The following is a 54,359-nucleotide window of genomic DNA, read 5'->3' as shown; positions in this document are numbered from 1 at the left end:
ATCGAGCAAGACGAGCTTCGACATCGAGGGTTCGACCACGTCCTGGCGGAAACGGTCGACGGCTTTTTGTTCTTCGAGATTGAGCCCCATGCTGGCCAAGTGCGGTCCCCTTTTTCTGGATGGCGCGATTCGCGCCCGTTTGGGGCCAATGTGGGCTTTTGCGGGGCGATGTGAAGGGGAGATGCGAGAGAGTGATTTTTGCGCTTGCGGAGGTGGGCACACGTTGCTAACTGCGCGCTTCCCATTCCGGCGACGCACTTCTCGCACCGCCGGAAACGCCATGTGAGCGGGCGTAGCTCAGGGGTAGAGCACAACCTTGCCAAGGTTGGGGTCGGGCGTTCGAATCGCCTCGCCCGCTCCAGTTTCCTTCCATCGATGAACGACAAACCCGGTCCGCCGGGGGTCTGCGATGCGTGTTGCATCCGCGAAGGCACTCGGTTAGGGGCGGATGATATATTATACCTAACCTGGAGCCTCCGACTTTATGAAATCCCTGACTTCCACCCGCGGCCTGCCGCTCGTCGCCCTGGCTTTCGCGCTTGTGCCCTTCGCCGCGCAGGCACAGACGGCACCGGAGCCGGCGCAGGCGGACGGCGACGCGGACGAAATGGACGATGATTTTCACAACCGCGGCAATTCGCAGGTCGATATCGTCGTCAGCGCGGGACGCAGCATCTCCCAGCTCGACGTTCTGGCGGGCACATCGGTGGTCGAGGGGCTCGAGCTCCAGCGTAATCTCGATGGTCAGGTCGGGGAAATCCTTGAAGAGCTGCCCGGCGTATCGGGCACGGGCTTCGCGCCGGGCGTCTCGCGTCCGATCCTGCGCGGCTTCGGTGGCGAGCGGATTCGCGTGTTGGCCGATGGCGTCGGCTCGATCGACGCGTCGAACACTTCGGACGACCACGCCGTCAGCATCGACCCGCTGACGGTAGAGCGGATCGAGGTTCTGCGCGGTCCCGCCGTCCTCCTTTATGGCAGTCAGGCCATCGGCGGCGCGGTCAACGTGATCGACAAGCGCATCCCGCGCGCGATCCCCGACGAGCCGATCCATGTCGACGCGCTGGGCAGCTTCGACAGTGTGAACGACGAATACCGCGTCGGTGCCTCCATCGATGCACCGCTGGGCGGCGGCTTCGTCTTCCATATCGACGGCAGCTATCTCGACGCGGGCGATCTTTCGATCCCGGGTTACGCCCTGACCGAAGACATGCGCGCCGACGTTCTTGCCGATGCCGAACGCGAAGTGGAAGAGGGCAACCTCGAAGAAGCCGAGGAACTGCGCGAAAAGGCCGGGATCAACGGCACGGTGCCCAACACCTTCGTCGAAACCAAATCCGTCAATAGCGGCCTTTCCTTCATTCGCAACGGCAGCCGTTTCGGCTTCGGCGGCGGCTATTACGAAACGCTTTACGGCGTGCCCGAGAACCCGGCCGGCGGACACCATCACGAAGAAGAAGGTGGTGACGAAGACCATGGCGACGAAGATCACGAACATGGCGAAGAAGGCGTCTCGATCGGCCTGAAGCAGTATCGCGCGGACTATAGCGGCGACATCGAGCTGGGCTCGGGCTTCCTCGGCCGGCTCGTCACGCGCGTGGGTTACTCCGACTACACGCACACCGAATACGAAGGCTCCGAAGTCGGCACCGTGTTCGATGTCGAGGGCCTCGAAGGGCGCGCCGAGATCGTCCAGAACCCGATGGGTGCCTTGCGCGGTTCCTTCGGCGGACAGTTCTATATCCGCGACTTTTCCGCGGTCGGCGAAGAAGCTTTCGTCGCCCCCAACGAAACCGAGCAGTTCGGCGTCTTCACGCTCCAGGAACTGACCTTCGGCAACTTGCAGGTCGAAGGCGCGGCGCGTTTCGAAACCACGCAGACCTCCTCCAATACGCTCGGCGTCGAGCGCAACTTCGACATCCTGTCGGGCGCGCTGGGCCTGTCCTACGATGTCGGCGGCCTGCGTGTGGGCGTGAACGGTTCGCGGGTCGGCCGTGCCCCTGCGGGTGAGGAACTGTTCGCAAACGGCCCGCACGTGGCGACCGGCCAGTACGAGGTCGGCGACGTGGACCTCGACATCGAGCGTGCCTGGGGCCTCGAAGGCTTCGTGCGTGGCAATATCGGCCCGGCCACGGTGAACTTCACCGTCTTCAAGAGCTGGTTCGACGACTACATCTTCCTCAACAACACCGGCAATTTCGTGGACGAGGAAGGCATCGCGGTTGCCGACGATGATGAGGAAGCGATCCCGCTGTTCGCGTATCTCCAGCAGGATGCGTCCTACTTCGGTGCCGAGGCCGAGATCAGCATGCCGCTGGTCGAGGCCGACGCCTTCTCTGTCATCGGCGAGGCGAGTGCCGAGTATGTCGAGGCCGAACTCGACGATGGCTCTCCCGTCCCGCGGATCCCGCCGCTGGGCCTGACCGGTGCGCTCACCGTGCAGACGGGCGCGTTCGACGTGCGCGGCGAGGTCGAGCATTACGGCAAGCAGGACGATGTGCCCGCCTTCGAAAGCGCGACCGACGCGTTCACCTTCGTCAACGCATCGGTCGCGTGGCGTCCGGTGCGCGGCAACAAGAACGTCACCCTGCTGGCGAAGGTCGACAACATCTTCGACCAGGAAGGCCGCCGGGCGAGCAGCTTCACCCGCGATTACGTGCCGCTTCCGGGCCGCAACGTCTCGGTCAGCGCGCGGCTCAGCTTCTAGCACCGCGCGCCGAAGCGTTCATCGCATGAGGAGGGGCGGTCCGTTGCGGGTCGCCCCTTCGCATGTCGGCCGGCGCTATCCTTCGGCGAACGCGCCGCTCTCGGCCCGGCCGGTCTCGCGCCCTTCGGCACGCGCGGCACGCACTTCGGCGCGGCGCGCCCGGTCCCGCTCGCGCCAGACGTCGACCGATCCGCGCGCCTGCCCGTAGGCGAACACCATCAGCAGCCCGCCCGCGATGGCGAGGTTCCTCAGCGCCATCTGCAGTTCGGCCGGCTCGCCCAGCCGGTTGTGGAAGAAGAAAATCGTCGCCAGCGTGAAGCCGCACAGCAGGATGCTGCTGATCCGGGTGAGGAACCCGATCGCGAGGAAGACCCCGAACACCAGTTCGAAAACGCCCACCGGCAGCGCGATATTGGTCGGCAGCGTGGTCGCCTTTTCGATGAACGCCTGGGTCTCCGCGACGTTCATCAGCTTGATGATGCCCGCCATGATGAAGATCAGGGCCAGCAGCATGCGCCCCAGAACCGATGCAAGAAAAGCCATGTCGCTACGTCTCCCCGTGGTGACCACGGCCTAACAACCGCGCGCGTACGGTTCGGCTCCCGCCGATGGCTATACCTCCACCGCAAAGGTCAGCGCGGCATGCTCGCGCAGCCGTTCGACCAGATCTTCGCCGAGGATCGATCCCGGCGTCCCGATCCCGCCCGGCGCATCGCTCTCGAGCAGCGCGATGCCCGTCTCCCCGATCATCCGGCTGGTCGAGCCATAGCCCGGATCGTAGCGGCCCTTGACCGCGTAGCGCAGCGTTTCGCCATTCGCCGTCTCGCCCACGAACAGCACGTCGTAATGGCCGTTCTCGCGCTCTTCGGGCGTGGGGCCTTCGCCCGGCTTGGGCGGCTTGGAGCCGAACGGGTTCTTCATCATCTCGGCGGCTGCATTGGCCGCCGCCTTGCCCGCTTCGCCGGGGCTGGTCAGCACCATCTCGTCGTAGCGGAAATCCTCTCCGTAGGGGTGTCCGCGCAGGAAATTGGTGCGATGCACGTTCTTCGTGTTGATCGGCGCCATCACGAAAGGCGCGGCCCACTTGCCCAGATCGCTCTCGTACTTGGGGATCATGCCACCGGGCTGATCGGGGCCCTCGAAGCCCGGCGTGAGGCCGAAGGGGCTGCGCATGATTTTGATGAGCGACGGATCCTTGGCCATCGCCTTCATCGTTTCGGCAAGGCTGGCGGCGGTGCCGCCGCTGAAGGTGCCCTTCATCGCCCGCACGCGCCCGCGCACCGTCGTGCACGGCGCACCGAAGCGCTCCTTAGCTTCTTTCTGCAGCATCAGTACGCCCAGATCGAAGGGGATCGAATCGAACCCGGAAGAAAAGCTGATCCGCGCGCCGCTGGCTCTGGCGTCCGCGTCGTACTTGTCGATCATCTGCCGCATCCATGCAGGCTCGCCGCACAGATCGGCGTAGTGCGTGCCTGATTTGGCGCATGCGGCGATCAGTGGCTCGCCATAGAGCTGGTACGGCCCGACGGTGGAGATGATCACCTTCGCCTGCTCGCACATCGCATCGAGGCTGGTGGCGTCGGCGGCATCGGCGACGATCGTGGGCGTGCTGTCGGGCGCACCGATTTCTGCCTTCACCTCGGCCAGCTTGTCCGGATTGCGTCCCGCCATCGCCCATGTCGGCGCGTCGGGCCTGTCGCCATATTCGCGCAGGAAATGCTCGGCGACGAGACGCCCGGTATACCCGGTCGCGCCATAGATCACGATGTCGAATTGCTTGGCCATGTTTCTCTATCCTCTCACTTCGTCACCCCTGCGAAGGCAGGGCCCAGTTCCCGTCGTCCGGAGATGGGTTCCCGCATGCGCGGGAATGACGATGTTGTGTTGCCGATATGTGTGCTTTGGAAGGGCTGGCGAGTCAAAACTCCACCGCCCACAATCTGCGGCATGCTGTCTGCTTTCGCCCATCGGCGGGCGGATGAGGGCGACATGCACGGGGTGATCAGGGTGACACGTGTCACCCGAGTGTCACCCTGATAAGTGCTTGGAAAAACAAGGCTGCAAGCGCTCAAGGTGACACATTGCCGTTTCTTGACGAGAAATTTTGCACCTGCGCGCGAAAGCGGATCGATAACCGGCATGGCGTGGGTGAGGAGAGCGGCGGTCATGTCAGGCGCATCATTGCAGGTGCGCCGCGGGTAGGAAAATGGAAGATAGGGAGCGCCGTCGTGTTCGCTTGGGCTTTGTGACGTCCGCTGACGGGGTGCAGCCGATCTAGACGCGATACCCGAGATTGGGGTGGAAAGCGGTCATTCGATTTCTCGGGCGACGAGAGCGCTTTGACGCCAGTGGATGCGCTTTTGCCATTGCTTGGCCATTTTGGTTGAAGGAGCGACACTCAATCGCCTCCGCGACCGTTCAAGCTCTGACTTCAGCTCATCGTTGCTCAGCTTATGCAGTTCGTCATCGCGGTGCGGAACGCCAGATCGCTTGCCCATTGCAGCAACCTGCCTGTCGTATCGAATGTCTGCAATGGGGTCGTTACCTGAAGGGCCGCTCCTGTCCGAAATGCCGCCCAATCGGTCACGCTGCCGCCCCTGCAACCGCGGCAGTGTGACCACCTGCGCCGTCCTTGTAGCTCGTCTCGCACCGACCGTCGCCCGCACGAACACGAACCCTCAGCCTTCGGTACCGTCGTCCCCAAACACCCACTCGTCGAAGATCGCAGCGAGATCGCGGCCGCTCGCGCTTTCCATCGCACGCTGGAAATCCATGCTGGTCACCGTGCTGCCGGCATGCGCGCGGGTATAGGTTCGAACGCCGTTCCAGAATGCCTCGTCGCCGATCTCTTCGCGCAAGGTGGCGAGAAACAGCGCGCCCTTGCTGTACTGTACCGCGCGGCGATAGCCGAGCGAGGGGTAGTCCCCGCTCCAGGTCAGCGGCTTGTCCCAGCCGCGTTCGCGCAATTGCTCGCGCCGGTTGCGGAAGACGTCGAGTTCCTGCTGGTACGCCCCCTCGCCGTAGCGATGCTGTTCCCATGCGGCGACCATGAAGGTCGCAAAACCCTCGTTGAGCCAGAAATCGCGCCAGGTTTGCGTGGTCACGGCGTTGCCCCACCACTGGTGCGCGAGTTCGTGAGCGATGATCCACGCCGATGAAGGATCCTCGCCTTCCCGGTCTAGCTCGCCCTTACCGATCAGCGAGAAGCTCATCGTCTCCTGCGCCTCGCGATCGGGGACGAGTAGCTGTGCGTAGGAGCCGCCGGGCAGGTCGAGCCCGCTGCGCTGCGTGAAGAAGGCAACCATGTCCGGTGTCTGCGCAAAGAGATCGGACAGGTCGGCAGGCTCGCCCGTCGCGTTCAGATAGTGCAGCGTGCCCTGCGGCGTCTCGACCGTTTCCGTCGGGTAATTGCCGGCGGCAAAACCGAACAGGTAGGGCGAGGTCGCGGCAAGGCTTCGGTAGCGGTACAACACGAGATCGCCGGGCAGGTCGTGCGTCGCGTAACGCTCCCCCACGCCGAGCGAATCCGAACCTTCCGGGAGGAACAGGTCAAGTTCCAGTCCGGCCTTGTCGCCCGGCGCGTTCTGCAGGCACACCATCCAGTCGCAGGCGAAATACCCTGTGTGCATCCCTGCCGGGGTGAGGGTGACGCCGCGCTTTGGAAAACCCGAAAACGCAAAAGACAGTTCGACCGTTGCGCCCGCCTGCGTGGCACGCGGGAGCGAGAAGACGATGCCATCCTCATCGGAGGTGACGGCCGCCGGTTCTCCATCGACAAGCGCATCGCTGATGCTCAGCTCGTTGGGCGAAAAGACGAGCGCGCGAAGGTCCGCTCCTGTCGCCTCGATCATGATCGTTTCGCGGCCAGAGATTGCACCGCTTGCCAGATCGGGGCGCAATTGAACGCCATAGCGCTCTACCTGGAAGCCAGCGCCGGGCTGCGCCGCCAGTGGAGCGGCGCTCGCCAGCATTGCCGTGCAGATGGCGAAGCTTGCCAAGAACCGTGTGCGCATCATGGTCGTCCCCCTTGCGATCGGGGCACGCTACGACGGCAGGGGATCGCATCCAGCCACCTGCGGCGATGCGTGGTGGGGAGGCGATGAACGCGCCCTGCGCCCGAACGCCCCCTACAACCGGGGCAGCGTGACCCCGCGCTGGCCCATGTATTTGCCCGCGCGGTCCTTGTAACTGGTTTCGCAACGCTCGTTGCCCTGCAGAAACAGGAACTGGCACGCGCCTTCGTTGGCGTAGATCTTGGCGGGCAGGGGCGTGGTGTTGGAAAATTCCAGCGTCACATGTCCTTCCCAGCCCGGCTCCAGCGGGGTGACGTTCACGATGATCCCGCAGCGCGCATAGGTGCTCTTGCCGAGGCAGATGACCAGCACATCCTCGGGCACGCGGAAATACTCGACCGTGCGGGCGAGCGCGAAGGAGTTGGGCGGGATGATGCACACGTCGGTCTCGCGATCGACAAGGCTGTCCGCATCGAAGCTCTTGGGGTCGACCGTTGCCGAATTGACGTTGGTGAAGATCTTGAACTCGGGCGCGACGCGCGCGTCGTAGCCGTAGGACGACAGGCCGTAGGAAATGCAGCCGTCGCGCCGCTGCGCCTCCTCGAACGGCTCGATCATGCCGTGCTTTTGCGCCTGCTCGCGAATCCACTTGTCGGAAAGAATGGCCATGCGCGAAGGTGTGTGGAACGCGCGGCCCTCGCGCAAGCCTGTTTGCGCGGCTTATCCGCCGGCGGTGCGTGCTAGAGCGGTTTGGCGCCCAGCTTCGGGTTGAGCTTGCCGACGTGGTTCAGCCACGCCTTGGGGCGGCGCAGCATGCTGGAGGGGTAGGTAACCTTCAGCCCCGCGAGCTGCGCCATGCGGCCCACGAAGTGGATGCAGTTGCGCCGGTCGAGGTCGTAGAACTTGCCTGGCGCGTTTTCCCACGCCGAAATCTCGCGCTTGATCCGCGCATATTGCGCGTCGCTGAGCGTGACGGTGAAGTGCCGGTTGGTGGAGCGCACGCTCTTGTCGCTCTCGCTGAGGATCGCGTGTTCGACCGGCCCGTTGAGGATCGCGGTGGTGGTGTGCTTGGCGGTGAAGCCGTAATTCTCGTCCACCTTCGTACCGTCGTCGAGCGTTCCGTCCAGCACCACGAAGGCGTGGGGATAGCGCCCGAACAGGACCGATCCGTCGAACGAATGGAACGACATCCGCACTTCCGCGAAGGCAGCGTGGGACCAGGCGAGCGCGACCAGCGCGAGGAGCAGCTTGAACGACTTGAGCATGCTCGCCTCTTAACAGAGCGATGCGTGAAGCGGAACCGGATGTGCTGCTTCACGCACCATCATGTCACAAGCTCGCCAGCAGGGTGGCGTTGCCGCCGGCTGCGGTCGTGTCCACGGTCACCACGCGTTCGGTCGCGAAGCGCGAAACGTAGTGCGGGCCGCCCGCCTTGGGGCCGGTGCCGGAAAGGCCCTCGCCGCCGAAGGGCTGGCTTTCGACCACCGCGCCGATCTGGTTGCGGTTGACGTAGAAATTGCCGACCTTGATCTTCGATTCGACCAGGCGGCGGGTTTCCTCCACGCGGCTGTGGAGGCCGCAGGTGAGGCCGTATCCGACCGCGTTGATGTCATCGACGACCTTGGCCAGATCCTTGCCCTTGAACTTGGCGACATGCAGCACGGGGCCGAAATTTTCGCGCTGGAGGTGGCCAATACCCTCGATCTCGATGATCGTCGGCAAGACAAAGCTGCCGCGGGCGAAGGCGGGATCGTCGTCCGCGCGCCAGATCGTGCGCCCGATGGTGGCCGAGCGTGCGATGTGTCGTTCCAGCGCGGCCTGTGCGTCATGGTCGATCACGGGGCCGACATCGGTCGCGAAATCGGTCGGGTCGCCGACGGTCAGCGCCTGGAAGGCCCCGCGGATCATCGTCAGCATCTCGTCGTAGACGTCTTCCTGTATGTACAGGACGCGCTGCGCCGAACAGCGCTGGCCCGCGCTCTGGAAGGCACTGGCGATGACATCGCGCGTGACCTGTTCGGGCAGGGCGGTGGAATCGACGATCATCGCGTTCTGGCCGCCGGTTTCGGCGATCAGCGCGGCGATCGGCCCGTCGCGCGCGGCGAGGCCGCGGTTGATCGCCTGCGCGGTCGCCGTACTGCCGGTGAAGGAAACGCCCGCAATGCGCGGATCGGCCGTGATAAGTTGACCGACCTCGCCACCGCCTGGCAGCAGCTGGAAGACTTCCTTGGGAATGCCCGCATTGTGGCACAGCCGCACCGCCAGCGCCGCGATCAGCGGGGTCTGCTCGGCCGGCTTGGCGATCACCGTGTTGCCCGCGGCGAGCGCGGCCGCGGCCGGGCCGGTGAAAATGGCAAGCGGGAAGTTCCATGGGCTGATCGTGACGAACACGCCGCGCCCGGCCAGCTTGAGGTAGTTCTGTTCGCCGGTCGGCCCCGGCAGCGCCGTCGGTTCGGTGAACAGGCGCCGCGCCTCGTTCGCGTAAAAGCGCAGGAAGTCGACCGCCTCGCGGATTTCGAGCACCGCATCGACCAGCGTCTTGCCCGCTTCGAGCTGGCACAGCGACAGAATCTCGTCGGTGTGCTTTTCGAATTCGTCGGCTGCCGCTTCGAGCAGCTGCGCGCGCTTTTCACCGCCCAGTGCATTCCACGCCGGCTGGATTTCCTGCGCGCGGCCGATCGCGTCTTCCACTTCCTCGGCACTCGCGTCGCGCCTTGTGCCGATCCGCATGCCGTGGTCGAACGGCGCGGTGATCGGGGCGATTTCGCCGGGAACCTCGGCCTTGAAGGTTGGCGAGGCTTCCCACTGCCGTTCGCGCATGGCGTGCAGACGCTTCAGCAGCGGTTCGCGCACCAGCGGATCGGCAAGGTCGATGCCTGCGCTGTTGCGGCGGCCCGGGAAGATATCCTTGGGCAGCGGAATCTCGGGATTGCGCTTCGGCTGCAGCGCCGCGAGCTCCGCCACCGGGTCGGCGGCGAGATCTTCGGCCGACTGGCTGGCATCGGCCATGCGGTTGACGAACGAGCTGTTCGCCCCGTTTTCGAGCAGGCGCCGGACGAGATAGGCGAGCAGGTCCTTGTGCCCGCCGACCGGCGCATAGATGCGCACCGGAGTCTTGGCGTTTCCTTCCGCCTTGGCGAGCGCGGCGTAGAGTTCCTCGCCCATGCCGTGCAGGCGCTGGAACTCGAACTCGGTCCCGCTCTTCGCGCGCTGCTTGATCGCGGCGATGGTGTAGGCGTTGTGCGTGGCGAAGGCGCCGTAAATGCGGTTCGGGGCGCCCAGCAGCACGTCCGCGCAGGCCATGAAGGATACGTCGGTGGAGACCTTGCGGGTGAAGACCGGGAAATCGTCGAGCCCGGCGACCTGGGCGACCTTGATCTCGGTATCCCAGTAGGCGCCCTTCACCAGCCGGATCATGAACTTGCGATCATGCTTTTCGGCCAGGTCGACCAGCCAGCGGCACAGCGGCACGGCGCGCTTCTGATAGGCCTGGACGGCCATGCCGAAGCCTTCCCAGCGCGATCCGTCGGGCCGGACGAACAGCGCATCGTCCGCCGCCATTGCCTCCACGATATCGAGTGAGAGCTCGAGCCGGTCGGCTTCTTCCGCGTCGATCGAGAAGTGGATGTTGGCATCGCGGCAGCGGCGCGCGAGGTCGTTGAGGATCGGCAACAGCGCGCTGATCGCGCTGTCGGCATGGAAGATGTCGTACTTGGGATAGAGCGCGGTCAGCTTCACCGAAATGCCGGGGCTGCCCGATATCGTCCCGTCGCCTTCCTTCTGCAGCCGCTCGATCGCCTCGATATAGGCTTTGCGATAGCGTTCGGCATCGGCGAAGGTCATCGCCGCCTCGCCCAGCATGTCGAAGCTGTGGGTCAGGCCCTTTGCGCGTTCGGGCCCGGCGCGCTTCAGCGCCTCGCCGATGTTGCGACCGTATACGAACTGCCCGCCGAGGATGCGCATGGCCTGGAAGGTCGCGGTGCGGATCACCGGTTCGCCCAGGCGGTTCATCGCGCCGCGAAGCGTACGCTCCATCTTCTTGTGCTGGGCTTCGGGCTTTTCGAGCACCTCGCCCGTCAGCATCAGCGAGAAGGTCGCCGCGTTGACGAAGGTGCTTTCGGACTTGTTGAGGTGCTCACGCCAGTCGATCTCGCCGATCTTGTCGCGGATCAGCGCGTCGGCGGTGCGCGAATCGGGCACCCGCAGCAGCGCCTCGGCGAGGCACATCAGCGCGATGCCCTCGTCCGTGTTCAGGCCGTACTGATAGAGGAAAGCGTCGATCCCGCCGACTTCGCGGGAGCGTGCATCGCGTATCAAGTCGACCGCGAAAGCATGGATATGGCCATGATCGCGCGTGAAAGCCTCGGTCTCGTCCAGCCGCCGTGCCACGCACAGTGCTTCCTCCTCGCGAAAGGCGGCACGGATATCTCCCCGGTCGAGCGGCTCGACGCTCGGCATGGGGGTGTGGTCGGCAAGCGGATTCGTGGTTGGCATGTCCATATAACATCGCGAGGTGGACCCGACCGGGGCGCATATCAAGCTTTGTGTAGCGTTTGCATGGTCTTGACGGGGCGCCGGGAAGGGTGGGCCCCGGGCAAGAGGGTCGACGGGAACCGGGCAAGCGGCTAGTTCCCGGCGCAATGTCGGCCGTGTCCCAGCAAACGGCCAAGGGGGTACCGATGACACTCGAGGAGGAACTGCGCGCGTTTCCCATGACCGGGCGCTTTCTTTTCGGACGCCTGCGTCACACGTTGAGCCTGGAAGAGCGCGAGCTGCTCGAAACGCTGCCGACCGAGATTGCCACCTATGAAACCAGCTCCCGCATCGTGGAGGCAGGCTCGGTCTGCGGCCGCTCCACCCTGCTGCTGGAAGGCTTCATCATGCGTGGGCTCGAACGGCTCGACCATAGCGGCGGCAAGCGCTCCGCGCTGAGCGTGCACGTGCCCGGCGATTTCGTGGACCTGCACTGTTTCGCGCTCAAGCGACTGGACCACAATGTCGATACGATCGGCCCGGCCAAGCTCGCCTATGTCCCGCACGAGCGGCTGCGCGAAATCGTGCGCGACGCCCCGCATCTCGCGCGAATCCTGTGGTCGTCGACCCTGCTGGATGCGGCGATGCACCGTCAGTGGATCATGAAGCTGGAACAGCTGACGACCCCGCGCCGCATCGCGCATATCTTTGCCGAGTTGTGGCGCCGGCTGGAATGGGTCGGACTGGCGGGAAAGGGCGGTTTCGAGACCCCGCTGACCCAGGTCGACCTGGCCGACATGAGCGGTTCGACCGCGGTCCACACCAACCGTGCGCTGCGCGAACTGCGCGAGCGCGGGGTCGCCGAATTCTATCGCGGACGCGTCCGGTCGGACGACCGGGAGGCGCTGGAAACCTATGCCGATTTCGCCCCGGATTACCTCTATGGCGAAGGCCAGCTGGCACTCGACCGCAAGGTTTTCGCAAACTGATCGCTTTTCTTGTATGATTCCTGTGCAATACTCGCGAAGCTAACATGCATCAGTAGACGGTTCGCGCGGTGGCTCGCTATCCGCGCGGCACCGATACACGGATGGAAAGACGGGGGGCGATGGAATTTCCGAACACCGGTGATTTTCTCGCTGGTCGACTTCGCGACAAGCTTGCGCAGGACGACCTCGAATTCATTGAAACCCTTGTCAGCGAACGGCGCGAGGCGGAGACCGGCGAAGTCCTGCTCGATCGCGGGGCGGTCGCCGAAACCAGCACGATTCTGATCTCCGGATACATCTTCCGCACGATCGAGAGCGAGAACCGGCGCTTCATCGTGGGCGTGCATGTTCCAGGCGACTTCGTCGATCTGCATGCCTTCGCGCTGAAGCGTCTCGACCACAATGTCGTGGCGGCGGGGCCGATCACCTACGGGGTGGTGCCCCATGCGCGCCTGCGCAAAGCGCTGGAAGAACGCCCCCGGGTTGCGCGGGCGCTGTGGTTCGCGACGCTGCTGGACGCGGCGATCCACCGCAAGTGGATCCAGATGCTCGAACAGCTCGATGCGCCGCGCCGGATTGCGCATATCTATTGCGAACTGCAATGCCGGTTCGAACTGATCGGGCACGCCAACGCCCGATCGCTGCGCACGCCGTTCACCCAGATCGATCTGGCCGACATGTGCGGGGTCAGCGCCATCCACGCGAACCGCGCGGTGGGCAAGCTGCGCGATCTCGATCTCGGCGAGATCCGCCGCGGGGACCTCTATACCTCGGACTGGAATGCATTGCGGCAATACGCGCAGTTCGAAGGCGACTATCTCTACGGGGACGGACTGCTCCGTTTCGATGAAGACTGGCTCTGAGGGGATGCAGCGCATCGCCGCGTGAGCGACGAGGCGCCGTGTTTCGGCGGCGAGCGGTTGCCTGAACCCGATCCATTTGCAACAGGGGGCCCGTGACGGGGTCAGCAATCGTCCTGATTGCCCCGAAAGCGCCGCAGATGCGCAATCGCGTACCGGCATCGCCGGGCATGATCGTGCGGCGCTTTTCTTCCTGACCCGTCCGAGGAGCGCACCTTGGCCGAACCGACCACCGCAGGCGACGACGACAGGATCTCCGAACCTCTGACCGATCTGCCGATCGCGACGGCGCGCAGGGGGTTCTATCAAGGCTACAGCACGCATGTCACGATCCCCGGCAAGGTCGCGATCGCCCTGCTGATCGGCTGGGTCCTGTTCTTCCCGCAGCAGGCATCGAAGACCCTGACGATTGCGAACACCACGATCATCGCGGGCTTTGCGGGCTGGTACGTCTATCTCGTCGCCTTCCTCACGCTGGTCACGCTCGTGCTCGCGATCATCCCGCAGTCGGGCTCGCTAAGGCTCGGCGCGCCGGGCGAGGAGCCCGAGTTCGGCGTGTTTTCTTGGTTCGCCATGCTGTTCGGTGCCGGCATCGGCATCGGACTGCTGACCTATTCGATCGGCGAGCCGATGTCGCACCTCCAGACCAACCCGGATACGATCCGCGGGATCACGAGCCCGGTTTCGCCCGAAAACGTGCGCCCCGCCTACATGTACACCTTCCTGCACTGGGGTTTCGCCGCCTGGTCGACCTACGCGCTGGTCGGCCTGGCGGTCGGCTATGTCGCCTACCGGCGTGGCCTCCCGCTCACCATCCGCAGCGGTCTCGCGCCGCTGTTCGGCACGTTCCTGTCGGGCATTGTGGGCCATATCATCGATATCTTCGCGGTGGTGGCAACCATCCTCGGCGTGGCGGTGACGCTGGGCCTCGGGGTGGAGCAGTTCGTCGCCGGGCTCGACCGGCTGGGCATTGGCAGCTGGCTGATGACGGGCGATGGCACCGCCTCAACCTTTGCCATCGTGGCCGCCGTCGTCGTCCTGGTGGGGGCTTCGACCCTGTCGGCGATGTCGGGCGTGGGCAACGGGATCCGCTGGCTGTCGAACCTCAACATGGGGCTCTCCTTCCTGTTGCTGGCCGTGTTCATGGTGTTCGGCGCGGGGCTTTACGGGCTCGAGCTGCTCGGCATCGGCCTGTTCGACTATGTCCGCACCTTGCCCTCGCTCGCGCTCGCGCTGTTCCGGCCCGACGGGACGGTGATCGGCGACGCGCTGGCGCAGTGGCAGCTCGACTGGACGGTGTTCTACTGGGCCTGGTGGATCGCCTTCGCGCCCTTCACCGGCATGTTCATCGCGCGCGTTTCGCGCGGACGCACGCTGCGCGAATTCGTGCTGGGCGTGGTGCTGGTGCCCTCGCTGATGGGGTTCATCTGGATGACCGTCGTCGGCGGCACCGCGGTGCAGCTGGAACTGAACGGCACCGCCGGGGGCGCGATCCTCGATGCGACCATCTCCGATCAGCTCTTCGCCACCCTCTCCGTGATGCTGACCGGCCCGATGGCGACCCTGATGGCGGGGCTCGTGGTGATCCTGCTGATGACCTATCTCATCACCTCGGCCGATAGTGCGATCCTCATCATCAACACCATCAACGGGGCGGGCGAGGACGACAGCGATCGCCGCCGCCACATCCTGTTCTGGGGCGGGGCGCTGGGGCTGGTCGTGGCGAGCATGCTGATCCTCGGCGGGATCGACGCGCTGCAGACCACGATGATCCTCGGCGCGCTGCCGTTTTCGCTCGTCGTGGTGCTGATGGCGCTCTCGCTGGTCAAGGCGGTGGTGTTCGACATCCGGCGCAAGCGCTACGGCGTGGCGACCCACTCGGAAGAGATCCTCGAAGCGCACGCCGAGGCGACCCGGAACTGACCAGCCCGGTCAGCCGATCATCGCGACTTTCGCGGCTTCTGGCGTCAGCAGGCTCGCGGTCTCCGGATCGTCGAGCGCGCCGCCTTCGACCGCGATCCTGATCGCCTGTGCGCTGTTGAGGACGCCCAGCCGCTTGAGGATCGCCGCGCGATACTTCTCGACCGTGCGCGGGCTGATCTGGAGGTGGTTGGCGATCGCCTTGTTGGTGCCATGGGTGATCAGGCACACCAGCACTTCGCGTTCCCGTGCGGTCAGCCCGGCGAGCAGCGCGCGCGCCTGGGCGAGATGCCGCCTGCGCTCCCGCTGAAGGCGCAGGGCAGGGCCCAGCCGCTCGACCTCCGCCGCGATCGCGGGGAGGGCGAAGGGCCACGCAAAATAGCTCGCCGCGCCCGCCTGCATCGCCGTCACCACCTGTTCGAGCGGGGGCGCGGCGGCGTAGCCGATCACCGGCACCGGGCGCGCCGTATGGCGCGTTTTCTCGCACAGGCCGATCGTCGCGCCGTCCGCATCGTGCACCAGCGCGATTCCCTCGGACCCGCCAAAGGCGAGGAATTCGCTCACGCTTTCGAAGGGTTCGGCATGGGCGTCGCCCTTCAGCACGATCCGGCAGACCTCGGCCCGCCGTTCGAAATCGGCATCGATCACGAAGATCCTGTCCATGCACCACCCCCACACATCCGCCGGTTACCGGAACGGATCAGATCGTGGGAGAGTGCATCTCCCTTCGTTCTGCCCCTGCGTTCAGGCCTCGCATTCTGGCACTCGCCCCGGGCTGCGCGCCCGCTGGTCGAGAACCGGCGTGGCGCGTACTTTCCTGCACAGGGCGGGGTCGTGTCAACACGGCGTGGCCGCGAACAGCCACTGCCGCAGGGGGCGGGTGCCGGCCGGATCGCCGGTCAGGCGGTGCGGGCGGTCTTGAGCGCGTTCATGATCTCGATCACGTCGCCGCGCAGCGTCTCGATATCCCCGGTGCGCGTGGTGGCGGCCGAGCCGAGCAGGAGGTGGCGCGATCCTTCGTAGAAATCGAGCAGGCTGGAGGCGAGTTCGTTCTCCCGGTCGACGCCCATCTCCAGCGCGGTCAGGATCGCGATGCCGCGGGTGATCGCGTCGCTGCGCCCGGCGCGATTGCCGCGCAGGTCCGCCTGCAGCAGCTGGCCCAGCGTCAGCGAAAGCTCGTCGAGGCAGTAGATGACGATGTCCTGCGCGCTTCCACCGCGCACCCGGGCATCGAAATTGCTCTGCTGATAGGCGGTGCGCGGATCGGTCTGGGCGAGCATGATCAGTTCCGCTGCGCGTTCCAGACGTCGATCTGCGACTTGAGGAAGTCGAGCGTCGACTGCGAGCTGCTGACGCGCGCATCGGAGGCGGCGAAGCGGGCGACCATCTGGGCGCGCAGCGCTTCATGCTTCTCGGCCAGCTCGGCAAGATCCTCGGAAATCGTCTCCGACTGCGAGGTATAGCGGGCGACCGACCCGGCCAGCGACCCCGGATCGGTGGACATGGCGTTGTTGCGCGCCATCTTGTCGATCGTTGCGAAGACGCCGTTGATGCCCGGCGTGAACATGGCGGCGACCGCTTCGGGATCGCGGGTCAGCGCCTGTTCGAGCCGCGCGCTGTCGAGGCGGAAGGTGCCGTCGCGCTGGATCGCCACGCCGAGCTCGGCCAGCGTGCGCGGTGCCCCCTCGGGTGCATTGGGCATCAGGACCTTGCTGCCCAGTGCGGAGAATTCGCGGCGGAGCGCGCGCGCGCCGTAATCGCGGGCAAGGTCGCCCGTCAGCGGATCGGTCGCGGCGTTCAGTTCGCCCGCGATCTCGTTCAGCGCAGCCACGATATCGGTCAGCGCGCTGGTCACGGCGGCCTTGGGATTGCCGAAGGCGATCGTGGTCGGTGCCCCGCTATTGGTGCCGGTCAGCTCGAGCGAGAGGCCCGGCGCAGCATTGGCGATCTTGTTGCTGGCGCTCGTCCGGGAGAGCCCGTCGAGCTTGTATTGGGCATCCTGCGACGTCGCGATCAGCCGGCCCGGGTCGTCGCCCGGAGCCCAGGCGAGATTGGCGAGGCCAGGATCGGACGCATCCTCGCTCGCCTCGATAACGAAGCCGTCGTTCAGTCCTTCGGCACCCTTCATCACCAGCTGCGCGCCGGCGGTCGTCTGCGAGACATAGGCGGTGACGCCCGCGTTCTTCGCGTTGATCGCCTTTGCAACGTCGGCCAGCGTGGCGCCCGCGGCGATGTCGATCGTCACCGCGTCTTTCGAGGCATCGGCGGTGAAAGCGCCCGTGGAGGTCGCGCCGAAGCGGATCGTCAGCTGGCCCGAGCCGACCGGGTCGGTCGCGGCCCCATAGGCAGGCCCGGCGAGCGTCTGCGACGCGGCGAGCTGCGACACTTCGAGCGTGTGGGTTCCCTTGCCGGCGGTGCCGATCGGGGCGGAGACTTTGGCAATGCCGGCAGCGGCGATGGCGGGCTGGGCGGAGAGATCGCCGGTGCGCACCCGGTCGCCGAGCGCGCTGGCGAAGGAGGACAGCAGGCTGCGCAGCGCGGAGGCGGTGGAAATCTGGCGCTCCAGCACCTCCGACTTGCTTTCCAGCCGCTGCTGGCGCGGTTCGAACTGGGCACGGGCGAGGTCTTCGGCCAGCGCGACCATGTCGACACCGCTGCCGACGCCGAGCCGGCTCGCGATCGAGGAGGTGGAGGATGTCGTTTCCATCACCTGTCAGAACGGCTGGTTGGCCGAGGAATTAAGAGCGCAAATGCCGGGAATGGCTCCCGGTGGCACCAGAGGTTAGTTCAGCCGGCCGTCGGCATCGAAGCGCAGCGCGACCGGCACCTCGATCGCGGGCAGGGGCGGCAGCTCGCCGCGCTTGAGCGAGAGGACATAGGCCAGCACGGCGGCGATCGCGCCGTACAGATCCTCGCAGATCACCTGCCGTTCGCGGCTGGTGAAATAGACCGAGCGGGCCAGTTGCGGATATTCGAGCGTGGGCAGATCGAACTCGCGCGCCAGCTCCTTCATCGCCAGCGCCTTGTCGCCGCGCCCCTTGGCCAGCACGATCGGGGCGGAGGCTTTCTCGGGATCGTAGGTCAGCGCCACTGCAAAATGCGTCGGATTGGTGATGACGAACTGCGCCTCGCGCATCGCGCCCGCGACCGAGCCTGCGGCAATGTCGCGCTGGCGCTGGCGGCGCGCGGATTTCGCTTCGGGCGAGCCTTCGCTCTCCTTGTTCTCGTCGCGCATTTCCTGGTGGCTCATCTTGAGCTTCTTGTTGCGGCGGACCCACTGGATCGGCAGGTCGACCGCCGCGATCACCACCAGCCCGCCGCACAGCGAGACGAACAGCGAGATGACCGACCACCACGCGGTGGTCAGCTGGCTCGACAGGTTGCCGCGCCCCAGGCCGAGCAGGTTCTCGTAGGAATTGTACCACCACAGCCCCGCAATTGCGCCGAGCAGTGTGATCTTGAGCAGGCCCTTGCCCATCTCGATCAGCCCGTTGGGGCCGAACATGCGCTTGAGGCCCGAGGCCGGATTGATCCGCGTGTGCTTGAATTCGAGGTTCTTCACTACGAACCGGCCGCGCCCGAAGGCGAGCTGGCTGGCGAGCGTGACGAGCAAGACCGGCACCGCCAGCGCGAAGATCGGCGGCAGGCTGGCGGCCAGACCCTGCATCATCAGGTCGCCGGGCTGGAAGTGATCGATCTCGCTGCTGTCGAAGCGGAAGGCTTCGCGCAGCAGGCTGGAGATATCGGCCATCAGCCACGGCCCTCCGAAAGCGAGCCACGCCGCACCGGCGAGCATGACCACCGCGGTGCCGAGATCCTTGGACCGCAGCACGTCGCCCTTGTTGGCGGCATCGCGCAGGCGCTTTTCGGTTGGCGCATAGGTCTTTTCGCCGGCGGTCTCGCTCATGGCGTAACCACGCTTTCTGCCTGCGCCAGCCCCAGTTCGACCAGGTCGGCGAACTGGTCGTAGATCAGCGGCGCGCTGATGATGAGCGCGGCGATCCCCGCCAGCACGCCTGCCGGAAGGCCGAGTGCGAAGAGGTTGAGCGAGGGTGCCGAGCGGCTGAGGATGCCGGTCAGGATCTGCACCAGCAGCAGGATCAGCGTGACCGGCAGGGCAATGCGCAGCGCGGTCTCGAAGGTGGCCGCGCCGAACATCGCGATCGCTTCGAACCGTTCGGGCCCGAGCCAGGTCTGGCCCGGCGGGAAGGCGCGATAGCTCTCGGTCACCAGCGCGATCCAGTGCAGGTGGGCGCCCGTGGCAAGGAAGATCAGCGTCAGAACGATGATGAAATACTGGCCGAAGGCGGTGGTGTTGCCGCCGCCGTTGGGATCGCTCGTCATCGCCATGCTCATCCCCATGCCGCCGCCGATCACTTCGGCGGCGATGGTCGGCGCGGCGAAGGCGAGCTGGAGGACGAATCCCAGCGCAAGGCCGATCACCGCCTCGCCCGCCAGCGCCAGCATCCCGTCCAGCGTCAGCAGGGCGGGGGGCGTGGCGACGTCGGGCAGCCAGATCGAGATGAAGATCGCCATCGCGCCGGTGAAGGACACGCGCACCAGCACGGGCACGTTGGATGTGCCGAAGAAGGGCGCGGCAAGCAGCGCCGCCCCGATGCGCGTCATCAGGAAGACGACCCGCCAGAGCTCATCTTCGAAACCCCCGAGGCCGAAATCGAGCGCGATCATGGGGCGGGCCCGAACCTTTCGCCCTACCGCCCGATCCGGGCGATCTCGACAAAGATGTCCTGCGAGAAGTCCATCACCAGTGCCATCATCGATGCGCCGAACACGACCAGCACGAAGGCGACCGCCGCCAGCTTCGGCACGAAGGTCAGCGTCTGTTCGTTCACCGAGGTCGCCGCCTGGATCAGCCCGATGACAAGCCCCAGGGCAAGTGCGGCCAGCAGGATCGGCGCGGCCACCAGTGCGGTGGTCCACAGCATCCGGTCGGCCATCGAGAGGAGGAGAGACATTTCGTCCATTAATCGGCTCACACGAAGCTTGAGGCGAGGGATCCCATCAGCAGCGACCACCCGTCCACCAGGACGAACAGCAACAGCTTGAAGGGGAGCGAGACGAGCATCGGGCTCATCATCATCATCCCCAGGCTCATGAGGACGGACGATACGACGAGGTCGATGACGAGGAAGGGCAGGAACAGCATGAAGCCGATCTGGAACGCGGTCTTCAGCTCGCTGGTCACGAAGGCAGGCAGCAGGATCGAGAAGGGCACGTCCTGCGGGCTGGCGAATTTGGGTGCATCCGCGATGTCGGCGAACATCTGCAGGTCGTTCTCTCGTGTCTGGCGGATCATGAATTTGTGGAACTCGCCGCCCGCTTGCTCGATCGCGACTTCGGCATTGATGCTGCCGGCGGAATAGGGCTCGATCGCGGCGGTGTTCACGCGGTCCAGCGTGGGCGCCATGATGAACAGCGAGAGGAACAGGCTGATCCCGATCAGCACCTGGTTCGGCGGGCTCTGCTGGAGGCCCAGCGCCTGCCGCAGGATCGCCAGCACCACGATGATGCGGGTGAAGCTGGTCATCATCAGCAGCAGCGCGGGCAGCAGCGTCAGCAGCCCCATCACCAGCAGCAGCTGGAGCGACAGGCTCAGCGGTTCGCCGCCTGCGCCGCCAAGCTCGCCGAACGCACGGTCGAGCGCGCCGGCAGCCGCGCTGTCGGTCGGGATCGCGGTGGCGGCGTGGGCGATGGCGGTATTGGCGAGCGCGCCGAGCACGGCGGCCCGCTTCGCAATGCGCGCGATCATGCGGCGAGTTCCGCGTTCTCGCCCTCGGCAGCGGCGGGCCGGGCGCGCGCAGGTGCCTCGGCCAGGCGGGTGAGCCCGCCCTTGGACGTCGAGACGAGGATTTCCTTGCCGTGGAATTCGATCACCGCGAGGCGCAGCGTGGGCGTGAGCATGGTCGTCTCGACGATGCGCACCGCCTTCTCGCCGCCGCCCGTTGGCCCGCCCAGCTGGCCCTGCATCCGCTTGGCCAGTTTCAGGCTGCCCCAGATCATCAGGCCGATCAGCGGCAGCAGGACCAGCAGCTTGAGGATGTAGACGAACATTACAGCTGTTCCACGGTCGGCGGCGGCGCGCGCCGCTCTTCGACCTGCGGCTGCCCGGCGGCGGGCTGGTGCATCGCCTGCGTTCCTGCCGGGTAACTGGCCGGAGCGCTCATCAGTTCGAGGATGCGGATCGCGAAGCGGTTGCCCTGCGTCACCACCTCGCCGCGCGCGATCAGGCGGCCGTTGACCATGATGTCCAGCGGCTCGTCGGTCAGCCGTTCGAGCTCGACGACGCTGTTCTCGCCCAGCGCGAGGATTTCGCGCAGGGGCAGGTTCTTGCGGCCGAGTTCTACCGTCAGGCGAACGTCGATTTCCTGGATAAGGCCGTAGCCATCGAATGGCATGGTCATGACTTAGCTGTCCCTCGCGAGTGCGGTGTGATGGATTTCGAGTGCGACACAATCGTCGACCACGCCCACGGTGCCGTGGGCGATAATCGTGTCGCCGATGGAAAGCGGAATGGCGCGGTGGATGGCCACCGGCAGCATCGCGCCGACCTGCAGCCCCGCGATGCGATGCAGCGGGATCGCCATGTCGACGAGCGTCGCGGTGGCGCGCAGTTCGACCAGCGAGACGGCGGATGTATCGAGCCCGGCTTCGGCGATGGTGCGGCGTTCGGGCTGGCCGACCGGGCTTTCGCTGGCGAACTGGAGGAAGGTGGCCTCGCAGGTCGCGATCCGGATCGTCAGTTCGGGCAGGTCCGGGCGATGGACCGCGATCGTGGCGAGCAGAACGGGCGCACTGGCGGTCCCGGGCACGATCTCGCCCAGGTCGCTGCCGCGTCCGGCGGCGGCGAGATCGCCCCGGCCGCTCGCGTCGATGCACGCGCCGAGCAGTTCGGCCTCGATCTCGCGCGCGAAGCGATCGGCGGAGGCGGGCAGGGCTTGCGCCTCCCCCGGGGCGTCACCGTCGCCGCCCAGCAGGCGGTCGAATTCCCCGATCAGGCTGCCGACCGAGGCGCTGGCGAGCACGCCGAGCCCTTTGCCGCCAAGGGCGAAGCGCGCGTGGTGCATCCGCTTGCCCAGGGCCTCTGCCAGCGTATCGGCGGGCACCTGGCTTGTCTCGACCAGAACGGTTTCGATCTTGTGCGTGTCGAACAGCTTCGCGAAGCGCGGCTGGAGAGCACGTGCGAGCCGGGTGCCGAAACGCGCGAAATCGCCCGCGATATCGGCCGTCTCCGACCGGTTCGCCAGCAGCTCGGCGCAATGCTGCGCGGTTCGGCGTTCGCCACTGTCAGGCCGGCTTTCGCTCATTGGACGATGAGCGAGCGGAAATAGACGTTGTCGACCCCGCCGAAGCCCTCGTGCGCGACGAGTTCCTCGTTGATCGCCGAGGTGAGCCGCTGCTGCAGCTTCTCCTTGCCCTGCGGGCTGGAAATCTCGTCCACGCCGGTCGATCCCAGTTCGGTCAGGATGCGCGATCGGATCGCGAGCTCGTGATCGTGGAGCCACATCAGCACGCGCCCGTCCTTATGGGTCGAGGCGGCCAGGCTGACCTGGACGAGGTTGGCACCCCCGGCGAGGTTGGAGGTGAACTCCTCCTGGAATTCGTAATAGGCGGTGCGGTACTTGCTGCCGCCCGATCCGTGGACGACCTTGCCGCCCTCGTCCTTATCGCTCTTGACGGCGTAGGGGTCTTTGGCCCCCTTCAGGACGTATTGCGGGCCGGTGTCTTCTTTCTTCTCATGCGCGGTGCCGATCATGCCCGTCGCGAAGGCGGCATAGGTGCCCCCGCCACCTGCGCCGACCAGCGCGAGGCCGATCAGCAGAAGCTTCACGAAACCGCCCTTCTTCTTGGGCGCCTCGGCGGTCTTTTCGGCGTCTTTGCTCATGGTTAATCCCGTCTATGTCGCGATGGTTAATCAGGCGTAAATTGCGCCGTCGGATTTCGGGCCGGAGGGCGTTGCACCCGCTGAGCCGCCACCGGGCTGCTGGCGGCCTTCGCGTCCGGGTTCGCGCCGATCCGACCGGCCATCGCCCGCTTCGGCGGACTGGCGCGCCGTGCCCTCGCCGCCCTGTGCCGATGCGCCGGGGGAGCCCTGCTGGCCTGCCTGCGGGTGCGACTGGCCCGGGGCCTGCGCCTCGCTGCCGCGCAGCTGCGGGCGGTCGGCGGCGATCGCGGCGGCGAGCGAGCGCTGCGTATCGCTGTCCTGCGCGGCGACCTCGACGTCGAGCGTGCGGCCCGTGGTCTCGAAGGTCAGCGAGAGATTGCCGAGTTCCTTGTGGGCGAGGGCGATGGTCGCGCTGGCACTGCCCGCGCTGTCGCGGGCGGCGGCGATCCGGTCGACCAGCGCGGCCAGCTCGGGGAAATGCGGCTGGGGGCCGGCGGCCGACCCGCTGCCGAGCGGGGCTGCGCCCGGCAGGGCGGCCCCCGGCAGCCCCGCCAGCGCGCCTGCGCCGGTCGGCGTGGCGGTGAGGGTGGATGCTGCCTGCATGCTCTGTCCGGCCTCGCTCGCAGCCGCCGGGCGCTCTGCTGCGCGCACCTGCAGCGCGATGCCCTTGTGGCCCGCTTCCTCGCCTTGCCGCGAAGGTTCTGCCGGGGCCGAGGCGGCGTTTCCTTGCGCGGAGGCACGCGCGGCGAGCCGGGCATCGGGCTCGGCCCGGCGACCGGTGTTGGCCCCGCTGGCATCCTGCCCTGTGCTCGCCGCAGCGCCGTCGCCCCCGCCGCTGGCCGCTACGCCGGGCGCGGAGCCGATCGCGGGGGCGAGCGAAACGGTGCGCGCGCCCGGTGCCTGGCCGCCGGAGCTCTCGACCCCACCGGCAACGCTGCCGACGCCTGCGGTGACACCTGCCGGAGCGAGGATCTGCTGCGCAAGGACAGGCGCGACAATGGCTTGCGCCGTCTCCGCCGTACCCTCCGCCGCGTCGGCTTCGCTTTCCATCACGGGAAGTTCTTCGGGCTTGGCGTCTTTCGCGCCCGCGCGCGAATTTTCCATCACCGGATCGGGATCGGGCAGCGGGGTCTCGGGTGCGGCAAGTCCGGGCCGAAGGGGCGGCAAGGTCTTGCCGTTTGCCGCTTCGGGATCGGTCACGGTCACGCTTCCGGGGGCAGGCTCGCACGGGTTGGCGGCCTTGCCCTCGCCATCCGCGCCGCCTTCCATCACCGGCATGCTCGCCTCGCCCAGCGCGTCCGCAAAACCTTGCGGCACGGTGCGTCCGGCTTCGAGTGGGGGGACCCCGTCGATCGGGATACCGCCCGCGTCCCTGGGGCTGCGCGTCTGGAGGATGTTGAGAGAAAGCGCTGTCATGCAAGGCCCCATCGGTTGTTCGAAGGCAGGCCATTCAAGATGCGTGCCAACCGATGCGGATGCGCCGCCGAAACCTCAGCGGGCGGCCAGTTTCTCGCGCAGGGTGGCGGCGGCTTCGCGGTAGTCTTCCTCCGCGCGCCGACGCCGCCGTTCGGTCTGGGCGAGGGCCGCCATCGATGCATCGGATTGCGCCCGTGCGTCCTGCGCGTGGCGTTCCGCGGTGTGGCTCAGCTCGCGCAGCTGGCTGCTCATCGCGCCGCTGCGGCGCAGCGCCTGCGCGTCGGTTGCGCCGGTGTTCGAGGCATAGTGCGCGGCGAGGGCGCGGGTCTTGGCCGAGACCGCGTCGAGCCGCGCGCGGTGCGCCTGCGCTTCGGCCGCGGCGAGCGCGGACTGGCGCTGTTCCACAGTGCGGACACGCTCGATCAGGCGGGTCCGTCGCAACCGGCGCTGCTCAGGCGTCATCGGCGAAAAGTTCCTCCAGCGCCCCGGCCGCCTCGAACAGCGAGACGCGCTCGTGCAGGTCCTGGCCGAGGAAGGCGGACATTGCTTCGTGCATCGCGATCGCGCGGTCCAGCGCGGCGTCCTGCCCGGGGCGGTAGGCGCCCATCAGCACCAGGTCGCGGTTCTCTTCGTAGGTTGCGTTCAGGGCGCGGAACTTCCGCGCCGCCAGGATATGCGCAGGGTGCACGATGTCGTTCATCACCCGGCTGAGCGATGCGCCCACGTCGACCGCCGGATAGCGGCCCCGCTGGGCTATGTCGCGCGAGAGCACGATATGCCCGTCGAGGATCGAGCGTGCGGTGTCGACCACCGGATCGTTTTGGTCGTCGCCATCGGCGAGCACGGTGTAGATGCCGGTGATCGCGCCGCCGCTCTGCGCGGAATTGCCCGCCCGTTCGATCAGCTTGGTTATGGTAGAGAGGGCCGAGGGCGGGTAGCCGCGGGCCGCGCCCGGCTCGCCCAGCAGCATGCCGATCTCGCGCGCGGCGTGCGCGACGCGGGTGAGGCTGTCGAGGATCAGGAGCACGTTCTTGCCCTGCGCGCGCAGTTCCTCGGCAATCGAGGTCGCCAGCATCGCGCCGCGCAGGCGCAGGTTGGCGGCATGATCGGCGGGCACCGCGACGATCGCGGTGCGCTCGCCCGCCGGGCCGCTCATGTGGCGGGCGACGAAATCCGAGACTTCGCGCGCGCGTTCGCCGATCAGGCCGACGACGATCGCATCCGCCTGCGCTCCGCCGACGATCATGTCCATCAACACCGATTTGCCGACCCCCGATCCGGCCATGATGCCCACGCGCTGGCCGATGCCGATCGTGGTCAGCGCGTTGAGCGAGCGGATGCCGGTGTCGAAGGGATGCGATACGCTGGCGCGGTCGAGCGCGCCGGTCCGCCAGCCGCCTGCCGGCCACTCGCGCGTCGCGTGCACAGGGCCGCCGCCGTCGATCGGCTGGCCGGAGGCATCGACCGCGCGGCCGAGATATTCCTTGCCCACGGTCAGCATGCCGGGCTTGCCCTCGGGCCGGACCATCGCGCCGGGGCGCAGCAGCACGGTGTCGCCGAGCATCATCATGATCGTGTGGCCGTTGCGAAAGCCGATCGCTTCGGCGAGGTGCTGTTGCCCGCCGCCATGGCTGATCGTGCAGACCGTGCCGATCGGCACGCCGAGCCCGCTGACCTCGATCAGCCCGCCATCGCAGGCGACCACGCGGCCGAAGCGCCGCGGCGCGAGATCGATCGATCCGCCGGAAAAATCCCCGAGGGTCTCGTCGATCAGGTTCAGCATGCGGAGAGGGCCTCGGCGATCGCCTGGCGCCACTGGCCGGGGCCGTCCTCCACCCCGCCATCGTCGGTATCGATCCGCAGCTCCCCGCGCTCGATGCCCGGGTCGGGCACGAGGGTGAGCGACTCGTCGACCAGTGGCATGACGAGCGCATGATCGCTCGGGTGAAGGCGGATGATCCGCTCGTCTGTCTTGCGCTGGAGCAGCGCGGCGGCCGCCTCGACCCGGCGGGCGAGCCCGTCGGTATCGAGCGCCAGCGGCAATATGGCATCCTCGCACAGCGCGATCACGGTTTCGCGCAGGCGTTCGCGCAGGGCCCGTGCGCTGTCTTCGTCGAAGCGCGCGAAGGCGAGCGTGATGGCCGCGCGGGCGGCATCTTCCTCCGCGCGCTGCGCCGCGATTTCGGCCATCGCGGCGGCGCGGCCTTCCTCGCGGCCGCGGGCCAGCGCCTCGGCCACCGGATCGGACGGGTCGGCCGGAGCGGCCCCGGCCTGTTCGGTCGGGACGGGGGCGGCATGAAATGCGGCATGGGGCGTGAAGCCGCGCCGCGCGCGCATCTCGCTGACCGGCAGCCTATACGTAGTCATCGTCTGCATCGCCCATGACGAGGTCTCCATCGGCGATCAGTCGCTTGGCGACCGCGATCACTTCGCGCTGGGCGGCTTCGACTTCGGCCCGCTTGATCCTGCCCATCGTGTCGATCTCGTCGCGCAGGCCGTCGGCCGCACGGGTCGACATCGCGCCGTAGAAGATCTCGCGATCCTCCTCGCCCAGGCCGCGCAGCGAATTGATCAGCGTCTCGCTTTCGACATCGCGCAACAAGACGCCGATCTGCTTGGTATCGAGCGTGAAGAGATGTTCGAACTTGAACATCTCGAATTCCAGCTGCTGGTGCAGCTGTTTGTCGATCTTGCCGATCTGCGGCATGACGTCCTTCTCGACGCTGCGGTGCGCGCGATTGATGATCTGCGCCGCTTCCTTGACCCCGCCCATCGTCAGCGGGACCGAGCCGTGGCGTTTCTCGATCATGCCCTCGATCGTATCTTCGAGGATCGCGATCGCCTGGCGCGAAACGGGGCCCAGCCGCGCCACCCGGTGCAGCACCGGCGTATGCAGCTCGCGCGGCAGCGCGGCCAGCGTGGCGGCGGCGGTATCGGTATCGAGCTGCAGCAACAGCACCGCAATCGCCTGCGGATGCTCTTCGGCGAGCATTTCGGCGATCACTTCGGGGTCGAGCCAGCGCAGCACCGCCAGCGTGGGCGACAGCTCGGCCTTCTGCTCGGGCGCGACCTGGCGGATCAGGCTGTCCGCCTTCATGTCGCCGACCGCACTGGTGAGCATGCGCTTGACGCTGTCGACCCGGCCGTAGGCGGAGATCGCCCCGCTATCGATCGAGCGCGAGAAGCCCGAGATCGCTTCGGAGATCGACTTCGGCTCGATCTCGCCCAGCGTGCACATACGCGCGGCCAGCTGGCGCAGTTCGTCGGGGTCGAGCTGGGAGAGGATGCCGGTCGCATCCTCCTCGCTCATCAGCATGATCATGATCGCGGCGCGGTCGATCCCGGCCACGGGCTCGCTGGCGGCATCGCTCATCGTGCGGTCCCTTCGGCCACCGGCGCCGGGGCCGGCGCGGGCTCTGCCAGCATCCGGCGCAGCGCCATCACGGCATCGGCGGGCTGTTCACGCGCGATCCGCTGTGCGAGCTCGATCTGCGCGTCGAGGTCTTCGCGGTCGTACTGGCCATTCGGCGGGAGGATCTGCGGCGCGCCGTCGGCGGCCTGCGCGTCGCCGTCGTCCTCTGCCGCCCTGCCGGTCTTGTTGCGCACCATCTTGAGCGCGGGGCGGACCGCCAGCAGCAGCACCAGCAGCACCGCAAGCAGCGCGACGCCGTTGCGCACGACCATCGCGAACCAGGCCGTCTCGTAGAATGGCGGCTTGTCCACGACCGCTTCGGTGAAGGGGCGGGTGACCACGGTGACGATATCGCCGCGCTCCTCGCGCGCGCCGACGGCCGCGGCGACCAGATCCTCGATCTTCTTGACGTCTGCGGCGCTCGCATTGGCGAGCGCGTTCTGGTCGATCGCCACCGCGACCGAGACATGCTTGAGTGCGCCCGGCGTGAGGTTGGAGACCGAGACTTCGCGGCCCAGTTCGTAGGTCCGCGAGGCGGAGCTGTCGCCCATCGCCTGCGCGCCCTGCGCGGGCGGCGTATCCTGCGGCGCACGGTCGGCGAGCTGCGGGTCGGCGGGCGGCATGTTGGTGGTCGCGCCGGGGATGCCCCCGGCAGGGGCCTGCGCACTCTGCGACTGCTGCGTCGTCTCGCGGCGGACCGCGCCGTCCTTGTCGTAGCTTTCGCGCGCCGAGGTGACCTCGTTCATGTCCAGCTCCACCTGGACTTGGCTGGAGAATGCGTCGGCCCCGATCATCGGGGAGAGCAGCTGATCGACCTGCGCGGTCAGCTTGGCCTCCATCTGGGTCTGCAGATCGAGCCGTTCGCTGTTCGCGCCGTGGCTCTTGTCCGTCAGCAGCGTGCCATGCTGGTCGACCACCCGGACCGCATCGACCGACAGTCCCGGAACCGAACCTGCGACGAGGTTGACGATCGCGGCGACCTGGCTGTCCGCCAGCTGGCGGCCGCGCGCCATGCGCACCATGATCGAGGCGGACGGCGCCACATCCTCGCGCACGAAGACCGATCGTTCGGCCTTGGCGATGTGCACGCGCACGCTCTCGACGCCGTCGATTTCCTGGATCGTCAGCATCAGTTCGCGTTCCTGCGCCGCGCGTAGCCGGTCGCCCTCGAGCGTCCGGCTGGCCCCCAGCGGCAGGTTCTCGATCATGTCGGAACCGGTCTCGGGCGCGGCGACCGCGCCATCGGAGGCGACCAGCATGCGCGCGCGGTAGAGATCGTTCTCGCTCACCGTCAGCGCGCCGGTGTTGTTGTTGATCCGGTAGCCGATGCCCGCCTGGTCGAGGCTGGCGACCACCGAGGCGCGGCTCGCATCGTCGAGCGAGGAATAGAGCACGCGCTGCGGCCCGGGGGCGAGGCTTGCCCACACCAGCGCGGCAATCCCCAGGCCCGCCATGCCGACGAACCAGGGGAGCACCTTTCTGACCAGCGGCTGTCCGGCAAAGGCACGGGCGCGTTCGCCCATGGTGCCGGTGCCCGAGGTAAGCGGTTCGAGGATCGAGCCTCGCGATGGAGGCGGCGTGCCTTGCGGCGCGTTGGCAGGGACCAGACCGGCCATCTATCAGACCCCCATCCGCATGATTTCCTGGTACGCGCTCAGCAGCTTGTTGCGCACCTGCAGGGTGGCCTCGAAGGCGACACCCGCTTCCTGCCGGGCGAGCATGACCTTGGCGATATCGGTGACCTCGCCCCGCTCGTAGGCCTCGGTAATCTCGCCCGAACGCTGCTGGGCGGCGTTGACCCCGTCCAGCGCGCCCCGCAGCGACTCGGCGAAGCCGGCGGTTTCCTGGGCGGGCCCGGTTTGCGTCGGGGCGGCCGTCTTGTCCTGATGCAGCTCCTGCAGCACCTGCGATCGGTCGATGATCTGCTGGCGCAGGGCCATGACCTGGTTGATCGTGCCGCCCGCACCGGCTCCGGAGACCGGGTTCATCGTGCACCGCCCACGGCGATGCCGGCTTCGCGGAAGGAGGCGAGGCGATAGCGCAGCGTTCGCTCGCTTATGCCGAGCTGCCTGGCGGCTTCGGCGCGGCGGCCGTTGCATGCGTCGAGCGTTTCCATGATCGCGGTCGCTTCGGATTCACGCACGATCTTGGCGAGCCTGCGGGCGCCGCTGGGCTTGACCTCGTACACGCCCTGGCGGACCGGCGGTTCGCTCGGCGTGGCAGGCTGTTCGCGCGCCGAGACCGAGCGGACGGGCGTGTCGAACACGATGTGTTCGGTTTCGATGGTGTCCGTCCCCTGCGACAGCAGCAGCGCGCGGCGGATGACGTTTTCCAGCTCGCGGACATTGCCCGGCCACTTGTGCGTGCGCAGCGCGGCCAGCGCGGAGTCCGACAGCCACGGGATCTGCCGGCCCCGCGTGTGGTGACGCAGGATCATCGCGAAGGCGAGCGGGGCGATATCGCCCGTCCGCTCGGCCAGCGGGTTCAGCGTCATGGGAAACACGTTGAGACGGTAGAACAGGTCTTCGCGGAAGCGCCCGGCCGCGACCTCTGCCGGCAGGTTGCGGTTGGCGCAGGCGATCACCCGCACGTCGACCCTGATCGGGCTGGTCGCGCCGATCGGGACGACTTCGCCTTCCTGCAGCGCGCGTAGCAGCTTGGACTGCAGGGCCAGCGGCATTTCCGCGATCTCGTCCAGCAGCAGCGTACCGCCGTCGGCGGCGCGGAAGAAGCCTTCGCCATTGGCATTCGCGCCGGTGAAGGCGCCTTTCTCGTGCCCGAAGAGCAGCGCTTCCAGCATCGTTTCGGGGATCGCGGCGCAGTTGACCGCGATGAATGGCTTGTCCGAGCGCGTGCTGCGTTCGTGGATGAACTTCGACAGCACTTCCTTGCCGGTGCCGGTCGGCCCGTGGATCAGCACCGGAATGTCGGTCTGCGCCAGCCGGTCGGCGAGCGAGATCACCGCCAGCGATACCGGGTCTGCCGCCACCGGGCCGTTGCCTGCGCACAGCAGCGCGACGAGCGCGGCGATCGTCGTTTCGCTGGACGGATCGCAATAGCGGATCGTGCCGCCCCTGCCGGAGACCTCGATCTGGTTGGCCCCGGCGCGTTCCAGCACGATGGTGCGGCCTTCGTGGCTGCTCTTCGGATCGCTGCCATCGACCAGCTGGACCGGTCGATCGAAGAACAGCGACGTCGCGATCCCGGTAAGTCTCGATGCGACGGCACCATGTTGCCGCGCAAAGCGCGCGCTTTCGTTAACCCCTAGCATGACGGCCCCCGTTCCACCCTGTTACGTCATTCGTTGAGGCAGCTTTTTGCCGGGGGACGGACAAAACTGGGTTAACTTTAGAGAGAGGGGAAATACCACGGGTAAAAATACGCATAAGGTAAATCTTTCTGCGCCGGACCCTTAATTCCCGCCGATCCCTGCCGGTCTGTGTCCCAGCTGCTGCGAACCGATCCACCCCACGGCAGTGATTTTTTTTGTCAGGGAGACTTTGGAAATGAGCGTTATCAACACGAACATCAGCGCAATGAAGGCTGCGAATGCCTCGTCGTCGGCCAACAAGGCACTCGGCGTCGCGATGGAGCGTCTGTCCACCGGCAAGCGCATCAACTCCGCGAAAGACGATGCCGCCGGCCTCGCCATCGCGACCAGCATGACCTCGCAGGTCCGCGGCATGAGCCAGGGTATTCGCAACGCGAACGACGGTATCTCGATGGCGCAGACCGCCGAAGGTGCGCTGAACGAAGTGACCAACATGCTGCAGCGTCAGCGCGAACTGACCGTCCAGGCGTCGAACGGAACCTATTCGGGCACGGATCTCAACAACCTCAAGGCGGAGTTCACGGCTCTCACCACCCAGATTACGAGCATCGTGAGCAACACCGAATTCAACGGCCAGACGCTGTTCACCGGCGATGCCGGTAACGCAGGTGCCGTTCGCATCCAGGCCGGCGCGAACGCCGCCGACGATGTGACAATCGACCTGTCTGCCGATCTCGCTTCCGATGTCGCCGACGACACGTCGGCTCTCGGTGCGGCGGTCGCGGTGGACTTGGGCACCCTGACTGGTGACGGCTCGGAGCTTGCTCTGTTCGATACTGCAATCACGGCGGTCTCGACCGTGCGCGCCGGCCTCGGTGCTTCGCAGAACCAGCTCGAATCGGCGGTTACGAACCTCAACAACAACATCACCAACCTCTCCGATGCGCGTTCGCGGATCGAAGATACCGACTATTCGGCGGAAACGACTGCGCTGGCGAAGGCGCAGATCCTCAGTCAGGCTTCGGGCGCGATGCTTGCCCAGGCCAACCAGAGCCAGCAGAACGTCCTTTCGCTGCTGCGCTAAGTCCGCGAAAATTCCACTACCAACAGGCGGATGGCCCGTCGCTTTCGAGCGGCGGGCCATTTGCATTTGGGCAGCTGGCGGCGGGTGCAGGGGCACGGCCTTGCCGACCGACCGCTTCCGATCCCGCTTCGCAGCGATCCTGTGGCACAGGGGCGCGAGAGCGGCCGCGCAGGTTTGCGGTGACCGATCGTGCATGATTGGCTGTCGGCGTTCGAGGGCATCGCACCGGCGGCCCGCCTCAGCGGGCCCCTCGCGCCAGAGCCCCGCATGATACCGAGAAACCTGCAGGGGAAAGCACGCTGTTTGCGTCGGCCAGCCCATGCCGTCGCGCGCTCCTGGGCGGATCATGCGTGGCGGATCGGGTGGTAGGGCCGGGAGACTGGCGACCGGCGCCAGCGCTCTTTCCAGCGTCCTTCTTTCCCGCCGCGTGCCTTCTGTATCGACGGCGCTGCCAGACCTGGCGAAGACGCAGGACATCGCTCGGCGGGCAAGGCGATTGCGCTCTGTCGCACGCCTCATCCCGCGGGCAGGCACCCGTTCTTCCCGGTGCTCTGACAGAAGGCGAAATATATCACTTTGTTAACTATAGATTCGCTGCCCGGAATGGTCGGGAGCGGTTCGATGTTAACCAATGCTCAGCTTTTGTGCGGGTGCGAACATGCCCGGTCGGCGCCCCTGCCACGATTCGCTCGCGGCTGACGGGGCGGGCGGCCCGGAGTCAGCGGGCGAGGACGATCGAGATGCGGCGGTTGCGCGGGTCTGCAGGATCGTCCTTCACCAGCAGTTCGGTATCGGCGACGCCTTCGATCCGGCGGAAGCTCGCATCGGGAATGCCTTCGTTCATCAGCGCCTGCCGGGTGGCCTCGGCCCGTCCGGCGGACAGCGACCAGTTGTTGACCCGCCCCGGATGCTTCCACCGCAGGCTGTCGGTATGGCCGCGTACGATGATCTTGCGATCCTCCGGCTCGATCGCCAGCGCGATCGCATGCAGCAGCGCGGATGCTTCGCGCGTCAGCACGGTGGTGCTGAGGTTGAACATCGAGAAATCGGCATCGTCGACCAGGTCGATCCGCACGCCCTCGGTCGTGTCGACCATCTTCACCTGGCTCATCAGCTTGGCGAGCTTGGGGTCGCTTTCGAGCTTTTGCCGCGTGCGTGCGGTGATCCGCTCGATCATCCGGGTGGCTTCCCTGGGCCCGCCGGTCGCATCGCGGGGAATGGTGAGGTCCTTGCTGCCCGTCTGCCCCAGGCGGTTCGGATACGGGTCGACATCGGTCAGCGATTCGCCGGAAAGCAGACCACTCGCCCCAGCGCCGCTATCCTTGATCTTGACCAGCGTGGGCGCGAAATAGTCGGCCAGGCCCCGGCGCTGGTCGTCGGTCGTCGCGCCGAGCAGCCATAGCAGCAAGAAGAAGGCCATCATCGCGGTCACGAAGTCCGCATAGGCGACCTTCCATGCCCCGCCGTGATGGCCGCCCTCGACTACCGTCACCTTCTTGACGATGATCGGCGCCAGATTGTCGCCCCGGCCCGCCGACATGTCAGCGGCCCCGCAGCGCGTCGAGCAGCTCGGTCAGGCCCGGGCGGACCGAGTGGCCGAGGCCGGAGCGCGCGCTTTCCACCACCAGCGGCTGCGGGTGGCCGTAGAGCGATGCGATGATGACCTGCTTGACCGCGTGGAAGATCTGCTCGTCCTGCTCCAGCACCTGCTTGAGGCGGCTGGAGAGCGGGCCGACGATGCCGTAGGCCAGCAGCACACCCAGAAAGGTGCCGACCAGCGCCGCGCCGATCATCTTGCCAAGGATTTCCGGCGGCTTGTCGATCGAGCCCATCGTCTTCACCACGCCTAGCACGGCGGCGACGATGCCCAGCGCGGGCAGCGCGTCGGCCAGCGATTGCAGCGCGTGCTGGGGTTCGTGCAGCTCGTGGAAATGGGTCTTCATCGCATTGTCCATCACCTCTTCCACCGCATGGGTGTCGAGCGTGCCGGACGAAACGACCAGCAGGGTCAGCGTGTCGCTGACGAGCGCGATCAGCGGCTTGTTCTTCATGAGGTTGGGATAGGCGCCGAAGATCTCCGAGCTTTCCGGCTCGTTGACGTGGCTTTCCAGCGCCACGGGACCATCGGTCTTGAGCACCTTCATCAGCTGGGTGGTCAGTGCGATGGCATCGATATGGTCCTGCTTGGTGTGCTGCGGGCCCTTGAAGATCTTGCCGAACGCGCCGCCGATCGCCTTGAGGTGGTCGAGCGAATTGCCCGCCACCAGCGCGCCGACCGCGGCCCCGCCGATGATCATCATCTCGTAGGGCAGGGCATGCAGCACCGGGCCCATCGCGCCGCCGCTCAGCACGAATCCGCCGAAGACCATCACCAACAGAACAACAATGCCGATAATCGCGTACATAAGTCAGAAAGTCCCCAGAAGGTCGCGCGATCAGCGCAGCATGGAAAACAGGTTGAGGCTGGCGAGCTTCACGAAGCTGGCCTGGCTCGCCTCGAGCACGGTCAGCATTTCGTTGAGGCGGGTCATGGTGACCGCAGGGTCAGCGCCGCCGACCGAGCCGCGTTCTTCGGTAATCCGCTCGACATTATCGACCCGCCGCTCGTCCATGATCTCGACCCAGGCGAGACGCGAGCCGAGCACGGTCTGCGCGGTCGTCACCTTTTCGAACCCGGTGTCGAGCATCGACATTCCGTCGCGCGCCGCCTCCGCTGCGGCCTGGCCGCCGCCGCGGATCGCGGTGGAGAGCGCGGCCAGTTCGGCAAACAGGTCGGAAGGGGCACCGCTGGAGTTTTCGAATGCAAACACCTGCGGACCGGTGTTTCCGGGGACGATCGACTGCCCATCGCCGATCTCGACCGGGTCGAGCGTGGCGGTGCCGACATAGGTCGCCGCGCCGGTGCCCGCGTCGATCGCGTAGGCATTGCCGGCGGCCTGCCCGCCGAACAGCGCATGGCCGGAGGCATTGCGGCCATTGGCGATGCCCAGCAGACTGGCGCGCAGGCCGTCGAGTTCGGTGGCGATCGATCGGCGCTGCTCGTCGCTGGTAGTATCATTGGCCGCCAGCAGCGCCAGTTCGCGCGCCCGGCTGATCATCGTGGTGATCTGGCTGAACGCCTGTTCGGCGAACTTGAGGTTGTTCTCCGCAGTTTCCGAATTGCGCAGGTCGACCTCGCTCATGCGCTCCTCGCGGTCGAGCATGCGCAGGCGCGAAGCGGCCACGGGATCGTCCGAGGATCGCTCGATCCGCTCGCCCGTGCCGAGCTGCTGCTGCAGGCTTTCGGCCTTCGCACGCAGCGCCCCGATCTGGGTGGCCGAGCGTTCGTAGAAGGCTCCGGTACTCAGGCTGATCATCGGCCGACTCCAAGCAGGGTATCGAAGATGTCGCTCGCCACCTGCATCGCCCGGCCCGATGCCTGGAATGCCTGCTGGAAGCGGATGAGGTTCGCCGCCTCGTTGTCGAGATCGACGCCCGACTGTTCTTCCAGCGCGATCCGGGCGGAGGAGGCGATGGTCTCCAGCGCGCCCTGCGTCACCGCCCGTCCGGCGACCTTGCTAGAGACGTCGAACAGGATCGAGTTCACGTTGTCGGCGGGCTTGGCGGCGTTCAGCGCCTGCCGCATGTCGACGAGATTCTGCTGGTCGCGCTCGTTCGCGGGCGATCCCGCCGGCGCGGTCGCAAGGCCCGCCCCGCTGGTGAGCGTCACGCGCAGCGTGGCGGCGGTGGTGCCCGCGAACATCGACTGCCCGGCACTTCCGTCGAGCGCGACGCCACTGGCCTGCGCGGCGTTGATCGTCGTGGCGAGCGAGTTTGCCGCCGCGTCGAGGCGCGTGCGGACCGCCGCCAGATCGCTCAGTGCGAGCGAGGCGCCCGTCAGACTGCCCGAACCCGGTGCGATCGCCTGCCCGTCGACGGCAAAGGACAAGGTGCCATCCGCCGCGGCCGCCGAGGTCAGCGTGCTCGCGCTGCCGCCGTTGACGAAGGGGGTGGCAGGCGATCCTATTCCCACCGCGACCGTGCCATCGGACCCGAAATTCGTGGTGATGCTGGCAATCGCGCTCATCCGTTCCAGCAGGTTGTCGCGCTGATCGAGCAAAGCTGCCTGGTCGTTGCTGCCGCTTCCGGCGCGCGCCAGCCTCAGGTTCAGTCGCGCCAGCTCGTCGCCGAAGGTGTTCATATCGGCGACGTCGGCAGCGGCGTCGAAGCGCAGCCCATCGCCGACCGATTCGAGGCTGCTGGCGGTGATGTTGAACTTGTTCGCCATCGTATCCGCCGCGCCCAGCACGGCGGCGCGGCGGGCGCTGTCGGTCGGGTCTCCGGCGAGCTGCTGCAGGCTGGCCTCGAATTCGACGATCGAGCTGAAGATGTCGGATTTCTCGACCGCAGCCTCGATGTTTTGCAGGCCCGCCAGCTCGACATTGGCACGCTGCAGATCGGCCTGCGTGCGGCGCAATTCGGCCTGGCGGAAGGCATCGGCGTTGCGCCGGACGCCAGCGACGCGCGACCCAGAGACGGAGATATCGCCGCCGCGCCCCGCGATGCTGCCGCCCGAGACCTCTTCGATCCGGACGCTGCGGCGCACGTAACCATCGCTCGACGCATTGGCGATGTTGTTCGCCGTGATTTCGAGCGCGCCGCGGGCGGCCCGGGCGCCGCTAGCGCCGATGGAGAGCAGATCGGATGCCATTTATCCCTCGCTTGTGCCTGTCGGCCCTGCGGGCAGGAACCGGGCGAGCTGGCGCTCGATCGAATCCGCGAAGCCCAGCTGGCCCGATTGGGCTGCAATGTCGGCGAAGCGTTCGTCGCGCATTTGCGTGAAGGTGTCGTCGCTGCCTTCGAACAGGTCGTCGCCGCCGAAATCGGTCGCGCGGGAAGAGGCCAGCATCTGCCGCAGGAGGATCGCTTCGAAAGCCTGCGCCGCCTCGCGCAGTTCGGCGCGCTGATCGGTCGCGGCGGTGCCCGGACCGCCATCTGGACCGAGCACGGGGCCGCCCACGGGGGCCGGCTGGCGGACGAGCGAGAAGTCGGGTGCGCCCAGCGGGGTCATATCACCACCACCTCGGCGGTCAGCGAACCCGCCTGCTTGAGCGCTTCGAGGATCGCGACCAGGTCCGCCGGGCTCGCGCCGAGCATGTTGAGCGCGTCGACCACATCGGCCAGGTTCGCCCCGGCGGGCAGCGGCGTGACGTAGCCGCCGCTCTGGCGAGCCTCGATAGTGCTGTCGGGCTCCACCGCGGTGCGTCCGCGAGAGAAGGGTGCGGGCTGCACGATCGTCGGGTTCTCGTCGATCCGGACGACCAGGCTGCCATGGCTCACCGCGGCAGGCGCGAGGCGCACCGCGCTGGAGATGACGATCGTGCCGGTACGGCTGTTGACGATCACCTTGGCGGCCCGTTCGGCGGGCGTGATGCCCAGCATCTCGATCTCGGCCATGATCGTCGCACGGGTGTCGGCCCCCGGCGGCAGGGCGAGGGCGAGCGTGACCGCATCCTCGATCCGGGCCATGCCGGGGAAGCGTTCGTTGATCGCGTCGCGCACGCGGCTGATGGTGAGGAAATCGGCGTGGTACATGTTCCAGCGCAGCACTTCGGTGAAATCGAAATTGGTGCTCACCGCGCGTTCGACGCTGGCACCGTCCGAAATGCGGCCCACGGTCGGCACGTTGACGGTCAGCTTGGACCCGTCATTGGCCGAGATGCCGAGCCCGCCGACGGTCAGGTTGCCCTGCGCCATCGCGTAGATCTCTCCATCCGCACCGTAGAGCGGCGTCAGGATCAGCGCGCCGCCGCGCAAGCTCTTGGCCTTGCCGATGGTCGATACGGTGATGTCGATCCGCTGGCCGGGCTTAGCGAAGGCGGGCAGTTCGGCGGTGATCAGCACCGCCGCCGCGTTCTTCAGCGCCGGATTGACGCCCGGAGGCAGTTGCAGCCCGAGGCGGCCCGAAACGCCGCGCATCGCCTGCGTCGCATAGGCGAAATTGTCGTCGCCCGTCCCGTCGAGGCCGACGACGATGCCGTAGCCGGTCAGCTGGTTGGAACGGACCGACTGGAACTGGCCGATGTCGCGCACACGCTCCGCCGACGCAGCCGAGGGCAGGGCCATCGCGATGCAGGCGGCGAGCAGGGTGAGGATGCGGATCATGGTCTTTCGCTCCCGATCAGAACGGCGAAACGGCGTTGAAGAAGCGCGAGAGCCAGCCGGGTTTGCTCGACTGCTGGACGGCGCCCTTGCCGCTGTAGGAGATGCGCGCGTCGGCGACGCGGATCGAGGAAATGCGATTGTCGTAATCAATGTCGGAGAGGCGGATGATGCCGGAGACCTGGACCCATTCCTCGCCCTGGCTGAACTGCATCACCTTCTCGCCCCGGACGAGGGCGGTGCCGTTCGGGCGGACTTCGGCGATGGTCACGGTCAGGTCGCCGCGCAGGGTCGAGGTCTGGGCGGCGGTGCCCGACCCGTTGAAATCTGCGCTGGCCGAGGCGGTCAGGTCGGCATCGTCGATCGGGATGAAGGCGGGCAGGTCGACGCTGGCGCCCCCGTCGCGGCTGGTCTTGCCGCTGGTCGCCTTGCTGGTGCTGGTGCGTTCGATCAGGACGATGGTGACAAGGTCGCCGACCCGCGATGCGCGGTTGCCGTTGTATAGCGGAGCGTACCCTTGCGAGGCCTGGTAGATCGCGCCGTCGGTCGCCGGCGGCGGTGCATAGGCCTCGGCCGGAACCGGAGGCAGTGCCGCTGCAAACCCGACGGGACGCGTTGCCCCGCCGCACGCCGACAGCGCGAGCGTAACGGGCAGCATGACGGGCAGGGCGATAAGGATGCGGGTGTTCATGAAGATCGGCCTCGCGCGGTCTGATTAGAGGGTCTGGTTCGCGTTGCGCAGCATCTCGTCGACGGCGGAGACCATCTTGGAGCTGATCTCGTAGGCGCGCTGCGCCTCGATCATCGCGACCAGTTCCTCCACGATATTAACGTTCGATCCCTCCAGCATGCCCTGCCGGACCTGCCCGCGACCGCCTTCGCCCGCGACGCCCAGTTCGGCGGCACCGCTGGCGGCAGTTTCGGCGAGGAAGTTGTCGCCGATGGCTTGCAGGCCCGCCGGGTTGGTGAAGCGGGCGATCTGGATCTGGCCCAGCTCGGTCGGCTCGCTCTCCCCGCCCACGGTTGCGGTGACGGTGCCGTCGGGGGCGATCGCGATGGCAGTCGCGCCTTCGGGCACGGTGATTTCGGGCTGCACGGCAAAGCCCTGCTGGGTGACCAGCTGGCCTTCGGCGGAACGGGTGAAGTTGCCCGCCCGGGTGTAGCCCGTGCGGCCGCCGGGAAGCGCGATCTGGAAATAGCCGTCGCCGTCCAGCGCGAGGTCGAGCGCATTGCCCGTGTTGTCGAGCGTGCCCTGCGTCATGATCTGGCTGGTCGACTGGATCGACACGCCGGTGCCCAGGTTCAGCCCGGTGGCGTAGGCGGTCTCGCCCGAAGAGCGCTGCCCGGCGACGCGCGCGTCCTGATAGGCAAGCGTCGCGAAGTTGGCGCGGTCGCGCTTGAACCCGGTGGTGCCGACGTTCGCCAGATTGTTGGCGATCACCCGCATGCGGGCGTCCTGCGCTTCGAGCCCGGTGCGGGCGACCTGGAGGGCGGATGTGGGCATTGCTAAAAGTCCTTGGTTTAGGTGAGACGCATCAGCTGCGCGCCGCTCTCGTCGAGCTGGCGGGCGGTCGACACCATCTTGGAGCGCATCGCGTAGAGGCGCTGTTCTTCGATCATCGCGACCAGCACTTCGGTCGGCTTGACGTTGGACTGCTCCAGCGCGCCGGTCTGCACACGGGCCTCGGCATCGGTCGGCAGGATGCCGCCGCCCTCGACCCGGAACAGGCCGTCGAGACCCTTGGCGATGGGCGAGCCTTCCCAGCTCGCCAGCTTGATCCGGCCGACCTCGGCGGGCGGCTGGTCGGGTGCTTCGGGATCGGTCCGGGTGACCGTGCCGTCTTCCGAAATGGAGATTCGGCCACCCGGTGGGACCGTGATCGGTCCCGTGTCCCCCAACACCGGGTGGCCTTCTCCTGTCACCAGCAGCCCCGTGGCCGACAGCGACAAATCTCCGCGACGGGTATAGGCTTCCGTCCCGTCGTCCGCCTGCACCGCCATCAGCGACTCGGTCGCCATGGCAAGGTCGAGATCGCGGCCCGTCTCGATAATTTCTCCGCCCGTCATATCCGCGCCTGTGACGCGTGCGGTCTGCATCGCACGTGCCTCGTTCGGGAGGCCTTCGATGGTCATCGCGCGCTGCTCGATCAGCTCGGCCCGGAAGCCCAGCGTGTTCGTGTTCGCCATGTTGCTGGCGATCGCGCGCTGCCGATCCATCGAGGCCTGCATCCCCGAAAGCGCGGTATAGATGAGGCGGTCCATCTCGCTCAGCTCCGCAGGTTGATGACGGTCTGCGAGAGCTGGGTCGCGGTATCGATCGCCTTGGCGTTGGCCTGGAAGTTGCGCTGCGCGGTGATCAGGCCGACGAGTTCTTCGGCAATGTCGACATTCGAACGCTCGAGCGCGCCCGAGCGCAGCGGGCCGAACTGGCCTGCGCCCGGTTCGCCATAGGTCGCCGCGCCCGACAGGCCGCTGCTTTCCCAGTTGGACGAACCGACCGGCTTGAGGCCGCCGGGCGAGATGAAGGAGGCGAGTGCGACCTTGCCCACCGGCTCGATCGAGCCATCGGCGTAGGATACGTTGACGGTGCCGTCCTTGCCCACGGTGATCCCGGCATATTTGGCCCCGGCCGCATTGGCCGGCGGAACGGTGGCGTCGCCCAGCGTGTTGGAGGCGACCGTGCCGTCCGGATTGGTCGGGAAAACCTGCAGGCGGTTGCCGTCGTTATCGGTGATGTTGCCCGATCCGTCGATCATGAACGATCCGGCACGGGTGTAGAGCGTGCCGCCGGTCTCGCCGCGCATGGTGAAGAAGCCGTCGCCGGTGATCGCCATGTCGAGCGCGGAGCCGGTCTGTTCGATCGGGCCGAGGGAGAAATTCTGCGTGATCGCCTCGACCGAGGCACCGATGCCTTGAATCGTGCGCGGGTTGGACGTGGACGATCCGGCGACGATTTCGGCGAATTCGGTGCGCGCGCGCTTGAACCCGTAGGTTTCCGAGTTGGCGATGTTATGCGCGATGGTGCCGAGTGAAGACTGCGCGTTCTTCATCCCGTTGAGCGAGGTGTAAAAGGACATTGGTGCGGCTCCTTGTGCTTATGCGTCGTTGGCGGCGGAGCTGTCGCCCGCAGCCTGGGCGGCGATGAGGGCGTCGAGCTTGTCGACGATCTTGCTCAGCGTCTCGTTGGTCTCGGTGGTGCCGGCGAGCGAGGAGAACTGCGCCATCTGCGCCAGCATCTCCTTGTTATCGACCGGCTCGAACGGATCCTGTTGCTGGACCTGGACGGTCAGCAGCCGGAGGAAGTCGGCCTGGCCCAGCTGGTCCATGGTCCGGCCGCGCACCGCTTCCTGGCTGGCGGCCGAGGCCGTGGCCGAAGCCGCACCGCCATAGGGGTTCACACTGCTCATCATTTCATCCTCATGGTTTCGAGCATCAGCTGCTTGGCGGTGGACATCGCCTCGATCATGTTGCTGTACTGGCGCGAGGCTTCGAGCATCTCGATCATCTCGGCATTCTCATCGACCGGCGATTCCCAGACATCGCCGTTCTCGTCGGCCAGCGGATGGCTCGGATCGTGGCGGCGTACGGGGGCGACATCGGCGCGCACGACGCTCTCGACGCGAACCGAACTGAGGCCGCTCTGCTTGTCGAGTTCTTCGGCGAAGACGGTGCGCATTGGGCGGAAAGCGTCGGCCTCGCTGCCTGCGACGCTGCCCGCATTGGCGAGGTTGGACGCGGCGGTGTTCATGCGGACCATCTGCGCGGACATCGCGCGATGGCCCATCTGGAACATCGTCATCGGGCCGCTGGCGTTTCCGGGCATCGTCATTCCCCCCTGATCGCGCGGGTGAGCGTTTCGACCCGGCCGCGCAGGAAGCCCAGCGTGGCGGTGTAGGCGACCGCATTTTCGGCGAAGGCGGCCTGCTCGGTCGCCATCTCCACGGTGTTGCCGTCGAGGCTGGCCATGGTCGGAATGCGATAGACGGTCGCCCGCGATGCCGCCGTCTCGGTCTCGCTGCCCCCGAGGCGCGCGGCGAGCGCGGCACCGAAATCGATGTCGCGCGCCTTGTAGCCGGGGGTCCCCGCATTCGCGATGTTGGAGCCGAGCACGCCCATGCGCTGCGCACGCACTTCCAGTGCCGCTCCATGAATGCCGAAAAGGCCTTCGCTCATTGCTTCGTCTCCGCCTGGGTTGGTGGACGTGTCGTGTTCGCCGGTATCTAAGCAAGGGGCGTGCCAGTTGCCGTGAAAGGCGCAGAAACGCTGCCGTTGGTGCCGTGCGCGGCAAGCGCTTGCCGGTCGGCGGCAAAAATCGGGCGGCGGCGCTGAAAAACCGCCGATCGCGGTCGTCCTATGGGGCGTGGACAAGATCGCGACCTTGATGGAGCATTGGCTGGACCCGGCCGCTCTCGCCATCGTGCTGGGCGGCACCGTGCTCGCCACGCTGCTGCGCTGCGGCCCGGCGGAAGTTGCGCTGGCCCTGCGCAAGGTTGGCGGCCTCGTGCGGCCGGCATTCGATCCGGCGCGCGCGAAGGCGGACCTTTCGCAGCAGATCCGCAATATCGGCAGGGACGGCCTGCTGGGCGCGGAGCTCGTGACGATCGACGACACCGAGTTCGACGGTCTTGCCGGAGCGCTGATCGCGCGGCGATCGCTCGACGGCCTTCATGCCGAGCACGAGGCTCACGCACGCGCCCGGGCCGAGGCGGCGGAGACGGCGACGCGGGTGCTCGGCGATGCGGCGGAACTTGCCCCGGTGCTGGGGCTGGCCGGCACGCTGGTCGCGCTGGGGACCATGCCTGCCGACGCGAACGATACAGGGATGACCGGCGCGATCGCGATGGCGGTCGTCACCACGCTCTATGGCATTGCAGCCGCGAACTTCCTGTTCGGCCCGCTGGCTGCGGCTATCGCCCGGCGCGCCGCGGGAGAGGAGCGTGCGCGGCAGGAGCTGCTCGACTGGCTGGAGAATGCGGTCGCGCGCAATGTCGCCCCCGCGCCGCGCCGCCCCCGGGTGGTGGCAGAAAACCCGCTTGCTCCGGAAGGCCTGCGGAAGGCCTCGTGAGCATTCGCGGGCTCAATGGCTGGCAGACGACGCTCGCCGATCTGGCGCTGATCCTGTTCGTGGTCGTCGCAGCCGCGCATCGCGAGGATCGCGGGGAGGCCGTGCCGCAAGATGCGACCGCCGATGCGGCCCCCACGGCGCTGGGCCAGCCGATGGGCGTGTTCCGCCCGGGTGGGGACGCCGATCTGGCGGGCTGGCTGGCGACGCAGGATCTCGACCGGGGTGAAATCGCGACCGTGATCGTCCGGTACCGGCCGGGGCGTGCGGCCGACGCGGTGCGCGAGGCGACCCGGCTGATCGCACAGATCGAGGATACGGGTCAGGAGGCGCGCCTGATGGTCGAGCCGGCCGCGGTGCCGGAGACGCTGGTCGTGATCGCACATGATCGCCCGATTCCAGGTGGCACGGAAATTGCACAATAGCGGCTATTGAAAAGACGGGCGCAATGCCTGTCCATGCCACGCAATTTTCCGGAGCATCTGCGATCATGCTGAAATTTTCCGCACTCCTCGCACTCGGGCTCGGCGCCCTTGCGGCCCCTGCGAACGCCAATGCCGGTGCGCCGATGGACCCGGCCGAGATCGACCGGGCGGTGATGCAGTTCACCGGCGCGCCGATCGGCCACCCGGGCGGCGCGCGCCTGCCGGTCGACCGGCGCATGCGCCTGAACCCGTGCGGCGTGCCGCTGCAGCTCGAATGGTATGGCAAGCACCGCGACAGCGTGCAGGTGCTGTGCCCCGATGCCGGCTGGCGCATCTATGTCGCTGTGGCGCAGGCCCCGCAGCCCGCGGAGCAGGCCGAACCGGGGACGGGCGAGATCGTCGTCAGCCGGGGTGAGACCGTGTCGATCATCGTCGCGGGTGGCGGGTTCTCGCTCTCGCGGCAGGCGGTTGCCCTCGAAGAGGGGGCGATCGGATCGTGGATCAAGGTCCGCCCGACGCAGGACAGGAAGGCCGACCCGGTCAGCGCACAGGTCGTGCGCCCTGGCCAGGTCGCCGTCAGCCTGCGCTAGATTGCGCTCCCGGCAAAAAATGTTGCCGGGACCTTAAAGTCGGGTGAAGCCCGCCGTTATAAGTCGCGTGATGGCCGTTCGCCCGTGGACGGATAGACAAGTGGAGCACACGCAATGCGAGATTTCGGATTGCCGGAAATCGGAGGGACGAGGGCGCTGCGCCAGGGCGTTGCCCCGGTAGAGCGTGTCTCCGCAGTCCGCCGGCCCGCCGACGAGGCGGTTGCCGCAGACGCGATGAGCGCGATCAGCAAGCCGGACGCGGGTGACGATGCTCCGGTAGATGCCGATCGCGTGGCCGCCATCCGCTCTGCGATCGAGGCTGGCACCTATCGGCTCGCCCCGGACGAAATAGCCGAGGGCATTATCGGCTGCGGTCTGTTCAAGTCCTCAGGCGAATAGGGGCGGCAAGGATATGAACACGCGCACCGCCTTGCGGCAAATGCTTGCCCTGCTCGAAGGCGAACGGCAGGCCCTTGCCGCCCTCGACATCGAACGCATCACCACATGTTCGAACGGCAAGATGGAGCTGTGCGACCAGCTGGAAAGGGTGCGCCCGGAAGAGCTCGACGAGGAATGCCTCGGCCTGCTCGACGCGGTGCGCCGCCTGAACACGATCAACCGCCGTCTGCGCAACCTGATCGCCAGCAATGTGCAGTCGCGGCTCGATTCGATGGCCGGTGCGGCGGGCACCTATAATCGATCCGGCCCGGCATCGGTGGCGCACACGTTCTGAACGCCGTTCCGGCAAAATTCATATTCTGGCACGCTTATTGCTTTTGATCCCGGGATAGCAATTCCCCGGGAGGTCGAGTGCCCACCGCCAGTCCAGTACCAGCCGCGTCGCCTGCGCCTGTACCCGTCACGAGGGAGGACGTGCGCGCGTCCATCGCGCGTGCCTCGCAGAGCACGGGGGTCGACTTCGACTACCTGCTGGCCCAGGCGAAGCTCGAATCCGGGCTCGATCCCGATGCCAAGGCGCGCACCTCCAGCGCCACCGGCCTCTACCAGTTCATCGATTCCACGTGGCTGCGCACGATCGACCGCCACGGCTCCAAATACGGCTATAGCTGGGCGAGCGAGCAGATCGCACCCGGCGGCAGCGTCGCCCATCGCGGCACGCGCGACCAGCTCCTCTCGCTGCGCTACGATGCCGATGCTTCCGCGCTGATGGCGGCCGAGCTCGCGCGCGACAATTCCGACGGTCTGCGCGGCTTCCTCGACCGCGATCCCGAACCGGCGGAACTCTACCTCGCGCATTTTCTGGGCCTGGGCGGCGCGCAGAAATTTCTCGGGGCCTACCGGACCGATGCCGGCCAGTCCGCCGCCGCACTGATGCCCAAGGCGGCCAGCGCCAACCGGCCGATCTTCTACGATAACGGCCGGGCGCGCTCGGTCGCCGAGGTGATGAGCCTGATGCAGACCAAGGTCGCCAATGCGATGGAGCAGGGCGGGGCGATGCCGTTCGCCCCCGGAGGCCCGGTCGTGATGGGGGCAGGCGCCGGGGGGCTCGGCGCGGAATTCGCGCAGGCCCGCTACGCCAGCACCGCGATGATGCCGGGCCGCACCACGCGCGCCGCTTCGGCAGGCGGACCCGCCACCCCGCAAACGCGGCCTTCGATGGCGGAGACGCTGCGCGCCACCTTCGCCGGGGCGGACGGGACCGATGTCGGTAGCCGTGCCCGCGCGCGGATCGATGCCGCCTATGGCAAATTCGAGGCGTTCGGCCTGTGAAGCTGCCCGCCTTCGTCTCGCCCGCGCTCGCGCTGCCCACCGGGATCCTCGCGATCATCGTCCTGATGGTCCTGCCGATCCCGGCGCTGATGCTCGACCTGTTCTTCGTGCTCAATATCGCGCTGTCGGTCTCGATCCTGATGGCCGCGATGAATGCGCAGAAACCGCTCGACTTCTCGTCCTTCCCCTCGGTCCTGCTGTTCGCCACGCTGATGCGCCTTGCATTGAACGTCGCCTCGACCCGCATCGTGCTCCTCAACGGGCACGAGGGCGGCGATGCGGCGGGGAAGGTGATCGAGGCGTTCGGCGCCTTCCTGATCGGCGGCAATTTCGCGGTCGGCCTGATCGTGTTCATCATCCTGACGATCATCAACATGGTCGTCGTGACCAAGGGCGCGGGCCGCGTGTCCGAAGTGACCGCGCGCTTCACGCTGGATGCATTGCCCGGCAAGCAGATGGCGATCGACGCCGATCTTGCCGCCGGGCTGCTGACCGCGGACGAGGCCAAGGCCCGCCGCCGCGAGATCGCGACCGAGGCCGATTTCTACGGGTCGATGGATGGTGCCAGCAAGTTCGTGAAGGGCGATGCGATCGCCGCGCTGCTGATCCTGATCGTCAACGTGCTCGCCGGGCTGGTGCTCGGCATGGCGAGCCACGGCCTTTCGGCAGGCGAAGCGGGCGCGATGTACGTCACGCTGGCGGTGGGCGATGCGCTGGTCGCCTCGATCCCGGCGCTGCTTCTGTCGATCGCCGCTGCCGTGATCGTCACCCGCGTCTCCGACACGCGCGACCTGACCGGCCAGATCGGCGGGCAGCTGGCGGATTCCAAGATCTGGCTGCCGGTCGGCTGTATCCTCGGCGCGATCGGCTGCATTCCGGCAATGCCGCAGATGATATTCCTGCCGCTGGCTGCGGGCGCCCTGCTGCTGTGGCGCGCGCTGCGCAAACGCGAGCTGGCGGCCGCGGTCTTCGTGCCCGAGCCGGAGGAAAAGCCCGATCCCTCGCGCATCACGATCGGGGAAGTGTCCGACCAGACGCTGGTGACGATCCAGCTCGGCTACGGGCTCGTCCAGCTGGCCGACGACAGGAACGGCGCGCCGCTGGTCGCCCGCCTGACCGGCCTGCGCAAGCAGATGTGCCAGTCCTTCGGCTTCGTGATCCCGCAGTTCCGCATTGCCGACAGCTTCGACATCGCGCCCGACGAATACCGCATCATGCTCGGCGGGGCGCCGGTCGGGTCGGGCACGCTGCGCAGCGGGCGGCTGCTCGCGATCGACACCGGCGAGGTGCTCGACGGGCAGGTGCTGCGGGGCGAGCCGACCAAGGACCCCAGCTTCGGGTGCGATGCCAAGTGGATCGACGCGGGTTCGCGCGATCTCGCGGTGGCCGAAGGCTATCTGGTGGTCGATCCCGAAAGCGTCATCGCGACGCAGGTCCACCAGCTGCTGGCGGGCCGCGCGGCGGAGCTGCTGGGGCCGGACCAGGTGCGCGAACTGCTCGACCTGCTGCGCGAACGCCATGCCCAGCTCATCGAGACGATCACGCCGCAGCCGCTCTCGCTCGCCGCGATCACCGCCGTGCTCAAGGCCCTGCTGGCCGATGGCATCTCGCTGACCCACTCGGTGCGCGTCTTCTCCAGCCTGTCGCAGGCGGCGCAGCGCACGGGCGACCCGGCACAGATCGTCGAGCTGATGCGGGCCGACCTCGGCACGATGCTGGTCGGCACCATCTGCGGCCCGAACGAACGGCTGCCCGTCGTCACGCTGGCCGCCCAACTCGAAGAGATGGTCGTGGGCGGAATGCAGGATCCGACCACGGGCGAGATCGTGATCGAGCCCGATCTGGCGCGCTCCATCGGGGAACGCATCTCGGCCCTGCTGCGCGAGCGGCCGCCGGGCGCGATCACGCCCGCGCTGGTCGTCCAGCCGCGTGCCCGCCGCGCTCTGGCGGGCCTGCTGAAGCTGCGCGCGCCCGGCATGCTCGTCCTGTCGATCAACGAACTGCCTGCGGCCCAGCCGATCGAGGTGGTCGCGGTGATCGGTGACGAGGCCGAACAGCAGGCAGAGCGGCACCAGCCGCAGCTTCCGCCGCCCGAACACCCGTCGCAGTTGCAACCCGCCGAGGCGCTTGCCGCATGAAGCACGACCAGACCCTTTTCGCCGCCCGCCGGGCCTATGGCTCCACCATTCAGGACAAGGTGACCCAGTTCCTGCCGCTCGTGCGCAAGCTCGCGTGGTATTATCAGGGGCATGGCAGCACCACGGTCGATATCGACGACCTGATGCAGGCGGGGATGATGGCCCTGACCGAAGCGGCCCAGCGGCACGACCGGCCGAGCGACGATGGCTTTGCCGCCTACGCCAAGATGCGCGTGCGCGGCGCGATGGTCGATCTGCTGCGCGGCCAGTCGCACCGCCCCCGCAGCGCGGCCGGCTGGACGCGCAAGCGCGACGTGGCGGAGCAGGCCCTGCGAACCGAGCTGGGCCGCGCGCCCAGTGCCGCCGAAATGGCGCGGGCGATGGAAATGCCGCTCGACCGGTACGAGGCGATGCGCTTCGCGGCCTCGACCAGTGCGACCTCGATCGAGGAATGCTATTCGGACAGCGACGGCGCCTTCGGCGACCACCGACCCGATCCCGAGCAGACCCTGCTGGCGAGCGAGGATACCTCGGTGCTGAGCGGTGCCATCGCTGCCTTGCCGGAACGGCTGCAACTGGTCCTGAAACTCTATTTCGTCGAGGAACTGAACCTCAACGAAATCGCGGCGGTCCTCGGCGTCAGCGTGCCGCGCGTGCACCAGCTCAAGGCCGATGCGCTCAAGAAGGCGCGGGTCGCGATGGTGGGGCAGACGGCCTAGCGGGCGGGCCGGGGCACGGCGAAGGTTGCACTGCAACATGCCCTGCCTCTATGGCATGGGGCATGGCATCAGCCGCATCAGGTTCAGGCGACCTCGCACCCCCGCCACCCTTGGGTGAAATCGCGCGGCTTGCGCTGTTTCTCGACTTCGACGGAACGCTGGTCGATCTCGCGGCCACGCCCGACGGCATCGACGTGCCCGATCATCTGGCCGCCGCGCTCGAACGCAAGGCCGCCCAACTGGACGGGCGGCTGGCGGTCGTGACCGGCCGCTTCATCGACGATATTCGCGGGCACCTGCCCGAATGCTCCGTGGTGATGAGCGGATCGCACGGGGCCGAGGTCACGAGCCCCGACGGTTCCCCGGTTGCCGAGCGCGAAGTGCCCCGTGTCTCCGACGATGTTATCGCCGAGACGCGCAACTTCGCGGGCAGCGTGCCCGGTCTCGTGGTCGAGAAAAAGGCGCTCGGCGTCGGCATGCACTACCGCGAATGTCCGGACCGCGCGGATGATATCCTCTCCTTCGCGCGCGACCTGGCGGCGCGGCACGGGCTGCATCTGCGCGAGGGCAAGATGCTTGCCGAGCTGACCACGACCGATGCCAACAAGGGCGACGGCGTGCGCCATATCATGCGCAACGCGCCTTTCGCGGGCGCGACGCCCGTGTTCGTCGGCGACGACCTGACCGACGAGGACGGTTTCGCCGCAGTGGAAGATCTCGGCGGCTTCGGCGTGCTCGTGGGGGAGATGCGGGAAACAAAAGCCCGCTATCGCTTGTTCGATGTCGAAGCGGTTCATCAATGGCTGGAGTTGGAATGACGCAAACCCCCCGTAGCTCTCTCGAACTCTGGCCGGTTGGCAATTGTCAGGTCACCGGCCTGATCGACGAAGCGGGCGGTCTCGTCTGGGGGTGCGTGCCCCGTGTCGATGGCGATCCGGTGTTCTGTTCGCTGATGAACGGCGACAACCAGGACACGGGCGTGTGGCGGATCGAGCTGGAGGATTTCGCCTTCGCCACGCAGGAATATCTGCGCAACACGCCGATCCTGAAGACCCGGCTGGAAGCGAAGGACGGCAGTGCGGTCGAGATCATCGACTTCGCGCCGCGCTTCCGCAGCTCGGGCCGGATGTATCGCCCGGTCGCGTTCGTGCGGATCGTACGCCCGGTCGCGGGCACGCCGCGGATCACGGTCAATTGCACGCCGATGAAGAACTATGGCGAGGCGCCGGCCGCGACCACCAACGGAACCAACCACATCCGCTATCTCGTCGGCCAGCAGGCGCTGCGCCTGACGACCGATGCGGCGGTCGGCTATGTCCAGGAGAAGCGCACCTTCCGGGTCGAGAGCGACCTGCACTTCTTCCTCGGCCCGGACGAGCCGTTCGGCGGCAATGTCGGCCACGAGCTGGAGACGATGCTCGAGCTGACCGACCATTACTGGCGGCACTGGGTGCGTGGGCTTGCGACGCCGATGGAATGGCAGGACGCGGTAATCCGAGCGGCGATCACGCTGAAGATCTGCCAGCACGAGGAAACCGGCGCGATCGTGGCAGCGCTGACGACCTCGATACCCGAAGCGCCCGGGAGCGAGCGCAACTGGGACTATCGCTACTGCTGGATCCGCGATGCCTATTACACCGTCCAGGCGCTGAACCGGCTGGGCGCGCTCGACGTGCTGGAAAAGTATCTCTCCTACCTGCGCAATATCGTCGACAACGCGAAGGGCGGGGCGGTGCAACCGCTCTATTCGGTGATGGGCGAGCCCGAACTGACCGAGAGTTTTGCCGAAAACCTCGCTGGCTATCGCGGCATGGGCCCGGTGCGAAAGGGCAATGCGGCCTTCAGCCAGGTCCAGCACGACGCCTATGGCCAGATCGTGCTGCCCACCGTGCAGGCCTTCTTCGACCAGCGGCTGTACCGCATCGCCGGGGAAGACGATTTCGACAGCCTAGAGAAGGTCGGCGAGATGGCGTGGAAGATGCACGACCAGCCCGATGCAGGCCTGTGGGAGTTCCGCACCCGGCAGGAGGTCCACACCTATTCGGTCCTCATGAGCTGGGCGGCGTGCGGCCGCATCGCCACCGTCGCGGAGCGGCTGGGCAAGATGGACAAGTTCGCCTTCTGGCGGGACCGGGCGGCGATCATCCGCGCCCGGATCGAGGACGAGGCTTGGCACGAAGAAGGCCAGCACTATGCCTCCGCGCTCGGCGGCAGCAACCTCGACGCGAGCCTTCTCCAGATGATCGATCTGGGTTTCCTCAAGCCCGAGGACGAGCGTTTCCAGAAGACCTTCGCCGCGATCGAGAAAGGTCTGCGGCGCGGCGAACACATGCTGCGCTACGATGCCGAGGACGATTTCGGCCTGCCCGAGACCGCGTTCAACATCTGCACCTTCTGGCTGATGGAAGCGCTGCACCTCGCCGGGCGCGAACAGGAGGCGCGCAACCTGTTCGAGACCATGCTGTCGCACCGTACGAGGTCGGGCCTGCTGTCCGAAGACCTCGATTTTAACAATGGCGAACTCTGGGGCAATTTCCCCCAGACGTACTCTTTGGTGGGTATCATCAACTGCGCCACGCTGCTGTCCCAACCCTGGAGTGTCATCCGATGAGCCGACTGATCGTCGTATCGAACCGCGTTTCCGTGCCCAAGGCCCGCGGGGCCGCCGGATCTCAGGGCGGTCTGGCGGTGGCGCTCGGCTCTGCGCTCAAGGAACGGCGCGGAATCTGGTTCGGCTGGTCGGGCAAGGAAACCGACACCTTCACCGGCGACCTCAACATGCAGAAGAACGATGGCGTCACCACCGCCACGATCGATCTGGAATCGCAGGACGTCGACGAATATTACAACGGCTACGCCAACCGCACGCTGTGGCCGCTGTTCCACTACCGCGTGGACCTGGCCGAATACGAAAGCGGCTTCGGCAAGGGCTACGAGCGGGTCAACCAGCGCTTTGCCGACAGCCTCGGCCCGCTGATCGATCCCGAAGACATGGTCTGGGTGCACGACTATCACCTGATGCCGCTCGGCAGCCGGCTGCGCGAACGCGGCAACAAGAACCGGATCGGCTTCTTCCTCCACATCCCGTGGCCGCCGCGCAATCTGCTGGTCGCGCTGCCGTTCCACGAACGGCTGGTGCTGACCATGCTCGACTACGACCTGATCGGTTTCCAGGACGAGGAATCGGTCGACAGCTTCCTCGGCTATTGCCGCAAGGAACTGCAGGCCGACGTCTCCGACGATGGCACCGTCACCTACGACGGACGCTCGGTGAAGGTCGCCGCCTTTCCCATCGGGCTCGACTACGACGAATTCCTCGAAGGGGGGCAGACCGGCGCCGCGCGGCAGGCGGAGCAGCGCATGCGCTCCAGCTCGCGGCACCGCAAGGTCATCATCGGGGTCGACCGGCTCGACTATTCGAAGGGCCTGCCCGAACGCTTCGATGCGCTGGGCCGCTTCTTCGACACCTATCCCGACCGGGTGAAAGAGACGCTCTACGTCCAGATCGCGCCGCCTTCGCGGCAGGACGTCGCGACCTACCAGCGCATCCGCAACACGCTCGAACAGAAGGCGGGCCAGATCAATGGAGAGCGTTCGGAGGTCGACATGGTGCCTATCCGCTACGTCAACCGCGGCTATTCCCGGCAGGAGCTGTTCGGTATCTACCGCTCGGCCCATGTCGGGCTGGTCACGCCGCTGCGCGACGGAATGAACCTGGTGGCGAAGGAATATGTCGCCGCGCAGGACCCCGAAGACCCCGGCGTGCTCGTCCTTTCGCGCTTTGCGGGCGCGGCCGAGCAGCTGACCGATGCGGTGCTGATCAATCCCTACAGCATGGAAGAAACCAGCGAGGCGATTCGCGAGGCGATCGACATGCCGCTGGACGAGCGCAAGGCGCGGTGGGAAAAGCTGAACGAGGTGATCAGGACCGCCAATGTCGAACAGTGGCGCGCCGATTTCGTCGAAGCGTTGAGCGCCTGACGCCCTAGCGGGCTGCAAGCTCGCGCGTGCCGTCGCCCGCCAGCCGCACCAGCACCCAGATGATCAGCGGAACGAACACGAAGCTGAGCACGACCTTGGCGATCGCCTGCCCGATCAGCAGCGGCACGATGTCGAACTGGCCGTAGAAGGCGACGGTGATGAAGATCAGCGTGTCGACCGCCTGGCTGATCGCCGAGGCGAAGCCGCCGCGCAGCATCATCCAGAAGCCCCCGCCATTTCCGCGCCCTTCCGTGTTCTGGCCGCGGAGCCGTTCGAACAGCCACACGTTGAGGAACAGCGACACGCCATAGGCGATCGGCCCGGCGATCATGATCCGCCCGGTCTGGCTCAGCACGGTTTCGAACGCAGCGAGGTTTTCGACCGGCATCTGCGGGCTGGGCGGCAGGGCCAGCACGACCTGAATCAGCAGGATCGACAGGCCGAGCGGCGCGAAGCCCCACAGGACCAGCCGGTTGGCGATGGCGCTGCCGTAAACCTGCGCGATGGCGCTGGAGATCGCGACCAGCATCAGGAAGGCGAAGATGCCCGATTCGACCGCAAGGGTCGTGAAACCGAGCGGGAGGGCGATCTGCTTGAAGCCGAGCACGCCTGCCAGCACCGTCATGCCGCCATAGAGCAGAGCGAAGACGAACAGCGGGCGGGGAAGTGCGGGCGGAGGGGCCGTACGGGTCTGATCCATCGCCAAGGGCTTATGATCGCTTGGCGAAAAAGGGAAGATGCCGGGAACCGATTTGCCCGACTGCGAATTGACTACCCTTCGCGAAAAGGCGAAGGGGCGATCTCCTCCCGCAGACGACCCGAAAGCCATCTATGCCGCCAGTGCTTGCCAGCCTGCTTGGGATCGTCGCGATCCTTGCCTTCGCCTTTCTGCTATCCAATGCCAAGCGGCATATCCGCCTGCGGGTCGTCGCATCGGCTTTCGCGTTGCAGGCGCTACTGGCCTTCCTCATTCTGCGTACCTCGGGCGGGCGGCTGGTCATCCGCGAGATGAGCAACGGCGTTGCCGCGTTGCTCTCTTACGCGGATGCCGGCACCGCCTTCCTGTTCGGGGCGGACAATCCGCTGGAAAACACTTTCGCGCTGGGCGCGCTGCCGGTGATCGTGTTCTTCGCCGCGCTCGTCTCGATCCTCTACCATCTCGGCATCATGCAGCTGGTCGTACGCTGGCTGGGCGGGGCGATCGGCTTCCTCACCGGCATCAGCAAGGTCGAATCACTGGGGGCGGCTGCCAACATCTTTGTCGGCCAGTCGGAAAGCCCGCTGGTCGTGCGGCCCTATCTCGCCGCGCTCGCGCCCAGCCGCCTGTTCACGCTGATGACCGTCGGCATGGCGGGCGTCGCGGGGACGATCCTCGCGGCCTACGCGGGCCTTCTGGGCAACGAGTACCTGCCCTTCCTGCTCGCCGCGGCCTTCATGTCCGCGCCCGGCGGCATCCTGATGGCGAAGATCATCATGCCCGACGTGGGGGCGGCCGCGCCCCCGGCGGCGGGGGTGCTGGCCCTGCCG

General features: G+C 66.9%; 59 protein-coding genes and 1 tRNA gene (1 of these 60 running past the window's edge). 18 read left to right on the top strand and 42 right to left on the bottom strand.

The genetic code is table 11. The features are described from left to right. A protein-coding gene (locus ACYQ0L_RS05990) for a tetratricopeptide repeat protein (RefSeq protein ID WP_459788994.1) crosses the window boundary here: on the bottom strand, nucleotides 1-90 show its 5' portion. It extends 840 nt beyond the left edge of the window; 90 of the gene's 930 nt are visible here — the first part of the coding sequence; its start codon is at nucleotides 88-90; the stop codon falls past the left edge of the window. Nucleotides 91-286: 196 nt separating this feature from the next. Here ACYQ0L_RS05990 and ACYQ0L_RS05985 point away from each other — a divergent pair. Both ACYQ0L_RS05985 and ACYQ0L_RS05980 read left to right on the top strand, forming a co-directional pair. Continuing rightward, nucleotides 287-361 (top strand) — tRNA-Gly (locus ACYQ0L_RS05985). Between the two features lie 123 nt (nucleotides 362-484). Further along, complete coding sequence (locus ACYQ0L_RS05980) at nucleotides 485-2,704, top strand: TonB-dependent receptor (RefSeq protein ID WP_459788120.1); 2,220 nt, start codon at nucleotides 485-487, stop codon at nucleotides 2,702-2,704. A gap of 75 nt (nucleotides 2,705-2,779) precedes the next feature. On the opposite strand, the gene ACYQ0L_RS05975 is transcribed toward ACYQ0L_RS05980, so the two are convergent. From ACYQ0L_RS05975 to putA, 8 genes are all read right to left on the bottom strand, one after another. Next, nucleotides 2,780-3,247 (bottom strand): DoxX family protein, encoded by a 468-nt coding sequence (locus ACYQ0L_RS05975; protein ID WP_459788119.1) that lies wholly within the window; start codon nucleotides 3,245-3,247, stop codon nucleotides 2,780-2,782. Between the two features lie 69 nt (nucleotides 3,248-3,316). Continuing rightward, nucleotides 3,317-4,489, bottom strand: a complete 1,173-nt coding sequence (locus ACYQ0L_RS05970; protein WP_459788118.1) for a saccharopine dehydrogenase family protein — start codon at nucleotides 4,487-4,489, stop codon at nucleotides 3,317-3,319. A gap of 14 nt (nucleotides 4,490-4,503) precedes the next feature. Beyond that, nucleotides 4,504-4,872, bottom strand: a complete 369-nt coding sequence (locus ACYQ0L_RS05965) for a hypothetical protein (protein ID WP_459788117.1) — start codon at nucleotides 4,870-4,872, stop codon at nucleotides 4,504-4,506. Between the two features lie 141 nt (nucleotides 4,873-5,013). Beyond that, nucleotides 5,014-5,325 (bottom strand): hypothetical protein, encoded by a 312-nt coding sequence (locus tag ACYQ0L_RS05960; protein WP_459788116.1) that lies wholly within the window; start codon nucleotides 5,323-5,325, stop codon nucleotides 5,014-5,016. Between the two features lie 57 nt (nucleotides 5,326-5,382). Continuing rightward, nucleotides 5,383-6,720, bottom strand: a complete 1,338-nt coding sequence (locus tag ACYQ0L_RS05955; RefSeq protein ID WP_459788115.1) for a M1 family aminopeptidase — start codon at nucleotides 6,718-6,720, stop codon at nucleotides 5,383-5,385. Between the two features lie 111 nt (nucleotides 6,721-6,831). Continuing rightward, entirely contained in the window at nucleotides 6,832-7,386 is a 555-nt protein-coding gene (gene dcd, locus ACYQ0L_RS05950) for a dCTP deaminase (RefSeq protein WP_459788114.1), read from the bottom strand. A gap of 71 nt (nucleotides 7,387-7,457) precedes the next feature. Continuing rightward, complete coding sequence (locus ACYQ0L_RS05945; RefSeq protein ID WP_459788112.1) at nucleotides 7,458-7,982, bottom strand: hypothetical protein; 525 nt, start codon at nucleotides 7,980-7,982, stop codon at nucleotides 7,458-7,460. A gap of 64 nt (nucleotides 7,983-8,046) precedes the next feature. Further along, a complete protein-coding gene (gene putA, locus ACYQ0L_RS05940) occupies nucleotides 8,047-11,217 on the bottom strand; it encodes a bifunctional proline dehydrogenase/L-glutamate gamma-semialdehyde dehydrogenase PutA (protein WP_459788111.1) in 3,171 nt (1,056 codons plus the stop codon). A gap of 179 nt (nucleotides 11,218-11,396) precedes the next feature. On the opposite strand from putA, the gene ACYQ0L_RS05935 reads away from it, so the two are divergent. The 3 genes from ACYQ0L_RS05935 (at nucleotide 11,397) to ACYQ0L_RS05925 (ending at nucleotide 14,962) form a co-directional block, all read left to right on the top strand. Next, entirely contained in the window at nucleotides 11,397-12,179 is a 783-nt protein-coding gene (locus ACYQ0L_RS05935; RefSeq protein ID WP_459788109.1) for a Crp/Fnr family transcriptional regulator, read from the top strand. 119 nt (nucleotides 12,180-12,298) lie between these two features. Then, complete coding sequence (locus ACYQ0L_RS05930) at nucleotides 12,299-13,042, top strand: Crp/Fnr family transcriptional regulator (RefSeq protein ID WP_459788108.1); 744 nt, start codon at nucleotides 12,299-12,301, stop codon at nucleotides 13,040-13,042. Between the two features lie 213 nt (nucleotides 13,043-13,255). Then, the gene (locus ACYQ0L_RS05925; RefSeq protein WP_459788107.1) at nucleotides 13,256-14,962 is read left to right on the top strand and encodes a BCCT family transporter; all 1,707 of its coding nucleotides are present in this window, start codon (nucleotides 13,256-13,258) and stop codon (nucleotides 14,960-14,962) included. Nucleotides 14,963-14,971: 9 nt separating this feature from the next. On the opposite strand, the gene ACYQ0L_RS05920 is transcribed toward ACYQ0L_RS05925, so the two are convergent. The 19 genes from ACYQ0L_RS05920 to ACYQ0L_RS05830 all read right to left on the bottom strand — a co-directional run bounded on the left by ACYQ0L_RS05920 (nucleotide 14,972) and on the right by ACYQ0L_RS05830 (nucleotide 30,961). Then, a complete protein-coding gene (locus ACYQ0L_RS05920; protein ID WP_459788106.1) occupies nucleotides 14,972-15,622 on the bottom strand; it encodes a response regulator transcription factor in 651 nt (216 codons plus the stop codon). Nucleotides 15,623-15,858: 236 nt separating this feature from the next. Then, nucleotides 15,859-16,239, bottom strand: a complete 381-nt coding sequence (locus ACYQ0L_RS05915) for a flagellar protein FliS (protein WP_459788105.1) — start codon at nucleotides 16,237-16,239, stop codon at nucleotides 15,859-15,861. Between the two features lie 2 nt (nucleotides 16,240-16,241). Next, nucleotides 16,242-17,666, bottom strand: coding sequence for a flagellar filament capping protein FliD (gene fliD / locus ACYQ0L_RS05910; RefSeq protein WP_459788104.1), 1,425 nt, complete (start codon nucleotides 17,664-17,666; stop codon nucleotides 16,242-16,244). Nucleotides 17,667-17,741: 75 nt separating this feature from the next. Next, nucleotides 17,742-18,866 carry an EscU/YscU/HrcU family type III secretion system export apparatus switch protein gene (locus ACYQ0L_RS05905; protein ID WP_459788103.1) on the bottom strand — a complete coding sequence of 375 codons (1,125 nt, stop codon included), beginning with the start codon at nucleotides 18,864-18,866 and terminating at the stop codon, nucleotides 17,742-17,744. Next, nucleotides 18,863-19,648, bottom strand: a complete 786-nt coding sequence (fliR, locus tag ACYQ0L_RS05900; RefSeq protein ID WP_459788102.1) for a flagellar biosynthetic protein FliR — start codon at nucleotides 19,646-19,648, stop codon at nucleotides 18,863-18,865. The genes ACYQ0L_RS05905 and fliR overlap by 4 nt, the downstream gene beginning before the upstream one ends. A 23-nt stretch (nucleotides 19,649-19,671) precedes the next feature. Continuing rightward, entirely contained in the window at nucleotides 19,672-19,944 is a 273-nt protein-coding gene (locus ACYQ0L_RS05895) for a flagellar biosynthetic protein FliQ (protein ID WP_459788101.1), read from the bottom strand. 8 nt (nucleotides 19,945-19,952) lie between these two features. Continuing rightward, on the bottom strand, nucleotides 19,953-20,729 hold the full coding sequence (gene fliP / locus ACYQ0L_RS05890; protein WP_459788100.1) for a flagellar type III secretion system pore protein FliP: 777 nt from the start codon (nucleotides 20,727-20,729) through the stop codon (nucleotides 19,953-19,955). Continuing rightward, nucleotides 20,726-21,031: a flagellar biosynthetic protein FliO gene (locus tag ACYQ0L_RS05885; RefSeq protein ID WP_459788099.1), complete on the bottom strand. Its 306-nt coding sequence runs from the start codon at nucleotides 21,029-21,031 to the stop codon at nucleotides 20,726-20,728. The genes fliP and ACYQ0L_RS05885 overlap by 4 nt, the downstream gene beginning before the upstream one ends. Further along, nucleotides 21,031-21,381 carry a flagellar motor switch protein FliN gene (gene fliN, locus ACYQ0L_RS05880; RefSeq protein WP_459788097.1) on the bottom strand — a complete coding sequence of 117 codons (351 nt, stop codon included), beginning with the start codon at nucleotides 21,379-21,381 and terminating at the stop codon, nucleotides 21,031-21,033. Before fliN ends, ACYQ0L_RS05885 begins: the two co-directional genes overlap by 1 nt. 3 nt (nucleotides 21,382-21,384) lie before the next feature. Continuing rightward, nucleotides 21,385-22,284 (bottom strand): FliM/FliN family flagellar motor switch protein, encoded by a 900-nt coding sequence (locus ACYQ0L_RS05875; RefSeq protein WP_459788096.1) that lies wholly within the window; start codon nucleotides 22,282-22,284, stop codon nucleotides 21,385-21,387. Then, nucleotides 22,281-22,862 (bottom strand): flagellar basal body-associated FliL family protein, encoded by a 582-nt coding sequence (locus tag ACYQ0L_RS05870; RefSeq protein WP_459788094.1) that lies wholly within the window; start codon nucleotides 22,860-22,862, stop codon nucleotides 22,281-22,283. Before ACYQ0L_RS05870 ends, ACYQ0L_RS05875 begins: the two co-directional genes overlap by 4 nt. A 30-nt stretch (nucleotides 22,863-22,892) precedes the next feature. Then, complete coding sequence (locus ACYQ0L_RS05865) at nucleotides 22,893-24,278, bottom strand: hypothetical protein (RefSeq protein WP_459788093.1); 1,386 nt, start codon at nucleotides 24,276-24,278, stop codon at nucleotides 22,893-22,895. Between the two features lie 75 nt (nucleotides 24,279-24,353). Further along, the gene (locus ACYQ0L_RS05860) at nucleotides 24,354-24,740 is read right to left on the bottom strand and encodes a hypothetical protein (RefSeq protein ID WP_459788092.1); all 387 of its coding nucleotides are present in this window, start codon (nucleotides 24,738-24,740) and stop codon (nucleotides 24,354-24,356) included. After that, nucleotides 24,730-26,061 carry a FliI/YscN family ATPase gene (locus ACYQ0L_RS05855; RefSeq protein WP_459788091.1) on the bottom strand — a complete coding sequence of 444 codons (1,332 nt, stop codon included), beginning with the start codon at nucleotides 26,059-26,061 and terminating at the stop codon, nucleotides 24,730-24,732. The genes ACYQ0L_RS05860 and ACYQ0L_RS05855 overlap by 11 nt, the downstream gene beginning before the upstream one ends. Next, nucleotides 26,055-26,645: a FliH/SctL family protein gene (locus tag ACYQ0L_RS05850; protein ID WP_459788090.1), complete on the bottom strand. Its 591-nt coding sequence runs from the start codon at nucleotides 26,643-26,645 to the stop codon at nucleotides 26,055-26,057. The genes ACYQ0L_RS05855 and ACYQ0L_RS05850 overlap by 7 nt, the downstream gene beginning before the upstream one ends. Continuing rightward, the gene (locus ACYQ0L_RS05845) at nucleotides 26,632-27,651 is read right to left on the bottom strand and encodes a flagellar motor switch protein FliG (RefSeq protein WP_459788089.1); all 1,020 of its coding nucleotides are present in this window, start codon (nucleotides 27,649-27,651) and stop codon (nucleotides 26,632-26,634) included. The genes ACYQ0L_RS05850 and ACYQ0L_RS05845 overlap by 14 nt, the downstream gene beginning before the upstream one ends. Next, a complete protein-coding gene (fliF, locus tag ACYQ0L_RS05840) occupies nucleotides 27,648-29,306 on the bottom strand; it encodes a flagellar basal-body MS-ring/collar protein FliF (RefSeq protein ID WP_459788088.1) in 1,659 nt (552 codons plus the stop codon). Before fliF ends, ACYQ0L_RS05845 begins: the two co-directional genes overlap by 4 nt. Nucleotides 29,307-29,309: 3 nt before the next feature. Further along, the gene (gene fliE, locus ACYQ0L_RS05835; RefSeq protein ID WP_459788086.1) at nucleotides 29,310-29,678 is read right to left on the bottom strand and encodes a flagellar hook-basal body complex protein FliE; all 369 of its coding nucleotides are present in this window, start codon (nucleotides 29,676-29,678) and stop codon (nucleotides 29,310-29,312) included. Continuing rightward, the gene (locus tag ACYQ0L_RS05830) at nucleotides 29,675-30,961 is read right to left on the bottom strand and encodes a sigma-54 interaction domain-containing protein (protein ID WP_459788085.1); all 1,287 of its coding nucleotides are present in this window, start codon (nucleotides 30,959-30,961) and stop codon (nucleotides 29,675-29,677) included. The genes fliE and ACYQ0L_RS05830 overlap by 4 nt, the downstream gene beginning before the upstream one ends. A gap of 235 nt (nucleotides 30,962-31,196) precedes the next feature. Here ACYQ0L_RS05830 and ACYQ0L_RS05825 point away from each other — a divergent pair, with 235 nt between their 5' ends. Then, a complete protein-coding gene (locus tag ACYQ0L_RS05825) occupies nucleotides 31,197-32,045 on the top strand; it encodes a flagellin N-terminal helical domain-containing protein (protein WP_459788084.1) in 849 nt (282 codons plus the stop codon). A gap of 718 nt (nucleotides 32,046-32,763) precedes the next feature. Here the strand turns inward: ACYQ0L_RS05825 and ACYQ0L_RS05820 are convergent. Genes ACYQ0L_RS05820 through flgB form a run of 13 tightly spaced genes read right to left on the bottom strand, consistent with a single transcriptional unit; the run spans nucleotide 32,764 to nucleotide 42,359 of the window. Beyond that, nucleotides 32,764-33,585, bottom strand: coding sequence for a flagellar motor protein MotB (locus ACYQ0L_RS05820; protein WP_459788083.1), 822 nt, complete (start codon nucleotides 33,583-33,585; stop codon nucleotides 32,764-32,766). 1 nt (nucleotide 33,586) lies between these two features. Next, nucleotides 33,587-34,450 carry a flagellar motor stator protein MotA gene (motA, locus tag ACYQ0L_RS05815; protein ID WP_459788082.1) on the bottom strand — a complete coding sequence of 288 codons (864 nt, stop codon included), beginning with the start codon at nucleotides 34,448-34,450 and terminating at the stop codon, nucleotides 33,587-33,589. Nucleotides 34,451-34,480: 30 nt separating this feature from the next. Next, the gene (gene flgL / locus ACYQ0L_RS05810; protein WP_459788081.1) at nucleotides 34,481-35,401 is read right to left on the bottom strand and encodes a flagellar hook-associated protein FlgL; all 921 of its coding nucleotides are present in this window, start codon (nucleotides 35,399-35,401) and stop codon (nucleotides 34,481-34,483) included. Next, the gene (gene flgK / locus ACYQ0L_RS05805; protein WP_459788080.1) at nucleotides 35,398-36,735 is read right to left on the bottom strand and encodes a flagellar hook-associated protein FlgK; all 1,338 of its coding nucleotides are present in this window, start codon (nucleotides 36,733-36,735) and stop codon (nucleotides 35,398-35,400) included. The genes flgL and flgK overlap by 4 nt, the downstream gene beginning before the upstream one ends. After that, entirely contained in the window at nucleotides 36,736-37,095 is a 360-nt protein-coding gene (locus ACYQ0L_RS05800) for a rod-binding protein (RefSeq protein WP_459788079.1), read from the bottom strand. After that, nucleotides 37,092-38,189, bottom strand: coding sequence for a flagellar basal body P-ring protein FlgI (locus tag ACYQ0L_RS05795; RefSeq protein WP_459788077.1), 1,098 nt, complete (start codon nucleotides 38,187-38,189; stop codon nucleotides 37,092-37,094). Before ACYQ0L_RS05795 ends, ACYQ0L_RS05800 begins: the two co-directional genes overlap by 4 nt. A gap of 16 nt (nucleotides 38,190-38,205) precedes the next feature. After that, on the bottom strand, nucleotides 38,206-38,877 hold the full coding sequence (locus ACYQ0L_RS05790) for a flagellar basal body L-ring protein FlgH (RefSeq protein ID WP_459788076.1): 672 nt from the start codon (nucleotides 38,875-38,877) through the stop codon (nucleotides 38,206-38,208). Between the two features lie 24 nt (nucleotides 38,878-38,901). Next, a complete protein-coding gene (gene flgG / locus ACYQ0L_RS05785; RefSeq protein ID WP_459788075.1) occupies nucleotides 38,902-39,690 on the bottom strand; it encodes a flagellar basal-body rod protein FlgG in 789 nt (262 codons plus the stop codon). Nucleotides 39,691-39,707: 17 nt separating this feature from the next. After that, complete coding sequence (locus ACYQ0L_RS05780) at nucleotides 39,708-40,448, bottom strand: flagellar basal body rod protein FlgF (protein ID WP_459788074.1); 741 nt, start codon at nucleotides 40,446-40,448, stop codon at nucleotides 39,708-39,710. 5 nt (nucleotides 40,449-40,453) lie between these two features. Next, entirely contained in the window at nucleotides 40,454-41,263 is an 810-nt protein-coding gene (locus tag ACYQ0L_RS05775; protein WP_459788072.1) for a flagellar hook-basal body complex protein, read from the bottom strand. 18 nt (nucleotides 41,264-41,281) lie between these two features. After that, the gene (locus ACYQ0L_RS05770) at nucleotides 41,282-41,593 is read right to left on the bottom strand and encodes a flagellar hook assembly protein FlgD (RefSeq protein ID WP_459788070.1); all 312 of its coding nucleotides are present in this window, start codon (nucleotides 41,591-41,593) and stop codon (nucleotides 41,282-41,284) included. After that, entirely contained in the window at nucleotides 41,593-42,009 is a 417-nt protein-coding gene (gene flgC / locus ACYQ0L_RS05765) for a flagellar basal body rod protein FlgC (protein WP_459788069.1), read from the bottom strand. Before flgC ends, ACYQ0L_RS05770 begins: the two co-directional genes overlap by 1 nt. A 2-nt stretch (nucleotides 42,010-42,011) precedes the next feature. Then, entirely contained in the window at nucleotides 42,012-42,359 is a 348-nt protein-coding gene (gene flgB / locus ACYQ0L_RS05760) for a flagellar basal body rod protein FlgB (RefSeq protein ID WP_459788068.1), read from the bottom strand. Nucleotides 42,360-42,546: 187 nt separating this feature from the next. Here flgB and ACYQ0L_RS05755 point away from each other — a divergent pair, with 187 nt between their 5' ends. The 11 genes from ACYQ0L_RS05755 (at nucleotide 42,547) to otsA (ending at nucleotide 52,832) form a co-directional block, all read left to right on the top strand. Further along, nucleotides 42,547-43,251, top strand: a complete 705-nt coding sequence (locus tag ACYQ0L_RS05755; RefSeq protein ID WP_459788067.1) for a MotA/TolQ/ExbB proton channel family protein — start codon at nucleotides 42,547-42,549, stop codon at nucleotides 43,249-43,251. Beyond that, nucleotides 43,248-43,673, top strand: coding sequence for a hypothetical protein (locus tag ACYQ0L_RS05750; protein ID WP_459788066.1), 426 nt, complete (start codon nucleotides 43,248-43,250; stop codon nucleotides 43,671-43,673). Before ACYQ0L_RS05755 ends, ACYQ0L_RS05750 begins: the two co-directional genes overlap by 4 nt. 65 nt (nucleotides 43,674-43,738) lie before the next feature. Next, nucleotides 43,739-44,263, top strand: coding sequence for a flagella basal body P-ring formation protein FlgA (locus ACYQ0L_RS05745; RefSeq protein WP_459788065.1), 525 nt, complete (start codon nucleotides 43,739-43,741; stop codon nucleotides 44,261-44,263). A 114-nt stretch (nucleotides 44,264-44,377) separates the two neighbouring features. Beyond that, a complete protein-coding gene (locus tag ACYQ0L_RS05740; protein ID WP_459788064.1) occupies nucleotides 44,378-44,662 on the top strand; it encodes a flagellar biosynthesis anti-sigma factor FlgM in 285 nt (94 codons plus the stop codon). 13 nt (nucleotides 44,663-44,675) lie between these two features. Continuing rightward, nucleotides 44,676-44,996, top strand: coding sequence for a hypothetical protein (locus ACYQ0L_RS05735; protein WP_459788063.1), 321 nt, complete (start codon nucleotides 44,676-44,678; stop codon nucleotides 44,994-44,996). Nucleotides 44,997-45,136: 140 nt separating this feature from the next. After that, entirely contained in the window at nucleotides 45,137-45,994 is an 858-nt protein-coding gene (locus tag ACYQ0L_RS05730; RefSeq protein WP_459788062.1) for a transglycosylase SLT domain-containing protein, read from the top strand. Next, nucleotides 45,991-48,132 (top strand): flagellar biosynthesis protein FlhA, encoded by a 2,142-nt coding sequence (locus tag ACYQ0L_RS05725; protein WP_459788061.1) that lies wholly within the window; start codon nucleotides 45,991-45,993, stop codon nucleotides 48,130-48,132. The genes ACYQ0L_RS05730 and ACYQ0L_RS05725 overlap by 4 nt, the downstream gene beginning before the upstream one ends. Beyond that, entirely contained in the window at nucleotides 48,129-48,851 is a 723-nt protein-coding gene (locus ACYQ0L_RS05720; protein ID WP_459788059.1) for a sigma-70 family RNA polymerase sigma factor, read from the top strand. Before ACYQ0L_RS05725 ends, ACYQ0L_RS05720 begins: the two co-directional genes overlap by 4 nt. Before the next feature lie 62 nt (nucleotides 48,852-48,913). Beyond that, entirely contained in the window at nucleotides 48,914-49,669 is a 756-nt protein-coding gene (gene otsB / locus ACYQ0L_RS05715) for a trehalose-phosphatase (protein WP_459788058.1), read from the top strand. Next, on the top strand, nucleotides 49,666-51,462 hold the full coding sequence (locus ACYQ0L_RS05710) for a glycoside hydrolase family 15 protein (RefSeq protein ID WP_459788057.1): 1,797 nt from the start codon (nucleotides 49,666-49,668) through the stop codon (nucleotides 51,460-51,462). Before otsB ends, ACYQ0L_RS05710 begins: the two co-directional genes overlap by 4 nt. Continuing rightward, complete coding sequence (gene otsA, locus ACYQ0L_RS05705) at nucleotides 51,459-52,832, top strand: alpha,alpha-trehalose-phosphate synthase (UDP-forming) (protein WP_459788056.1); 1,374 nt, start codon at nucleotides 51,459-51,461, stop codon at nucleotides 52,830-52,832. Before ACYQ0L_RS05710 ends, otsA begins: the two co-directional genes overlap by 4 nt. A 4-nt stretch (nucleotides 52,833-52,836) precedes the next feature. Here otsA and ACYQ0L_RS05700 read toward each other — a convergent pair whose 3' ends face one another. Further along, nucleotides 52,837-53,532, bottom strand: coding sequence for a queuosine precursor transporter (locus tag ACYQ0L_RS05700; RefSeq protein WP_459788054.1), 696 nt, complete (start codon nucleotides 53,530-53,532; stop codon nucleotides 52,837-52,839). Nucleotides 53,533-53,663: 131 nt separating this feature from the next. On the opposite strand from ACYQ0L_RS05700, the gene ACYQ0L_RS05695 reads away from it, so the two are divergent. Further along, on the top strand, nucleotides 53,664-54,359 hold a 696-nt coding region (locus tag ACYQ0L_RS05695; RefSeq protein ID WP_459788053.1), incomplete at its 3' end, for a Na+ dependent nucleoside transporter N-terminal domain-containing protein.

The sequence above is a fragment of the Alteriqipengyuania triglochinis genome, assembly GCF_054655655.1.
The sequence above is the reverse complement of the archived record's forward strand: the minus strand, read 5'-3'. Positions and strand labels throughout refer to the sequence as shown.

Bases quoted from the DNA above. Each gene is read 5' to 3' on its own strand.
- ACYQ0L_RS05980 (WP_459788120.1), top strand. From the start codon at position 485: ATGAAATCCCTGACTTCCACCCGCGGCCTGCCGCTCGTCGCCCTGGCT.
- ACYQ0L_RS05975 (WP_459788119.1), bottom strand. From the start codon at position 3,247: ATGGCTTTTCTTGCATCGGTTCTGGGGCGCATGCTGCTGGCCCTGATC.
- ACYQ0L_RS05970 (WP_459788118.1), bottom strand. From the start codon at position 4,489: ATGGCCAAGCAATTCGACATCGTGATCTATGGCGCGACCGGGTATACC.
- ACYQ0L_RS05965 (WP_459788117.1), bottom strand. From the start codon at position 4,872: ATGACCGCCGCTCTCCTCACCCACGCCATGCCGGTTATCGATCCGCTT.
- ACYQ0L_RS05955 (WP_459788115.1), bottom strand. From the start codon at position 6,720: ATGATGCGCACACGGTTCTTGGCAAGCTTCGCCATCTGCACGGCAATG.
- dcd (WP_459788114.1), bottom strand. From the start codon at position 7,386: ATGGCCATTCTTTCCGACAAGTGGATTCGCGAGCAGGCGCAAAAGCAC.
- ACYQ0L_RS05945 (WP_459788112.1), bottom strand. From the start codon at position 7,982: ATGCTCAAGTCGTTCAAGCTGCTCCTCGCGCTGGTCGCGCTCGCCTGG.
- putA (WP_459788111.1), bottom strand. From the start codon at position 11,217: ATGGACATGCCAACCACGAATCCGCTTGCCGACCACACCCCCATGCCG.
- ACYQ0L_RS05935 (WP_459788109.1), top strand. From the start codon at position 11,397: ATGACACTCGAGGAGGAACTGCGCGCGTTTCCCATGACCGGGCGCTTT.
- ACYQ0L_RS05930 (WP_459788108.1), top strand. From the start codon at position 12,299: ATGGAATTTCCGAACACCGGTGATTTTCTCGCTGGTCGACTTCGCGAC.
- ACYQ0L_RS05920 (WP_459788106.1), bottom strand. From the start codon at position 15,622: ATGGACAGGATCTTCGTGATCGATGCCGATTTCGAACGGCGGGCCGAG.
- ACYQ0L_RS05915 (WP_459788105.1), bottom strand. From the start codon at position 16,239: ATGCTCGCCCAGACCGATCCGCGCACCGCCTATCAGCAGAGCAATTTC.
- fliD (WP_459788104.1), bottom strand. From the start codon at position 17,666: ATGGAAACGACATCCTCCACCTCCTCGATCGCGAGCCGGCTCGGCGTC.
- ACYQ0L_RS05905 (WP_459788103.1), bottom strand. From the start codon at position 18,866: ATGAGCGAGACCGCCGGCGAAAAGACCTATGCGCCAACCGAAAAGCGC.
- fliR (WP_459788102.1), bottom strand. From the start codon at position 19,648: ATGATCGCGCTCGATTTCGGCCTCGGGGGTTTCGAAGATGAGCTCTGG.
- ACYQ0L_RS05895 (WP_459788101.1), bottom strand. From the start codon at position 19,944: ATGGACGAAATGTCTCTCCTCCTCTCGATGGCCGACCGGATGCTGTGG.
- fliP (WP_459788100.1), bottom strand. From the start codon at position 20,729: ATGATCGCGCGCATTGCGAAGCGGGCCGCCGTGCTCGGCGCGCTCGCC.
- ACYQ0L_RS05885 (WP_459788099.1), bottom strand. From the start codon at position 21,031: ATGTTCGTCTACATCCTCAAGCTGCTGGTCCTGCTGCCGCTGATCGGC.
- fliN (WP_459788097.1), bottom strand. From the start codon at position 21,381: ATGACCATGCCATTCGATGGCTACGGCCTTATCCAGGAAATCGACGTT.
- ACYQ0L_RS05875 (WP_459788096.1), bottom strand. From the start codon at position 22,284: ATGAGCGAAAGCCGGCCTGACAGTGGCGAACGCCGAACCGCGCAGCAT.
- ACYQ0L_RS05870 (WP_459788094.1), bottom strand. From the start codon at position 22,862: ATGAGCAAAGACGCCGAAAAGACCGCCGAGGCGCCCAAGAAGAAGGGC.
- ACYQ0L_RS05865 (WP_459788093.1), bottom strand. From the start codon at position 24,278: ATGACAGCGCTTTCTCTCAACATCCTCCAGACGCGCAGCCCCAGGGAC.
- ACYQ0L_RS05860 (WP_459788092.1), bottom strand. From the start codon at position 24,740: ATGACGCCTGAGCAGCGCCGGTTGCGACGGACCCGCCTGATCGAGCGT.
- ACYQ0L_RS05855 (WP_459788091.1), bottom strand. From the start codon at position 26,061: ATGCTGAACCTGATCGACGAGACCCTCGGGGATTTTTCCGGCGGATCG.
- ACYQ0L_RS05850 (WP_459788090.1), bottom strand. From the start codon at position 26,645: ATGACTACGTATAGGCTGCCGGTCAGCGAGATGCGCGCGCGGCGCGGC.
- ACYQ0L_RS05845 (WP_459788089.1), bottom strand. From the start codon at position 27,651: ATGAGCGATGCCGCCAGCGAGCCCGTGGCCGGGATCGACCGCGCCGCG.
- fliF (WP_459788088.1), bottom strand. From the start codon at position 29,306: ATGGCCGGTCTGGTCCCTGCCAACGCGCCGCAAGGCACGCCGCCTCCA.
- fliE (WP_459788086.1), bottom strand. From the start codon at position 29,678: ATGAACCCGGTCTCCGGAGCCGGTGCGGGCGGCACGATCAACCAGGTC.
- ACYQ0L_RS05830 (WP_459788085.1), bottom strand. From the start codon at position 30,961: ATGCTAGGGGTTAACGAAAGCGCGCGCTTTGCGCGGCAACATGGTGCC.
- ACYQ0L_RS05825 (WP_459788084.1), top strand. From the start codon at position 31,197: ATGAGCGTTATCAACACGAACATCAGCGCAATGAAGGCTGCGAATGCC.
- ACYQ0L_RS05820 (WP_459788083.1), bottom strand. From the start codon at position 33,585: ATGTCGGCGGGCCGGGGCGACAATCTGGCGCCGATCATCGTCAAGAAG.
- motA (WP_459788082.1), bottom strand. From the start codon at position 34,450: ATGTACGCGATTATCGGCATTGTTGTTCTGTTGGTGATGGTCTTCGGC.
- flgL (WP_459788081.1), bottom strand. From the start codon at position 35,401: ATGATCAGCCTGAGTACCGGAGCCTTCTACGAACGCTCGGCCACCCAG.
- flgK (WP_459788080.1), bottom strand. From the start codon at position 36,735: ATGGCATCCGATCTGCTCTCCATCGGCGCTAGCGGCGCCCGGGCCGCC.
- ACYQ0L_RS05800 (WP_459788079.1), bottom strand. From the start codon at position 37,095: ATGACCCCGCTGGGCGCACCCGACTTCTCGCTCGTCCGCCAGCCGGCC.
- ACYQ0L_RS05795 (WP_459788077.1), bottom strand. From the start codon at position 38,189: ATGATCCGCATCCTCACCCTGCTCGCCGCCTGCATCGCGATGGCCCTG.
- ACYQ0L_RS05790 (WP_459788076.1), bottom strand. From the start codon at position 38,877: ATGAACACCCGCATCCTTATCGCCCTGCCCGTCATGCTGCCCGTTACG.
- flgG (WP_459788075.1), bottom strand. From the start codon at position 39,690: ATGCCCACATCCGCCCTCCAGGTCGCCCGCACCGGGCTCGAAGCGCAG.
- ACYQ0L_RS05780 (WP_459788074.1), bottom strand. From the start codon at position 40,448: ATGGACCGCCTCATCTATACCGCGCTTTCGGGGATGCAGGCCTCGATG.
- ACYQ0L_RS05775 (WP_459788072.1), bottom strand. From the start codon at position 41,263: ATGTCCTTTTACACCTCGCTCAACGGGATGAAGAACGCGCAGTCTTCA.
- ACYQ0L_RS05770 (WP_459788070.1), bottom strand. From the start codon at position 41,593: ATGAGCAGTGTGAACCCCTATGGCGGTGCGGCTTCGGCCACGGCCTCG.
- flgC (WP_459788069.1), bottom strand. From the start codon at position 42,009: ATGCCCGGAAACGCCAGCGGCCCGATGACGATGTTCCAGATGGGCCAT.
- flgB (WP_459788068.1), bottom strand. From the start codon at position 42,359: ATGAGCGAAGGCCTTTTCGGCATTCATGGAGCGGCACTGGAAGTGCGT.
- ACYQ0L_RS05745 (WP_459788065.1), top strand. From the start codon at position 43,739: ATGCTGAAATTTTCCGCACTCCTCGCACTCGGGCTCGGCGCCCTTGCG.
- ACYQ0L_RS05740 (WP_459788064.1), top strand. From the start codon at position 44,378: ATGCGAGATTTCGGATTGCCGGAAATCGGAGGGACGAGGGCGCTGCGC.
- ACYQ0L_RS05735 (WP_459788063.1), top strand. From the start codon at position 44,676: ATGAACACGCGCACCGCCTTGCGGCAAATGCTTGCCCTGCTCGAAGGC.
- ACYQ0L_RS05720 (WP_459788059.1), top strand. From the start codon at position 48,129: ATGAAGCACGACCAGACCCTTTTCGCCGCCCGCCGGGCCTATGGCTCC.
- otsB (WP_459788058.1), top strand. From the start codon at position 48,914: ATGGCATCAGCCGCATCAGGTTCAGGCGACCTCGCACCCCCGCCACCC.
- ACYQ0L_RS05710 (WP_459788057.1), top strand. From the start codon at position 49,666: ATGACGCAAACCCCCCGTAGCTCTCTCGAACTCTGGCCGGTTGGCAAT.
- otsA (WP_459788056.1), top strand. From the start codon at position 51,459: ATGAGCCGACTGATCGTCGTATCGAACCGCGTTTCCGTGCCCAAGGCC.
- ACYQ0L_RS05700 (WP_459788054.1), bottom strand. From the start codon at position 53,532: ATGGATCAGACCCGTACGGCCCCTCCGCCCGCACTTCCCCGCCCGCTG.